Origin of the sequence: Kitasatospora sp. NPDC088351 (assembly GCF_040685575.1) — a bacterium.
GTDB lineage: Bacteria > Actinomycetota > Actinomycetes > Streptomycetales > Streptomycetaceae > Kitasatospora.
This window is the reverse complement of record NZ_JBFBIL010000020.1, coordinates 1-57,271: the sequence shown is the minus strand read 5'-3', so window position 1 is coordinate 57,271 and position 57,271 is coordinate 1. Positions and strand designations below refer to the sequence as shown.

At 72.7% G+C, this 57,271-nt stretch carries 46 protein-coding genes and 1 pseudogene; 22 read left to right on the top strand and 25 right to left on the bottom strand.

The window, feature by feature from the left end; genetic code table 11:
• Positions 1-57 precede the first annotated feature (57 nt).
• Both AB0P06_RS16940 and AB0P06_RS16935 read right to left on the bottom strand, forming a co-directional pair.
• The gene (locus tag AB0P06_RS16940; RefSeq protein WP_363608061.1) at positions 58-1,392 is read right to left on the bottom strand and encodes an NAD(P)/FAD-dependent oxidoreductase; all 1,335 of its coding nucleotides are present in this window, start codon (positions 1,390-1,392) and stop codon (positions 58-60) included.
• 144 nt (positions 1,393-1,536) lie between these two features.
• Positions 1,537-2,163, bottom strand: a complete 627-nt coding sequence (locus tag AB0P06_RS16935; protein WP_363608060.1) for a TetR/AcrR family transcriptional regulator — start codon at positions 2,161-2,163, stop codon at positions 1,537-1,539.
• A 112-nt stretch (positions 2,164-2,275) separates the two neighbouring features.
• On the opposite strand from AB0P06_RS16935, the gene AB0P06_RS16930 reads away from it, so the two are divergent.
• Positions 2,276-3,328 carry an alpha/beta hydrolase gene (locus AB0P06_RS16930; RefSeq protein ID WP_363608059.1) on the top strand — a complete coding sequence of 351 codons (1,053 nt, stop codon included), beginning with the start codon at positions 2,276-2,278 and terminating at the stop codon, positions 3,326-3,328.
• A gap of 270 nt (positions 3,329-3,598) precedes the next feature.
• Here the strand turns inward: AB0P06_RS16930 and AB0P06_RS16925 are convergent, their stop codons facing one another.
• Genes AB0P06_RS16925 through AB0P06_RS16915 form a run of 3 tightly spaced genes read right to left on the bottom strand, consistent with a single transcriptional unit; the run spans position 3,599 to position 9,817 of the window.
• Positions 3,599-5,530: a hypothetical protein gene (locus AB0P06_RS16925; RefSeq protein ID WP_363608058.1), complete on the bottom strand. Its 1,932-nt coding sequence runs from the start codon at positions 5,528-5,530 to the stop codon at positions 3,599-3,601.
• A 37-nt stretch (positions 5,531-5,567) separates the two neighbouring features.
• Positions 5,568-6,755, bottom strand: coding sequence for a tryptophan 7-halogenase (locus tag AB0P06_RS16920; protein ID WP_363608057.1), 1,188 nt, complete (start codon positions 6,753-6,755; stop codon positions 5,568-5,570).
• A gap of 20 nt (positions 6,756-6,775) precedes the next feature.
• Entirely contained in the window at positions 6,776-9,817 is a 3,042-nt protein-coding gene (locus AB0P06_RS16915; protein ID WP_363608056.1) for a LodA/GoxA family CTQ-dependent oxidase, read from the bottom strand.
• A gap of 227 nt (positions 9,818-10,044) precedes the next feature.
• Between AB0P06_RS16915 and AB0P06_RS16910 the strand changes: the two genes are divergently transcribed.
• Positions 10,045-10,224 carry a hypothetical protein gene (locus tag AB0P06_RS16910; protein WP_363608055.1) on the top strand — a complete coding sequence of 60 codons (180 nt, stop codon included), beginning with the start codon at positions 10,045-10,047 and terminating at the stop codon, positions 10,222-10,224.
• On the top strand, positions 10,224-10,481 hold the full coding sequence (locus AB0P06_RS16905; protein ID WP_363608054.1) for a hypothetical protein: 258 nt from the start codon (positions 10,224-10,226) through the stop codon (positions 10,479-10,481). Before AB0P06_RS16910 ends, AB0P06_RS16905 begins: the two co-directional genes overlap by 1 nt.
• A gap of 131 nt (positions 10,482-10,612) precedes the next feature.
• Here AB0P06_RS16905 and AB0P06_RS16900 read toward each other — a convergent pair whose 3' ends face one another.
• Positions 10,613-10,975, bottom strand: coding sequence for a hypothetical protein (locus AB0P06_RS16900; protein ID WP_363608053.1), 363 nt, complete (start codon positions 10,973-10,975; stop codon positions 10,613-10,615).
• A 495-nt stretch (positions 10,976-11,470) separates the two neighbouring features.
• Between AB0P06_RS16900 and AB0P06_RS16895 the strand changes: the two genes are divergently transcribed.
• Both AB0P06_RS16895 and AB0P06_RS16890 read left to right on the top strand, forming a co-directional pair.
• Positions 11,471-12,775 carry a histidine kinase gene (locus AB0P06_RS16895; protein WP_363608052.1) on the top strand — a complete coding sequence of 435 codons (1,305 nt, stop codon included), beginning with the start codon at positions 11,471-11,473 and terminating at the stop codon, positions 12,773-12,775.
• Positions 12,772-13,446: a response regulator transcription factor gene (locus AB0P06_RS16890; protein ID WP_363608051.1), complete on the top strand. Its 675-nt coding sequence runs from the start codon at positions 12,772-12,774 to the stop codon at positions 13,444-13,446. Before AB0P06_RS16895 ends, AB0P06_RS16890 begins: the two co-directional genes overlap by 4 nt.
• A gap of 250 nt (positions 13,447-13,696) precedes the next feature.
• Here the strand turns inward: AB0P06_RS16890 and AB0P06_RS16885 are convergent.
• The 5 genes and pseudogenes from AB0P06_RS16885 to AB0P06_RS16865 all read right to left on the bottom strand — a co-directional run bounded on the left by AB0P06_RS16885 (position 13,697) and on the right by AB0P06_RS16865 (position 22,716).
• Positions 13,697-14,896: pseudogene (locus AB0P06_RS16885) on the bottom strand (IS701 family transposase).
• Between the two features lie 64 nt (positions 14,897-14,960).
• On the bottom strand, positions 14,961-15,944 hold the full coding sequence (locus tag AB0P06_RS16880) for a spirocyclase AveC family protein (RefSeq protein WP_363608050.1): 984 nt from the start codon (positions 15,942-15,944) through the stop codon (positions 14,961-14,963).
• Between the two features lie 9 nt (positions 15,945-15,953).
• On the bottom strand, positions 15,954-16,439 hold the full coding sequence (locus AB0P06_RS16875) for a thioesterase family protein (RefSeq protein ID WP_363608049.1): 486 nt from the start codon (positions 16,437-16,439) through the stop codon (positions 15,954-15,956).
• Complete coding sequence (locus tag AB0P06_RS16870) at positions 16,436-21,325, bottom strand: SDR family oxidoreductase (protein ID WP_363608048.1); 4,890 nt, start codon at positions 21,323-21,325, stop codon at positions 16,436-16,438. The genes AB0P06_RS16875 and AB0P06_RS16870 overlap by 4 nt, the downstream gene beginning before the upstream one ends.
• Positions 21,322-22,716, bottom strand: coding sequence for an acyltransferase domain-containing protein (locus AB0P06_RS16865; protein ID WP_363608047.1), 1,395 nt, complete (start codon positions 22,714-22,716; stop codon positions 21,322-21,324). Before AB0P06_RS16865 ends, AB0P06_RS16870 begins: the two co-directional genes overlap by 4 nt.
• Before the next feature lie 500 nt (positions 22,717-23,216).
• Here AB0P06_RS16865 and AB0P06_RS16860 point away from each other — a divergent pair, with 500 nt between their 5' ends.
• The 5 genes from AB0P06_RS16860 (at position 23,217) to AB0P06_RS16840 (ending at position 29,754) form a co-directional block, all read left to right on the top strand.
• Positions 23,217-24,608 carry a hypothetical protein gene (locus AB0P06_RS16860; RefSeq protein ID WP_363608046.1) on the top strand — a complete coding sequence of 464 codons (1,392 nt, stop codon included), beginning with the start codon at positions 23,217-23,219 and terminating at the stop codon, positions 24,606-24,608.
• Positions 24,609-24,926: 318 nt separating this feature from the next.
• Positions 24,927-26,897 (top strand): LodA/GoxA family CTQ-dependent oxidase, encoded by a 1,971-nt coding sequence (locus AB0P06_RS16855; protein ID WP_363608045.1) that lies wholly within the window; start codon positions 24,927-24,929, stop codon positions 26,895-26,897.
• On the top strand, positions 26,894-28,138 hold the full coding sequence (locus AB0P06_RS16850) for an FAD-dependent monooxygenase (RefSeq protein ID WP_363608044.1): 1,245 nt from the start codon (positions 26,894-26,896) through the stop codon (positions 28,136-28,138). The genes AB0P06_RS16855 and AB0P06_RS16850 overlap by 4 nt, the downstream gene beginning before the upstream one ends.
• A gap of 44 nt (positions 28,139-28,182) precedes the next feature.
• Positions 28,183-28,962 carry a hypothetical protein gene (locus AB0P06_RS16845; protein WP_363608043.1) on the top strand — a complete coding sequence of 260 codons (780 nt, stop codon included), beginning with the start codon at positions 28,183-28,185 and terminating at the stop codon, positions 28,960-28,962.
• Positions 28,963-29,244: 282 nt separating this feature from the next.
• Positions 29,245-29,754 (top strand): hypothetical protein, encoded by a 510-nt coding sequence (locus tag AB0P06_RS16840; RefSeq protein ID WP_363608042.1) that lies wholly within the window; start codon positions 29,245-29,247, stop codon positions 29,752-29,754.
• A 47-nt stretch (positions 29,755-29,801) separates the two neighbouring features.
• Here the strand turns inward: AB0P06_RS16840 and AB0P06_RS16835 are convergent, their stop codons facing one another.
• Positions 29,802-30,797, bottom strand: coding sequence for a LuxR C-terminal-related transcriptional regulator (locus AB0P06_RS16835; RefSeq protein ID WP_363608041.1), 996 nt, complete (start codon positions 30,795-30,797; stop codon positions 29,802-29,804).
• 401 nt (positions 30,798-31,198) lie between these two features.
• Here AB0P06_RS16835 and AB0P06_RS16830 point away from each other — a divergent pair, with 401 nt between their 5' ends.
• Positions 31,199-31,384 (top strand): hypothetical protein, encoded by a 186-nt coding sequence (locus tag AB0P06_RS16830; protein ID WP_363608040.1) that lies wholly within the window; start codon positions 31,199-31,201, stop codon positions 31,382-31,384.
• Between the two features lie 260 nt (positions 31,385-31,644).
• Entirely contained in the window at positions 31,645-32,544 is a 900-nt protein-coding gene (locus AB0P06_RS16825) for a hypothetical protein (RefSeq protein WP_363608039.1), read from the top strand.
• A 94-nt stretch (positions 32,545-32,638) separates the two neighbouring features.
• Here AB0P06_RS16825 and AB0P06_RS16820 read toward each other — a convergent pair whose 3' ends face one another.
• The 9 genes from AB0P06_RS16820 to AB0P06_RS16780 all read right to left on the bottom strand — a co-directional run bounded on the left by AB0P06_RS16820 (position 32,639) and on the right by AB0P06_RS16780 (position 47,136).
• Positions 32,639-37,450, bottom strand: coding sequence for a DNA repair ATPase (locus tag AB0P06_RS16820; RefSeq protein ID WP_363608038.1), 4,812 nt, complete (start codon positions 37,448-37,450; stop codon positions 32,639-32,641).
• Between the two features lie 26 nt (positions 37,451-37,476).
• A complete protein-coding gene (locus AB0P06_RS16815; RefSeq protein ID WP_363608037.1) occupies positions 37,477-39,495 on the bottom strand; it encodes a flotillin family protein in 2,019 nt (672 codons plus the stop codon).
• Between the two features lie 111 nt (positions 39,496-39,606).
• Positions 39,607-40,287 (bottom strand): hypothetical protein, encoded by a 681-nt coding sequence (locus AB0P06_RS16810; RefSeq protein ID WP_363608036.1) that lies wholly within the window; start codon positions 40,285-40,287, stop codon positions 39,607-39,609.
• Positions 40,288-40,459: 172 nt separating this feature from the next.
• On the bottom strand, positions 40,460-41,575 hold the full coding sequence (locus AB0P06_RS16805; protein WP_363608035.1) for a helix-turn-helix domain-containing protein: 1,116 nt from the start codon (positions 41,573-41,575) through the stop codon (positions 40,460-40,462).
• Between the two features lie 229 nt (positions 41,576-41,804).
• Complete coding sequence (locus AB0P06_RS16800; protein ID WP_363608034.1) at positions 41,805-42,758, bottom strand: ABC transporter ATP-binding protein; 954 nt, start codon at positions 42,756-42,758, stop codon at positions 41,805-41,807.
• A complete protein-coding gene (locus tag AB0P06_RS16795; RefSeq protein ID WP_363608033.1) occupies positions 42,755-43,768 on the bottom strand; it encodes an ABC transporter ATP-binding protein in 1,014 nt (337 codons plus the stop codon). The genes AB0P06_RS16800 and AB0P06_RS16795 overlap by 4 nt, the downstream gene beginning before the upstream one ends.
• Positions 43,768-44,634: an ABC transporter permease gene (locus tag AB0P06_RS16790; protein ID WP_363608032.1), complete on the bottom strand. Its 867-nt coding sequence runs from the start codon at positions 44,632-44,634 to the stop codon at positions 43,768-43,770. The genes AB0P06_RS16795 and AB0P06_RS16790 overlap by 1 nt, the downstream gene beginning before the upstream one ends.
• Entirely contained in the window at positions 44,621-45,580 is a 960-nt protein-coding gene (locus AB0P06_RS16785; protein WP_363608031.1) for an ABC transporter permease, read from the bottom strand. Before AB0P06_RS16785 ends, AB0P06_RS16790 begins: the two co-directional genes overlap by 14 nt.
• Positions 45,577-47,136, bottom strand: a complete 1,560-nt coding sequence (locus tag AB0P06_RS16780) for an ABC transporter substrate-binding protein (RefSeq protein ID WP_363608030.1) — start codon at positions 47,134-47,136, stop codon at positions 45,577-45,579. The genes AB0P06_RS16785 and AB0P06_RS16780 overlap by 4 nt, the downstream gene beginning before the upstream one ends.
• A gap of 240 nt (positions 47,137-47,376) precedes the next feature.
• Between AB0P06_RS16780 and AB0P06_RS16775 the strand changes: the two genes are divergently transcribed.
• The gene (locus tag AB0P06_RS16775) at positions 47,377-48,021 is read left to right on the top strand and encodes a TetR family transcriptional regulator (RefSeq protein ID WP_363608029.1); all 645 of its coding nucleotides are present in this window, start codon (positions 47,377-47,379) and stop codon (positions 48,019-48,021) included.
• A 35-nt stretch (positions 48,022-48,056) separates the two neighbouring features.
• Here the strand turns inward: AB0P06_RS16775 and AB0P06_RS16770 are convergent, their stop codons facing one another.
• A complete protein-coding gene (locus AB0P06_RS16770; RefSeq protein ID WP_363608028.1) occupies positions 48,057-48,815 on the bottom strand; it encodes a GntR family transcriptional regulator in 759 nt (252 codons plus the stop codon).
• Positions 48,816-49,001: 186 nt separating this feature from the next.
• On the opposite strand from AB0P06_RS16770, the gene AB0P06_RS16765 reads away from it, so the two are divergent.
• The 8 genes from AB0P06_RS16765 to AB0P06_RS16730 all read left to right on the top strand — a co-directional run bounded on the left by AB0P06_RS16765 (position 49,002) and on the right by AB0P06_RS16730 (position 55,311).
• A complete protein-coding gene (locus AB0P06_RS16765) occupies positions 49,002-49,775 on the top strand; it encodes a tyrosine-protein phosphatase (protein ID WP_363608027.1) in 774 nt (257 codons plus the stop codon).
• Entirely contained in the window at positions 49,772-51,553 is a 1,782-nt protein-coding gene (locus tag AB0P06_RS16760) for a glycoside hydrolase family 3 N-terminal domain-containing protein (RefSeq protein ID WP_363608026.1), read from the top strand. Before AB0P06_RS16765 ends, AB0P06_RS16760 begins: the two co-directional genes overlap by 4 nt.
• Before the next feature lie 165 nt (positions 51,554-51,718).
• Entirely contained in the window at positions 51,719-52,177 is a 459-nt protein-coding gene (locus tag AB0P06_RS16755; protein WP_363608025.1) for an NADAR family protein, read from the top strand.
• Between the two features lie 6 nt (positions 52,178-52,183).
• On the top strand, positions 52,184-52,759 hold the full coding sequence (locus AB0P06_RS16750; RefSeq protein ID WP_363608024.1) for a DUF4291 domain-containing protein: 576 nt from the start codon (positions 52,184-52,186) through the stop codon (positions 52,757-52,759).
• Positions 52,760-52,873: 114 nt separating this feature from the next.
• The gene (locus AB0P06_RS16745) at positions 52,874-53,182 is read left to right on the top strand and encodes a hypothetical protein (RefSeq protein WP_363608023.1); all 309 of its coding nucleotides are present in this window, start codon (positions 52,874-52,876) and stop codon (positions 53,180-53,182) included.
• Positions 53,179-53,544, top strand: a complete 366-nt coding sequence (locus AB0P06_RS16740) for a hypothetical protein (protein WP_363608022.1) — start codon at positions 53,179-53,181, stop codon at positions 53,542-53,544. The genes AB0P06_RS16745 and AB0P06_RS16740 overlap by 4 nt, the downstream gene beginning before the upstream one ends.
• 445 nt (positions 53,545-53,989) lie before the next feature.
• The gene (locus AB0P06_RS16735; RefSeq protein ID WP_363608021.1) at positions 53,990-54,574 is read left to right on the top strand and encodes a hypothetical protein; all 585 of its coding nucleotides are present in this window, start codon (positions 53,990-53,992) and stop codon (positions 54,572-54,574) included.
• 404 nt (positions 54,575-54,978) lie between these two features.
• Complete coding sequence (locus tag AB0P06_RS16730) at positions 54,979-55,311, top strand: hypothetical protein (RefSeq protein ID WP_363608020.1); 333 nt, start codon at positions 54,979-54,981, stop codon at positions 55,309-55,311.
• A gap of 195 nt (positions 55,312-55,506) precedes the next feature.
• Here the strand turns inward: AB0P06_RS16730 and AB0P06_RS16725 are convergent, their stop codons facing one another.
• The 3 genes from AB0P06_RS16725 to AB0P06_RS16715 form a co-directional block, all read right to left on the bottom strand.
• On the bottom strand, positions 55,507-55,713 hold the full coding sequence (locus tag AB0P06_RS16725; protein WP_363608019.1) for a DUF397 domain-containing protein: 207 nt from the start codon (positions 55,711-55,713) through the stop codon (positions 55,507-55,509).
• Positions 55,714-55,899: 186 nt separating this feature from the next.
• Positions 55,900-56,106: a DUF397 domain-containing protein gene (locus AB0P06_RS16720; protein WP_363608018.1), complete on the bottom strand. Its 207-nt coding sequence runs from the start codon at positions 56,104-56,106 to the stop codon at positions 55,900-55,902.
• Positions 56,091-56,930 (bottom strand): helix-turn-helix transcriptional regulator, encoded by an 840-nt coding sequence (locus tag AB0P06_RS16715; RefSeq protein ID WP_363608017.1) that lies wholly within the window; start codon positions 56,928-56,930, stop codon positions 56,091-56,093. Before AB0P06_RS16715 ends, AB0P06_RS16720 begins: the two co-directional genes overlap by 16 nt.
• 116 nt (positions 56,931-57,046) lie before the next feature.
• Here AB0P06_RS16715 and AB0P06_RS16710 point away from each other — a divergent pair, with 116 nt between their 5' ends.
• On the top strand, positions 57,047-57,247 hold the full coding sequence (locus AB0P06_RS16710) for a hypothetical protein (protein WP_363608016.1): 201 nt from the start codon (positions 57,047-57,049) through the stop codon (positions 57,245-57,247).
• Positions 57,248-57,271 lie beyond the last annotated feature (24 nt).

Genomic DNA, 57,271 nt, shown 5'->3' with positions numbered 1-57,271 from the left:
TCAGGTGGGGTGTGGGGGATGGTGGCGGCCGGGCACGGCCCGGGTGTGCGCCGGGGGTCAGGCCAGGTAGTAGTAGGGGGCCGCCCGGCCTGCCTCGGCGTCGAGGACCTTGGGATTGGCCTTCAGGTAGTTGTGCATGGCCAGGGCTGCCTCCGTGCCCTCGCCCGCGGCGGTGGCGATGCGGCGTTCGGCGCGGTAGCGGACGTCTCCGGCCGCGAAGACGCCGGGTTTGTTGGTGGCCATGTCGGTCACGTTCTCGAGGTCCTTCTTGTGCTCCTCGTATTTGAACGTCCCCTTCTTGATGGCGTCGAGGAAGATGTCCAGGCCGGTGGCGACGAGTCCGTACTTGTCCGTCTCGTTCTTGCGGACGACGGTGATGCCCGCGTCCTCGATCCACTTGGTCTGGGGGTCGGCACTGATGAGGGCGTAGACGGCGGTGACGGCGTACGACTTGGCCTTGGCGACCACCGTCAGTTTCGCGTTCGGGTTGTCCGGCGGCGGGGTCTTGATGGCGTCGAACTCGGTGGCCTCGGTGTTCTCCACGACGGTGATGTTCTTGTCGGCCCTGATCTTGTCGGAGATCACCTTGAGCATCGTTTTGGTCAAGGTGTCGCGGATCAGCATGACAACCTTGGCGCCCTTGCCGGAGAACATGAGCGCGGCCCGTCCGGCCGAGTCGCCGCCGCCGATGATCATGATCGTGTCCTTCGCCGTCACGCCCTCCGCGTCCGCGGGCAGGGCGTAGTAGTAGATGCCCTCGTCCTCGAAGGCGGCGGCGGTGGGCTGGGTCAGCTTGCGCGGGATGACGCCGGTGGCGAGCAGGACCAGTGAGGCGCTCACCGTCACGGCGTCGTGGGGGGCGTCCGAGTTCGTCGCGGTGATCTCGTGCTTCTTCGTCTTCGGATCGTCGCTGGGCTTGAAGGCCGTCACGCCGTAGCCGGGAAGCCACTGCGCCTCGAACTTCTTCGCCTGGAGGACGGCCCTGTGGCACAGGTCGCCGGCGTCGATCCCCTCATCGAACCCGAGGTAGTTGTCGATCTGGTTGACCGCCGTGGCGGCCGTTCCGCCGGGGGCGTACTGCTCGATGATGAGCGTGGTGAGGTCGTAGAGGCTGCGGGCGTTGATGGCTGCGGCCAGGCCGGCCGGGCCTCCCCCGATCACGACGAGGTCGTACGTCGAACTCTTCTTGGGGAGCAGCAGATCCATCGTCGCCGCGAGCTGGGCCGGCGTGGGGTTTTTGAGAGTCGTCGTGCCGACCGTCACCACGGTGTCCGTCGCGTTCGGATCGATCGTCACCTTGACGTCGTAGTCGCCGAGTTCCAGAAACCGCTTGATCCGTTCGACCGTCTTGTCCTTGGCTTTCGCCGTGATCGTGGCCGTGGGCTTCGGCATCGTGCTCCTCCTTGCGGACGGCGGGGTCCCGTTCGGGGCGGTGCCTGCGCTCCACCCGGCCTTTCCTGGAGGGTCGGGACGTCCGATGGGGCGCCATCCGGGCGGATCATGGACCTGAGGGGAAGGCCGGAAACCGAAGGGCGGTCAGCTGCGCCCGAACGAGTGGAGGGCCTGGCTCTTCCCCCTCAGTCCGTCCAGGACCATGTCCGTCAGGCGCTCCGGCAGGTCGGGCTCGATCGGGCGGTGGCCGAGCAGGGCGCGGGTCTGGAGCGGGGCGCAGAGCAGTTCCAGGGCCAGGGCCGTGTCGGTGTCCGTGGGGAGTTCCCCGCGTGCGACGGCCCGGTCGACGATGGCGCCGGCCTGGTCGAGGCGGGACTGCCAGAAGGTCTGCCAGGCCTCGGCGAGGTCGGGGTCGTCGGAACTGAGTACGGCCGCCCGGGCGACGGAGCGGCCGGTCGGGGTGGCGAGGTACTGGGCCAGCGCGCGGGCGAAGGCGGCCAGGTCGGTGCGGACGGCTCCGGTGTCGGGGACGGGGATGCCCTCGTTGCTGCCGGTGAGCATGGCATCCAGCACGAGCTTCTCCCGGGTGCCCCAACGCCGGTACACCGTGGTCTCGTTGACCCCTGCGCGCGCCGCCACCCCGGCGATGCTGAGCCGGTCGACGCCCTCCTCGGCCAGCAGCTCCGCGGCGGCCGCCAGAACGGCCTGGCGCACGCGCGCGGCACGGCCGCCCGGGCGGCGGCGGATCGGTTCCGGCTCTTCTTCGGTCATGCGGATCACCTCGGCCACCACATTAACGCAAGGATGCTTGCGTTAGGCGTCGCCCGGGCGCATAGTCGTTAACGCAGGAATTCCGGCTTTAAGTGCGACAGGAGGCACCACCATGTCCTTCACCTGGCCCCTGGACCCGCAGGACCTGTTCGTCGAGCGTTACCCGCAGATGGCCCTCGGCCTGCCCGCCGACGAGGTGGACGCGGTCCGCGCCGCCGTCACCGAGATGTGGCCCGACCGGCCCGGCGGCTGGGTGTACGAGTGGTCCGCCCTCGCCGCCCGCCACGCCGAGGCCGGGCGCCACCGCCTGGCCGCGCAGGCGTACGGCTGGGCCAAGTTCCCCTCGCTCGCCGACGACCCGAAGCGCACCGCGCTCGCCCGCCAGGTCGAGCAGTACGTGCTCGCCGCCCCCGGCTTCCCGGTGGAGTTCGAGCGCCGCACGCTCACCGTCCCCTACCGCGGCGGCGACGCCACCTTGCCGGTCCACCTGATGGCCGCCCCCGGCCTGCCCGCCGACGCCCCGGTCGTCCTCGCCAGCGGCGGCGTGGACTCCTGGAAGACCGACCTGCACGGCATGTGGGAGCAGCTCGCGTTCACCCTGCCGGCGCGGCTGCTGCTGTTCGACCTCCCCGGCACCGGCGAGACCGCACACCTGCCGATGACCCCGGACGCCGGGGCCGAGGTGATCGCCGCACTGGTCGGCTTCGCCCGCGCGGCCGGCAACGGGAAGGTCGGCCACTTCGGCATCTCGATGGGCGGCTACTACTCCGCCCGGACCGGACTGACCGGGGCGGTGGACGCCTCCGTGGTGCTCGGCGGCCCGGTGGAGCGCTCCTTCGCTCCCGGTCGCGGTTTCGCCTTCGGCATGGACGGCATCGTCGGCAACGCCCTGGGCTTCGACGCCGTGCCGACCAGGGCTGAGCTCGACGAGGCCTTCGCGGCATTCGACCTGCGCCCGCTGCTGGACCAGGACGCCAACGGGCCGATGCTGGTGGTCAACGGCGCCGAGGACGTCCACGTCCCCCAGGACGACACCCTGGTGTTCGAGGGCCGCCGGGACACCCGGGTCGAACTGATCCCGGACACCGGCCACTGCGCCATCTCGCGCTTCGACGAGGCGATGGCCGTGATCGCCCCCTGGCTGAAGGACACCCTGACCGGCTGATTCGGCGCTCCTGCCACGGGAAGCTCACCGCGGCGGCCGGCTCAGGAGAGCGAAGGGGCTGCTCCGGGCGAGCAGCCAGCCGCGGGTGAGCGTCCGAACGGTGAGCGGCGTCCGGGAAATGATCTCCATCCGGCCGGGAACGCAGACGGGAGCGCCGGTGGATTGCTGCTGGTGGAGGATTGCGTCGGTTGGCCACGAACAGATGAGGCCGGTCAACCCCACGGTTGACCGGCCTCGTTGTTTTCCGTCGCTTCCTGCAACTCCTTCACTTCACACCTGGAAGCTCTGGATGTCCGATGTCGAGCTCGTGAAGCCGTTGGTCGAAATGACCCTCACCTGAACCTGTGTCCCCGGAGAGAACTGGCTTCGGTCGATCGTGATCGTCGGGTTCTTCAGGCCGACCCCGACGGTCTGCCAGGTCCGTCCCCCATCAGTGCTGACCTGGGTCGCAAAGGTCTGACCGTCCTGCGGTACCGGGCCGAAGTCCAGATCCAGCCCGACGTTCCCGTCCTGTGCCGTCGTCGGACGGGCGCCGCGCAGGACCGGGGGCGGGGCTCCGGGGCGGAAGGTGTCCACGACCTGTCCGCCGACGAGCAGTTCGACGGACGCCGGGTCGGTCCCCACCGGGAGGACCGCGTCGACCAGGCCGGTGCGATCCTGCCCCGGTTCCGGGTCCGACGACAGCTTGACCGTGACCGGGAAGTCCTGCGGCGGTGCGCCGCCGGCCTGCTGGATCCGCAGGACCACCGGGACCCCTCCGTCCGGGCCGGCGCCGTCCGGCTGTTCGGCCTGTCCGGCCGGGGCCGGCCGGGCCGGTTGCTGGGCCGCCGCCGACACCGGGTTGACGAAGCGGATGGCACCGGCACGCTGGGTGAGGTTGACCGTCCCGACCACGCTGACGAGTTGCCCGGCGTCGGGTGCCGCTCCCCGTGCCGCTTCGTCGGCCGCCGGTATCGGGGCCGGCACGGTGGTCACCGAGAGTTGCGGGAACCGGTCGTCGGGGCGGCCACCGCTCCGCGTGGTGACTCTCAGTTCGTGGGCGGCCTCGCGGAGCGGAGCCACCGGGGTGGGCGCCGGGGCGCCGGCTGCGAGGGAGTCCTCGGCCAGCAGGCGCCGGCGGATGCCCTCGTAGGTGTAGCTGCAGGGCCACTGGAGGTTGCAGTAGGTCATGACATCGTGCCAGGGCACCCCTGGCTTGGCGGCCATCGGCAGATTCAGCTGGGGGTCGCCCACGTCGAATCCGGCGAAGCTGTTCGCGTCGTCGGCCAGCTGTCCGTTCTGGAACGGGTAGTTCTGCAGGTCGTCCTTCGATTCACCGCAGAATCCCGGGTGCTTGCGGCCGTAGGTGTGGCCGAGTTCGTGCCCGCCGTACCAGTCGGCGTACGTGCCGTCGAAGTCCCAGCCCCAGGTGGCCGCACCGCACGGCGACGAGGCGACGGTGGTGGGATCGGGTGTGTCGGGCACCCCGGAGGCGCATCCGCGCATGAAGAACCCGCCGTCGGCCGCCTGGCCGATGTAGTGGGTGCGCCGGTCACCGCCGGCGCTGATGTCGAGCGCGCGGATGGCGGCGATCTGGGCGTTGGTGTCGGTGCACTGGAACGGCGGGGTGGCCGTGACGTCGATGACGGCGTGTGGTGCTTCGACGACGTCGGCCACCGGGTAGGCGCGCCTGAGCCAGCTGATCAGGAAGGTGTGGTCCATGTCCCGCGGGGTGTAGGTGACCGGGGGGTTCCCGGCGGCGGCCATGGTGTAGCGCAGCCCCAGGACCCGCACCCGGAGCGGCGGGGAGGTGTGGAACCACACGGTCGGGCCGCCGGACGACCCGTTGAACGGGACGTCGGCACCCGTCATGGTGTCGGTCAGGGAGATCGAACTCACGCTGAGTGCCCCTTCGGCCGTCAGCACGCTCGGCACGACGAAGTTGAGGCTCAGGCTTGCGTCGGCCCGACGGGTGGGCAGGTCCTTGGGTGTGGCCGGATCGAGGGAAACGGTATTGGCCGAGGAAACGGTGATCGGGGGATCGGTGGGCGACCGGAGCAGGGTCACGGTGCCGTTCACGCCGGTGGCGGGGCCGCTCGCGCCGCTCACGTAGGCGCGGATCACGGTGACCTTGCCGGCGATCAGGGTAACGCTGTGCTGGAGGTCCTGAATGGCCTGGGTGACCTCCGTGGCGTCCAGTACGGCGAGCGTCTGAGTAGTCATGACTGACCCCTTGGAGGAGCGTTCCGGCCCTTTCAGGCTATGCCGCCGCAGGGCTGTCCGCCGTTCGGCGGCGACCCCAGAAGGGACTCAGAGGCCAACGCCGCTCCTGGCCGTACGCGTACGCATGATTCCTTCGGTAGGCCGCCGCGATGCCGTCCAGGAACGCCGTGTAGTCGGCGAGCGATGCCCTCGTCCGTCCCCCGTCGGCGAGGCAGTCGGCCACGGCCCGTCCGGCGCGGGCACCGGTGTGCAGTGCGGTGAGGATGCCCTGCGAGGAGAGCGGGTCGAAGGCGAGGGCGGCGTCCCCGGCCGCCACCCAGCCGGGCCCGGCCGCCGGGGTGAGCCGCAGGCCGTGGGCCGGCGTCCAGCGCGGCACGGGCGTCGCGGCCGGACCGTGTCCGGTCAGGCGGCGCCGGACGTGGACGGTGCGACTGAGCGCGTGCCAGAAGCCCTGCGGGGTCCGCAGGGACGGCTCGGCGAGGTCGGCGTCGGTCAGATGGGCGACCAGGCGCCCGGCCGGGATCCGGGTGGTGTACCACCAGCCGTGCGGCGCCGCCTCCACCAGGGTGCGGGCCTCGGCGTCCCCCGGGCCCTCCGGGCCGGCCGGCTGCGCCGGGCCCGACGGGTGGCGGTCGGGGAACACGGCGTACGCGGCGACGAGCCGGTCCTGCCGTCGGCGGTGGCCGCCGCGTCGGCCGATGACGCAGCGTCGGCCGGTCGCGTCGACCGTCCAGCGGACGGACAGCTCCGCCACGGCGCCGGTGGTCCGCTCGCGGACGATCAGGCGGTCGTCGATCCGCTCCAGTGCGGTGGCCTGCCGCAGTTCGGCGCCGGCCGCGACGGCCGTGTCCCGCAGGAAGGCGTCGAAGCGGAGCCGGTCGAGGTGCCAGCCGTGCCCGTACGGGTCGAACAGGTGGCTGCGGCCGTGCAGCGCTTCCGACCCCCAGGCGGCGTACGTGCCGGTGGAGACGGGGTGACCGGACGCCAGGAAGGCGTCCAGCAGCCCGAGGCCGCCGAGCAGCGGCCGGGCGGCGGGCGGCAGGAACTCCCCGATCTTGAACGCGGGCCGGGCGGGGGGCGCGGCGCGTGGCGGGGAGTGGCCGCCGTCGTCCAGGAGCACGACGCGGTGGCCGGCCCGGGCCAGGACGAGCGCCGCCACGGCGCCCGCCGGACCGCCGCCCGCCACGGCGGCGTCGACGGCGTCGACGGGGCCGGACGGGCGCACGCGAACCGGCGGGCGAGGGCTCACCGGCTGGGCCGCAGGCGCTTGACCTTGTCGATGAACCCGGCCGAGACCTCCTCGTCGGGAGCGTCCGCCATGGTGGCCGCGGTGGCCAGCGCGGCCGCGCCCAGGACGGGGTCCGCGCCGCGTTCCACGTGCACGGTGACCAGGTTGCGCCCGGCCGGCGGGGCGGGCTCGGCGGGGAAGCTCACCTCGGACTCCACCAGGACCTCCGCCGGGAGACGGGGATCGTCGCTGGGGCCGGGCCGGCGCTCGACCACCCCGAGCCTGCCGAAGTCCTGCACCATCGCGTTGATGGCGGCCGTGTAGTCGCGGGGCAGCCAGCGGAGCCAGGTCCGCCGGTTCTGGAACGCGGCCAGGCGATCGGCGATCGGGCGGGAGGTGTCCATCACCACGTCGTAGTCCTCCTCGGCGAGCACGTGGTTGGGCACCCGGGCCGGCCAGAAGGTGGGCAGGTACGGGTCGTACGGGCCGAAGCCGAGCGAGACGCCGTACTCGTAGCCCGACCGGCAGCTCGCCGTGTCGGTCTGCCACGGCACCGCCATCCACCGGGTCAGGTCGCCCGGGCCCTGGGCGTGCAGCGGGCCGTCGAGGGAGAGCGCGAGCTCCGGCGTCAGGGTCTGGCCGTAGTCGGGCGGGGGAGGCGCCGCCGGGTCGCGGTGCCGCACCCGGAACGGGCCGCTGTACAGGGTGATGTGGCGCATCGGCCAGGTCAGCTCGCAGCCCGGGTGGAAGGCGTCGGCGAGGCAGAACGACAGGGCCGCCCGGTCGAGGGTCCCGGGCTGTTCGGCGAACGGGACGTCGTCGAGGGTGGCGGGCGGCGCGGCCGTCGGGTCGTAGTCGTCGACGAAGTCCCCGCGGGCCCAGCGCTGCAGGAGGCGGTACTGCAACGCGGAGAGCGCCATGTGCTGGCGCACGGACTGGGGCGGCAGGTTCATCGCGTCGCCGTAGACCGGCGGCCAGGGCACCGGTGACATGCCGTCGCGGTCGTAGTCGCGGACGGCGAGCCAGATCTGCCGGCGCAGTTCCCGCTGGACGGGCGAGGGGTCGGCCAGCGCGGCGACCCGGGCGGGGTCGAGGAGGAACTCGCGGCCGCCGAAGCCGAACTGGGTGGCCAGGCCCTTGTTGACCCACTGCAGGCCGGACAGCCGGCGCAGCACGGGCAGCACGTCACGGGTGAACGAGACCTGCTGCGGCTCGGGGAGCTGCCCGGCGCTGAAGAAGGAGTCGCGCACCAGGTCGTACATCGTGCGCACCGAGGCGAGTTCGGGCGCGTAGTTGGGGGGCGCGGTCACCACCCAGCCCGGCTCGACCGGGATCGGCCGTCCGTCGATGCTCACCTCGGCGGTGACCGGGCCGTCGGAGGTGTCGTCGTACCAGCCGTCGTTGTTGGCGAAGGTGTCGGCGGGGGTGCCGGTCGACGAGGCCGAGACGCCGTGGCCGCCGAGGAAGATCAGCCGGCCGCTGTCGTCGGTGCGCAGTTCCCCGAGGTAGACGGGTTTGCCCATGAAGGTGCCGGTGTCGAAGCGGTACTCGGGCTTGTCGGAGCGGTCGCGGCCGCGCACCGAACGGGGGCCGGGGTCGATGACCAGGAGGTCCTTGCGCTGGTCGGCCTGGATCTTGGGGTTGCGCAGGTTGCTGGCGTCGGACTGGTTCGCCTCCGGGATGTCGAGGGCGATCTGGAACTGGTACCAGGCCGCCTTCGAGTTGGCGACGTGCACGGTCCAGCGCAGGTCGGCGTTGTCGGCGGTCAGTTCGGCGACCGGCTGGCCGGCGGCGTTGTAACCGTAGACCCGGAACCGGACGGCCTGGCGCTTCAGGGCGCCGGTGACGTCCTTGTAGCTCCCGGCGGGCAGCGGGGCCGGATCGTCGACCTCGGGGGCGAGGACGAAGTCGTCCATCGTGCTGTCGCCGACCCGGGCCACGCCGATGGCCGGGTGCACGGCGGCCCGGACGATCCGGGTGTCGCGGGCCGCCGGCGGGGTGATCTGCGGACGGGCGGGGCCGGGCTCGGCCGTCGGGACGCCGTTCACGTCGCGGCGCTGTTCGGCCGAGGCCAGGTACACCGTCCTGCGCACCTCGGCGATGCTGCCCACCGGGGTGTGCTCGGCGAGACCGTGCCACGGGTTGAGGGAGAGGTTCTCACCGTACGCGGCCTGGCCGCGGGCCGTGACGTCCTGCTGCTGGAGGGTCAGCCGGGCCACCTTCACGGGGGCGCTCTCGGACTCCTCCCACCGCACGGTCGCCCGGTCCAGCGGCATCTTCTCGTCGTCGGTGCGGAACTGGAGCATCAGGTCGAAGGCCGCCGGACCGGCCTTGAGCCGGTGGACCAGGTCGGCACCGAGGTAGGTGGGGTTCTCGTCGGGCGGAGTCGCCGCCGGGTCGCCGGTCTCGCAACCGGCGGGCACCAGCTTGTACTTGACGAAACGATCCGGTCCGAAGGCGTAGGGGAGCACACCCCAGTAGGTGGCGGTCAGCACGCTCGGCTCGAACTTGGCCATCGCGTCGAGGATTTCGCGGGTGACCGGATGGGCTTCCAGGTACTTGTCGTAACTGCCGTCGATGACACCGGCCTTGGTGAACTCGCACATGTCCTGGGCGGTGTCGACGAAGAAGACGTCGAAGTTCTGCAGCAGCAGGTCCTGGGTGCCGGCCTCGGCGTAGCCCTCCAGCAGCTTCGGGCCGGGCACACCGAACAGCTTGATGCCGATGCCGAGGGTGGTCATCAGGTCGGGACTGCCGGGCACGGTGTCGCTGGAGAACCGCACCCAGGCGGACAGGCCGCCGGCCTGGGTGCGGGTGCTCTCCAGGAACCCGACGCGCAGGTCCGCCGGCAGGTCGTCGGCGACCGTGAGCGTGCCACGGGCCACGCCGTGCGGTTTGAGGAACACCGGCCGCTTGACGGGGTCCTGGCCGCGGGCCATCCGCACGCCCTGGGTCAGGTCCACGAACATCTGCTTCAGTGCGCCGGCCGCGTTCTCGGCGCAGCCCGGCAGGGGTGGCAGCCCGGCGGTGTCGTCGAAGGGCTCGGGGGTCCCGGTCATGCTGTGCTCCCGTCGGTGCGGTGGTGGGTCGGGGCCGGCGGGTCGCTTCGGGCGATGCCGCTCGCGGCTTCCGGATCCCAGACAAGCGTGCACAGACCTGCGAGGGGTGGCGCGCCGACGTACCCCCGAAACGACCAGGCAGCGGGCCCGGTGCGGACCATCTCACTCCAATCGGTCAGCAGCGGTCGCCCGGTCCGGGGCCCCGGTGGCAGCGTCGTCGATGGGATGTGCTGGAGAGGATCGGGGACGCGGTGCGCAGGGCCGTCCTCGACGAGGTCGCGGGGCTCGACCTCGCGCCGCCGCCGCGTGAGGCGCCGTTCGGCAACGCCGGCTCACCGCACGACGCGGTGGACGCGTCGGTGTGGCGGCCGGGTCCGATCGGGATCGTGATGGCGCCGGAGGAGTAGTGGGCACCGCCGAGACCGATGCGGCCCGGGCCGGGGCGACGTGCCCGAGCAGCCTGTGCGCCCCGGGCCACCTGCTGCTCGGCATCGTCCGGCAGGACGGGACCGTCGCCGCACTGCGCCCGCCGCCGGCAGTGGACGCCGAGTTCACGGCCCGGGCCTCCGCCCCCGGCCTGCGCCCGCCGGAGGCACGGTTCCGCTTCGCCGGGCCCTGCGTCGAAGCGGCCTGCGGCCAGTGGGAGGGGGATCGGCCCTCATAGGGTCAGGTCAGCCGACCCCATGTGGCCGGTCAGTCCGACGGGATGTCGGGTTGACCGGCCGTTCTGGTGTTCGTGGACGCGGAGGGCCCCTCACGAAATCGTGAGGGGCCTCGCGCGTACGCCGACAGCCGTTACCGCGACAAGTTCTCCAGAGCCGACAAGATGACACACAGGACGTTGTCGATGGCGGGGGCAAGGGAGGAAGTCGCCAATGCGAAACCGAAGAGTACGCCAACGATCCCAGTGAATACGACGGCCGGCCGGTGGTGGACGAGGACAAGTGCGAGGAACACAAGGCCGAGGAAAATGACAGCTGAGATCGAATGCAGCACGGACAGTCCTTTCTGTCGAGGTGATGCAGTGGAACAGGCCTCCGGGTAGCCATGCGCTTCATGGAGGGGGGCATGCCTGCGCAGCCCGCCCGGACCGGTGGCAAGCATCACCTGATCAGCGATGGCAGCGAGATCCGGCTCCTCGCCCTGGTCGAACGGCATCCCGCCGGTCGCTCGTCCCGCCCGCCTGCGGACTCATCTGCCGACGACGGCTCAACAGGCGGTTCCAGTGGTCGTGCGACGAGTTCGTCGGCGCATTCCGCCCCTTCCGCCCCCTCGTGTACGGGCGGGAGACGGTGAGGGAGCCGGGCCCCGGAATGGTTCTTGGGGATCGCCGCCCATGGGGCTATTTCTATGCGACAGGGATCGTCCTCGCCATCCAGCGACCTTTTCCGCGCGCTGCCAACCGTGTGAACAGGAGGGGTTCAAAGCCCGGGTGATCGCGTGAACCCGCAGGTCACAGCGGCGTGGAGAGCTCCGGCCGGCCTGTCGCACAGATACCGGGATTCCGACTGAATGGGGTGACCTCGCGGAGTCGCCCTGAACGGACGTCGAGGGGGAGTGTCCGGTCGACGGCGGATCTGATGATCAAGGAGGTGTCGGCGGTGGCCGGGCTCACGGTGGCCGTAACGCTCCCTCGATCGGGGGAGGCCGCCGGTGGGCTGCCCGGCCATACTGACGATCATGATCAGGGGAATCCGGCCGCTGCTGCGCGGCTCCACGTACGCGGGTGCGCTGTTCGCCTACTGCGGAGCGCTGGCGAGCCTGCCGCTGCTGCCTTTCGCCATGCTGCCGGCGCTGGTGTGGCGGTCCGCTCCCTATGGGGTTCGGTTCGTGCTGACCCTGTTGGTCTGGGCGGCACTGATCGTCGTGGTCGGGCTGGCCCGCACCACGCGGCGGGTGCTGATCGTCGGCGCGCGTCGGCTGCTGGGGGTTCCGTTGCCGGATCCGGTGGCCGCGCGTCGGTCCGCGCGCTCACCCGGCACCGCGTCGGCCCCTGCCGTGCCGTCCGGTGCCGATCGCTGGCGGACGCCGCTCTGGCTGCTGCTGCAGGTGGCGCTGGGGTGGACGGGAGGCCTGGCGGGCACGGTGCTGCTCGGCGCGGGCCTGGCCCTGCCGGGGGGCTGGACCTCCGGTGAGGCACGGGTGAGCTGGTCCGGCTGGTCGGTACAGGTGGCGGGTGTCTGGAGCTGGGTGGTGGCGCTCGTCTGTCTGGTGCTGGTGCCGGTTGTGTGTGTGGTGGTGACGGGTGCTTTGCGGTGGCTGGCGCCGGGGTTGTTGGGGCCGTCGTCGGCCGAGCGGCTTGCGCTGGCGGCGGAGCGGGAGCTGCTGCTGGCCGAACGCAACCGGCTGGCCCGTGAGTTGCATGATTCGATCGGGCACACGCTGACGGCGGCCACGATTCAGGCGGCGGTGGCGGGTGAGGTGCTTTCCGTCGATCCGGTGGCGGCGCGGGCGGCTCTGCGTGGTATCGAGGAGTCGGCCCGGGCCGCGTTGGAGGACCTGGACTATGTGCTGGGTGTGCTGCGTGAGGAGGAGCCGGGGACGGCGCCGGCGCGGACCCTGGCGGATCTGCCCGAGTTGCTGGACCGGTTGCGGTGCGCGGGTGCGGTGGTGGAGCCGGTGCTGTCGGGCGACCTGGCGCGGGTGCGGGGGACGCTCTCCCGGGCGGCGTACCGGATTCTGCAGGAGGGGCTGACGAACGCGTTGCGGCACGGGGCGGGTGGTCCGGTCGAGGTCCGGGTGACGGTCGCGCCGGACGGGCTGGAGCTCGGCGTGGTCAACCGGACCGGGACCGGAGCGGGGACGGGCACGGGGGCGGGTGTCTTTCCGACGTCCGGGCACGGTCTGCCGGGGCTGGCCGAGCGGGTGCGGCTGCTGCACGGCGAGATCGAGGCCGGTCCGGACGGGCCGCGGCACTGGCGGCTGGCGGTCCGGCTGCCGATACGGTTGTCGGCATGACCGACCCTGCCGGCGCCCCCGTGACGCTCCTGATCGCGGACGACGACGAGGTGACCCGCAGTGGTCTGCGCATGCTGCTCGCGGCACAGCCGGGGATCACGGTGGTCGGGGAGGCCGCCGACGGCGTCGAGGCCGTCGAGCGGGCGCGGCTGCTGCGGCCGGACGTGGTCCTGATGGACGTGCGGATGCCGCGCTGCAACGGGATCGAGGCCACCCGGCAGTTGCTGGCCGCCTCGGCCGAGCCGCCGAAGGTCGTGATGATCACCACCTTCGAGAACGACGGCTACGTCACCGCCGCACTCAGCGCGGGAGCCAGCGGATTCGTACTCAAACGGCTCCCGGTCCGCCAGATCGCACAGGCGGTACGGGTGGTCGCGGCGGGAGAGGCGATCCTCTTCCCGGCGGCGCTGCGCCGGATGGTCGCGGCCCGTCCGCTGGGTTCCGCCGAGGCGTTGCCGGGGGCGGCGCTGACGGGGCGGGAGGAGGAGGTGCTGCGGCTGATGGCGACCGGTCTGTCCAACCCGGAGATCGCGAACGCGCTCGGGGTGAGTCTGGAGACGGTGAAGACGCACGTCGGGAACGTGCTGCTCAAGCTCGGCGCGCAGAACCGGACGCACGCGGTGGTGATCGCGTACGAGTCCGGTCTGGTGGTCCCGGGGTCCACCGGCTGACCGGACGGCCAGGGCGGCCGCCAGGGTCCGCTTCGAGGCCCGGACCGCGCGTCCGGGCTGCCGTGCCCCTGACCTCGGCGGCCCCGCACTCACCCCAACATCGGTGCACAGAAGGGAGTTTGACGACAGCTGGTAGTGCTTTGTCAGGTGGTGTCGTAGGTCTGCCATGGGATGGGTTGTCGGCATGTGGGGCAGGTGCCGGTCCAGGTGGCGATGAGGTGTTGGAGGAGGTCCAGGGCCTGGTAGAAGGTCAGGCCCTGGCCAGGGCTTTTGGGAGGGCCCGCTGTTCGGTGAGGAACAGGTGGGCGGCGCTGACGAGGGTGACGTGGCGGTGCCGGCCGATGCAGGAGCGGCCTTCGAAGTGGTCCAGGCCCAGGCGGGTCTTCAGCTCGCGGTAGCCGTGTTCGATCCGCCAGCGTGACTTCGCCAGCCGGACCAGGTCCTTGGCGGGGATGTCGGCGGGCAGGTTCGAGATCCAGTACTTGACCGGTTCCGCCTCGTTCTCCGGCCACTGGGCGATCAGCCAGGTGAGGGGGATCGTGCCGTCGTGGGCCGGCCTGGGGCGCCGCCCGGCGAGCCGGATGCGCAGGAGGACGAAGTGCGAGCTCATCGCGGCTTTGGAGCCCTTGCGCCAGGTCACGCTCCGCCCGGCCCGGCGTCCGGCGGCCGGAACGTGCTCGCGCGGGGAGACCGGGCGGGAGCGGTGGCGTGGCAGTGGCCGCGGACCGAGGCCTCCGTAGGGCGGCCGGTACGGTTCGGCGTCCTCGCTGTGGGCGGTCATCTCGCCCTTGGCCTGCAGCACGTAGGCCAGGAAGCGGTCCTCCGGGCCGTGACGGAAGTCGGCGTTGGCGCCGTAGGCGGTGTCCGCGACCAGCACGGCGGGCCGCAGCCCCGTGCCCGCGAGCTCGTCGAGCATGTCCAGCGCCAGACGCCATTTCGGCCGGTGGTGCTCGTCCTCGGGGATCCGGCAGGCCGCACGCCGCCCGGCCGCCTGCGGCCCGTCCCATGACTCGGGCAGGAACAGGCGCCAGGACAGCGGGCAGGAAGCGGTGTCGGAGAGCGCGTGGACGCTGACGCCGATCTGGCAGCTGCCGACCTTGCCGAGGGTGCCCGAGTACTGCCGGGCGACCCCGGGCGACGCCTGGCCGTCCTTGGGGAACCCGGTGTCGTCCACGGCCCACACCTCGGGCCGCACCGCCCGCCGCGCCAGCCGGGCCCGCACGTCCCCGACCGACCAGGTCGAGGACGTCATGAACTACTGCAACCGCTGGTGGTCGACTTGCAGCCGCTCGGCCATCGGCTGCATCGACTTGCGCCGGCCTTCCAGCAGCAGCCCCCGCAGATACAGTCCGCCCTTGGCCCGCTGATCACACCGGGCCAAGGGCGCGAACACCTCAGCCGCGAACTCCTCCAACCGACCCCGCCACACCGCAAGCTCCCCAGCCCTCATACGACCGGAGAACTACCGACTACACGATGTGACAAGCCACCTAACAAAGCACTACCAGATGAGATCAAGGCGTCCACATGTAGCCGGGGGTGTCGGACGGCATCGGACCGCCGAGGAAGTGGCTGATCAGGAGGGTCACAGCGAAGTAGGTGAGGAGCAGGATGTTGGCCAGTCCGATGCCCGCCAGGAGGCGGACCGCGGCCGAGGCACGGCCGGTGAGGAGCTCCGTTCCGCGGAAGATGTAGGGGACGGTGCCGCGGGCCTGGGCCTGGTGACGGATCACGACGGCGCCGGTGGAGATGAACAGGGTGACCGCGGCGTAGTACAGCAGCGGCATCCCGTACCAGTGCCCCTCGAACAGGGTGAGGACGGTGGGCTGGGTGGCGTACGAGAAGAAGCCTGTGCTTCCCCAGACGGCCTCGATTGCCCAGTCGACGACGAATCCGGCGGCCAGCGCGGCGGGGAGGAGTCGCCCCCAGCCCCACTGCGGGAAGCGCCGGGAGATGCGGATGGTGAGCCATGCCTGGATCCACACCCAGGTCATCAGGGCGACGAAGCCGAGCCCGCTCAGGCCCAGAAGGGTCTCCGGCTGGCCTGGTGGGCTGTGCCAGCCCGGGATCTGCTCGCCCCAGGTTGCCACGTTGACGGTGTGGCGGTTCACCACGATCGACAGAGCCCGGTAGTTGAACAGAGGCGACTGCCAGAATGCGAGGACGTACCCCAGCAACAGGGCGGCGTCGAAGGTGATCTGCCCGGTGCGGCGGCATTGCCGTACGACGATCCAGGTGTAGACGGCCGCGAGCAGGACGACTACGGCTTGTACCGCCCAGACGGCCGCTTCGCGGGGAGCGGATATGTTGTCGTGGGCGGACGGCACCGCGTGGGCGTCACCCGCGGCGGCCCAGCGGATGAAGATCCATGCCTGCAGGGCGAGGAACAGTGCCCCCAGGGTGGCGAAGACGGTCGCCGGGGTGATCCGGCGGCTGCGTGCCTCTACCGGCGACATCTGCTGTCGGGCCGGTTCGGGGGTGGCGGGTCGTGGGTCCATGCCGGACTCCTAGGTGAGAGCGCGGGTCAGATCTGTCCCGAAGTGCGCGCAGGCGTCGAGGATTTCCGCGGGCCAGGGGGCAGGGGCGAAGGTGCTGCCGTCGCGGTGGACGTTGGCCCACATCTGCTCGCCGCGGGCGACCAGGTTCTCCCGGCCCTCACTGGTCCGGTAGAAGGCGAAGTCGCCCTTCATGAAGTGCAGTCGCACCCAAGGGATGGTGAGCCGCACCAGGATCCGGTCGGCGGCCCAGATCTCCCCGAGGTACTCGCAGGAGGCGGAGGAGGTGAGCATGGTGAGTTCACCGGTGAGACCGCCCATGTAGCGGGGGCAGTAGGCGCAGCCGAAGCGCTCACGGCATTCGCCCTGCCACCTGAAGAGATGGGCGAAATAGACGAAGCCGGCGCCGCTGGTCTCGCCGAAGGTGACGATGTGCTCCATCTCGTACCAGCGGAGTTGTGCTGGGGCGGGGCGGGGCGGGGCCGCTTCCGGAGTCATGGTGCGACCTCCGTGTCCGGGTGTCCGCGGTCCGGCAGGAGCACCGCGTCCAGTGTGGCGAAGACCTGGCAGTGCAGGCCGGTGATTTGGGCGAGGACGGTGCCGTCGGGGGCGAACGCGGTGTACCGGTCCTGCGTGAGCTCTCCGTGCAGACCGATGCCCGCCGGGTGGTGGGTGGCGAGTTCGCTGTCCGGGCCGGGAGTGCGGATGTCCAGGCGGTCGATGCCGGTCGGGGCCTGCACGGCGACCTTGCCGGGACCGGTGAGCCGGAAACAGCAGGTACGGCCGAGGGCGTCGAGGAGCAGGACGGGCAGGACGGCGTGGCTGAAGGCGTCCTCGTGGGCGAGCAGCGGCTGGAAGCGCCCCTCGGCCCGTTCCTCGTCGGCGAGGATGTCGACCGTGTTCCGGAAGACTCCGGTCAGGCGGATCGGTGAGTCGGAGCGGCAGAGGGGGTCGGTCTGCCTGGTCCCGGCAGCCAGGGGCGGGGTGTCCCAGTGCGGTGGTGGCTCCTGCGGGGGGCCCAGCAGCACCTCGAGAGTGGCATGGCAGCGGTCCGAACGCAGCACCCGGCCGCCCGGGGTACGCACATCGGAGAGCACGCGGACCCGGACGGTCCGGTGGGTGGCGGAGTCCTGCGCGGTGGTGTCCTCGGCGACGATGCGGTACTTGGTGGGGCCCGGGGTGCGTGGATCGGCCCGGACGAACTCCTGGAAGCGGATGTCGCGCAGCTGGCGGACCGGCATGCCGGGGTGGAGCCGGCCTGCGGCCTCGGCGGCCATGGCCACCATGGCCATACCCGGGAGTGTCGGCCGCCCGTCGACGAGGTGCTCCAGGAGGTAGCGGTCGTGCCCGGGGCTCAGGGCCCAGTCCCAGCGTGCCCGGCCGGGTGATGTCTCGACGGGTTCGCCGAGCAGGCCGGCCGGGACGCCGCGGGTATCGGCGGTGTCGGTGGCGTCGGCGGTGTCGAAGGTCGCGAGTACCCGGGGGAAGCGGCGCTCGGCGATCTGCCGGTCGTATCCGGTCGTGTAGACGGGGGCGGGCTCGGCCGGGCGGGCCGAGACGAGTTCGGAGAGCCAGTAGGCGCAGCCTTCGGAGTTGCTCACCCCGGTGCGTACTCCCGTGCGCTCCAGGCGTTGGCGGGTCGCCTCGGCGGCGGCCGATCCGGCCTCCTCCCACAGGCCCCAGTTGACGGTCACGGCCGTACCGCCGAGGAGCCGGGACTCGTAGCGTGCCGCGGCGGCGAGGTACTCGCTGCCCGCCGTGTAGTCGGTCTCGCCGGGCAGGCCGAACAGCACGATCGAGGACCCGAAGTTGCACCAGCGCCGGGGCGGCGCGGCGGCGAACGCCGCCTTGAGGTGGCGGTATCCGGCGATCTTGGTGTCCTTGGCGCGCCGGAAGCCGGCCAGTGTCTTCGTCGTGTACTGGGCCGACTCCTGGCTGAACGCCGAGTTCAGCAGGAGGTCGATCCGCGGGTGGCGGGACGTGATGGTGGCGACCACCCGCTCCACGGCGGCCCGGTCGGTGATGTCGCACTGCTGGTAGTGGACCCGCTCCGCACCGCACAGCCTGCGCAGTCGGCGCAGGTTCGTGGCGGCCTCCCGGGCGCGCCAGTTCCGGTCGAAGGTGCGGCTCAGTTCCGCGATCGGGGGCCCGGGGCGCTCGGTGGTGCCGCGTCGGATGAAGTCGGCGCGCAGCTGTGCCTCGTCGCCGTCCGCCGCGTCGAGGAGTTCCGGCGGTACGGAGCCGGGGTCGCTGCGGCCGAGGAGCCAGATCACCGGCCGGTGTCTGCGGGCCAGTTCGGCCAGGGCCACGGCGGCGATGCCGCGGGCTCCGCCCACCGCGACGACCACCGGCTCCGGTCCCAGCGCGTCCACCGGATCGCCGGGGCCCGGTACGGGCAGCGGGGCCGGGCAGAGCAGCTCGGTGTGCCGCAGCCCGCCCTGGTAGTACGCCACCGGGGCGTCGCGGTCTGCGGCACTCTCGGCGGCGAGCTCGTGCAGCGCGCCGTCCAGTGGTGCGTCGGTGACCAGCGCGAAGGCCCGGTCCCGGGGGATCTCCCAGCCCAGGGCGCGGACGAATCCGGTGAACTGCGCGCTGTCGGGGTGGACTTGGAGATCGGGGAGCGGATCGAGCACGGTGACGGCGAAGCTTCCCCGGGTCAGCCGCTCACCGCAGCGTTTGGCGGCGAGCAGAGCGAATTCCAGCAGTCGGTCCAGGGCCGGGTCCTGGAGGTACCAGTCCTCGACGGGGCGGTGGACGGCGGCGAAGACGCGGATGTCGGGGTGCTGGGCGGCGATCCGGTCGAGGACGGCGTCCGCACTCGACTCGTCGGTGATCTCCGGGACCACCGCGGCGACGGAGGGCGGGGTGGCCGGATCGGTGCTCACCAGCAGGGCGCCCGCGGCTGCGGCCGTGCCGGCCAGTTGCGCGGCCAGTCGCGCGGAACCCACCAGTATCACGGACGACGGGGGGACGGCCGCTCCCGCCTCGGCCGCCGGCCGGGCATCGCTGCGCCGCAGGGCGATCGCGCCCCGGCTGCTGCGTGCCGGATCGCCGTCGTGCTGCCGGGAGCCGGGCGGGGTGAGCGTGACGAGCAGGCCGGGCGAGGCGCCGACCGACTCGGCCCGTTCGCCGCGGACGAGGCGGCGCAGCAGCTCGACGGCGCCCTGCGCGCCCAGGTAGTCATGGCTGTCCGCCGTGGGCCGGGCGGTGTCGTTCGCCTCACGCAGTGTGGTCGTCGTGAGGTGGGCCAGCACGGGCCAGCCCCGCTCGCGGGCGACCGAGGCCCGGGTGAGGGCGAGCAGGAAGGCGCCTTCGGCGAGCCGGGCCCGGTCGGACTCGGTGAAGTCCGCGGTCTCCGGGGTGGTGGAGCTGTTCAGCGCCAGTACCAGGGCCAGTTTCATCCGTCGTTGCCGCAGGTGGCGCGCGGCGACGTGGAGGGCGGTGAGAGCCGAGGTGGCGCCGCTGTCGATGGACATGGTGGGGCCGTGCAGGTCCCAGCGGTTGGCGATGCGGTAGGCGGCCAGGTCGGGAACGCTGCCGGTGAGCGACTCGTCGGTGATCCGCTGCCTGGCGCGTACCTGTGCCAGTACCGCGTCGAAGGCGGCCTGCTCGTCGTCGTTCCACGGCACGGCCTCCAGGTCTCCCGAGGCCGCGCGGACGGTGGCGTCGGCCCAGCTCTCGGAGGGGCCGTAGTGGGCGGACAGGATGCCGGTGTCCTCCCGCAGGCCGTCCCACAGTTCGCCGTGCTCAAGGACGAACCGGTGCGCGACGTCCAGGGCCATGCGATGGCTGCGGTCGATGACCTCGGTGACGACCGGGGGCAGCCGGGTCGCGGCGAAGTCCGACGCCGGGTAGGCGTCCCCGAAGCCGTGCGGGGGCGGGCCCTCGCCGGTGGCGAGCCAGTGGTGCACGTCCTCCGGCTCGGGCCGGCCGGGCAGCCAGGCGCTCCACGCGGTGAGCACCAGCGGGTCGTCCTGTTCCCGCTGCGGCCGGGACCCGTCGTGTGCGGGGGCCTGCGGACGGTCACGGACCAGCAGGTGGGCGTTGGCCCCGCCGACTCCGGATCCGCTGATCCCGACCACCCGCGGCCGGTCCCCGGCGGGCCAGCTGACATCCCCGGTCGGTACGTGTACCAACGTACCGGCGAGTGCCGGGTGCGGGGTCGTGAACCGGCGCTGGCCGGGGATCGTACCGTGTTCGAGGGCCTTCACCGCATGGATGACGGAGAGGCCGCCGGCCGCCCAGGCGGCGTGTCCGAGCAGCGACTTGTTCGAGGTGCACAGCAGGCACCGGCCGGGCCCTGCCGCGTCCACCAGGCCGTCGATCTCCACCTGGTCGCCCTTGAGTGTGCCGGTGCCGTGTGCGATCACCCACGAGACGTCGTCCGCCGTCACCGTGCCGTCGGCCCAGGCAAGCGTAATGGCGCGGCGGAGCCCGTCGGGGTGGGGCGTGGATATGGTCGTGCCGCGTCCGTCGGTGGCCAGACCCGTGCCGCTGATCACCGCGAGCACCCGGTCGCCGTCCGCGACGGCCCGGTCGTACCGCTTGATGGCGATCATGGTGGCGGCCTCGGAGAACAGCGTGCCGTCCGCGTTCGCGTCGAAGGCCCGCACATCCCCGCTCCCGGACATGCCCTGGAACTTGGCCGCGGTGACCGCCATGAGCCGGCCGATGCCGTTGAGCGATCCGCAGTAGGCGATGTCGCAGTCACCGGCCAGCAGACTCGCGATGCCGAGGTCGACGGCGTACAGGGAGGAGGCGCAGGCGGCGGTGACCGCCAGCCAGTCGCTGTCCTCGGGGAGCAGCCCGGTCGCCGCCCGGCGCACCACCAGATCCGGCAGTACCAGACGCGGGCGGGGGCTCGCGTCGGTGTAGCGGCCACGCAGCCGGGTGAGCAGCCGTTGCTCGTACGCGGTGCGGGCGGCGCTCCCCGAGGCCAGTCCACGTGCCATGTGGCGTGCCAGGTACGAGGCCAGCAGGGTGTCCTCGGCGGCCAGCGTGGCCCCCGTCCAGGTCGCGACGTAGCAGCCCGCGCGCCGGCCGGGGCGCGGGCCGGCGCCGTCCAGCGCCTGAAGCAGGCAGTGCCGCAGCCACAGCACCTCGCTGTCGCTCGGCCCCCAGTCGCCGCGCTCGATCTCGGCGGCGAGGACGGGATGGGGGCGGAACCCGGAGATGTACCCGCCGTCGCGGCCGAAGGTGCGGTCCTCGGCCTCTGGGTCCGGTGAGTGGATGAGGTCCCCGTCGAAGCGGACCGGCGGGCGGAACCGGCGCTCGTCCGAGGTGAGGACCCGCCACACCTCCTCGGGGCTGTTCGCGCCCGGTGCGACGGCCCCCATCCCGACAACCGCGACCGAGCGGTCCGCAGGTCCGGTACGCGATGTCATGATCCGTCACCTTCGGCCGCCGGTCGCCCTGCCGCGAGCTGCCGGAGCAGCTCCGCGACCTGGCCGACGGTGCGGTAGGAGGCGACCCGTACCTGTTCGGGCGGCGTCGGCAGGCGGAAGAGGTCCAGGAGACGGACGAACGCCTGGGTGTGCTTGAGGGACGAGACCCCCAGTTCGGCCTCCAGCTCGGAGTCCTCCTCGATGACCTCGACGGGGTACTGGAGGGCGTCGGCGTAGACCTGCCGGATGCGCGTGACGAGCTCGTCGTGCGGAGGCAGCCCGGCGGCTGCGGACTCTGCGTCCGTGGCCTCGGCGGTTGTGGCCGCGGGCACGGCACCCGGGTGAGGCGTGAGATCAGGCACCGGTCCGGGTGCGGTGCCGGCTGTTGCGGGTGCGGTGCCCGGCGGCTCGGACGCGGGCAGGACCGGGCCGGCCGGTGTCGGCGGGGCTTCGTCGGCCGGTGCCCCGAGGGCGACGGGCTTCGCGTCGACGGCCCCGTCCCCCGAGAGCAGCGACCCGACGCGCTCGCGCAGCACCGACGCCGCCGCCCGTCCGGGCAGGAGGGGGACCGCGCTCGCACCGGCCGGAAGATTCGCGGACACCAGGTCGCTCAGCACACTGCGGGCACCGCACTCGACGAACGTCGCGACGCCGTCGCTGTACAGCCGCGTCAACGTCTCCCGGAAGCCGACGGGCAGGATGAGCAACCCGTCCAGCAGTTCCCGGACCTCCGCCCGGCTGGACAGGTACCGGCCCAGCTGCGGCGAGTACACCGGCGTCGTGGGTGGCCGGATCGGCACATCCGCGGTGGCCAGCGCGAACCGGTGGGCCGCCGCGGCCAGCATCGGGTTGTGGTAGGCGCCGGGAATGCCGAGCACAGTGGCCTTCACCCCGGCCGTCCCGGCCAGTTGCCGTACCACGTCGACGGCGTCGGCGCGCCCGGAGACCACCACCTGGCGGGGGCCGTTGTCGACGGCGACGGTCAGCGAGCCGTCGCCCGCGGCGCCGCACAGGTGCCGCGCCCGGTGGACATCGGTGTCGAGGGCGAGCATCGCGCCCGGTGGCAGGTCTGCCTCGGTCACGGCCTTCAACCGTTCGCAGAGCAGCCGCGCACCGTCCGCGACGCCGAGCGCACCCGCGACGACCAGCGCCGTCACCTCGCCGCTGCTGTGTCCCAGGAGGACATCGGCGCGGACACCGGCCTGTTCGAGGATGTCGGCCAGCACGAGGGAGGTGGAGTAGAAGCCGAGCCACAGGTGCTCGGGGCCTTCGGGAGTCTCGGGGCCCTCGGGGGTCCTGGGGATCCGGGCGTCGGTGCTCTGCAGCAGCAGTGGCGAGACCGGCCCCCAGCCGTACTCGGCGGCGGCCTTGTCCACCTCCTTCAGGAGCATGCGATGCTCCTGGATCCCGTTGGCATGTGGCCGGAAGGCGCCTGCCAGGTGCGCCCCCGGACTGGTGAACATCCATGCGGATCTCGCCATTTCGGACTCCGCTTTTCCTGAATACCGGGCACTGGGGCAGAGGGGAGAGCAGTGGATCGCCCCGGGCGACCGGTAGCCCACGCAGCTGCTGTACGGGAGGACGCTCGAACGGTGCGTTCTCCGTCCGCCGGGGCCGCTCCTCCTCCGAGGGTCGATACCTGCCAGTAGACGGCGGCGGCCACCCGGGCACAAGGAGTTCGGCGGACGGATACGTTGAGGGCGTTGCATGTTGTGAACTTGTGAAATCGGCCGGGTGCGGGACGGCGTTCCAGGCCGGGTCCGGCGGATTGCCGCCCGGGGCCCGGCACCCCTTTCATATCGGCGGTTCGAGCGGCGAGGCGCTCTTGAGGTCGTTGCCTCCTCCGGTCGCCGCGAAGGGTGGCGGGCCGTGCCCGAGCAGGGAGAACGCCATGACCGCACGCCCTCCCAACGTCCGGCTGCGCGCGTTGCTGGACGAGGCCTCCTGGACGGGCCGGGGTCTGGCCGAGGCCGTCAACGGCGCGGGCCGGGAGAGCGGCCTGGTGCTCACCTACGGCCGGGCCGCGGTGTGCCGCTGGCTGGCCGGTACCCGGCCGCCCGCGCGGATCGCGGTACTGGTCGCCGAGGTGCTCACCCGCCGGATCGGGCGACCGGTCGCGATCGCGGAGACCGGCCTGACCGGTCTCACGGGCCTCACCGCCCCGGAGGGTGCGGTTCCGGTCCTCGGCGACCGGTGCGGCGTGCGCCAGCTGGTCGAACTGTGTGCTGCCGACGCCGATCCCGCCCGTCGCCCCGCGTTACGTCACACCGTCTACCACGAGATCCAACTCGCCGCGCCCAGCCGGGCCGAGGAGACGCCCGCGAGGCCGGCGGCAAGGAACCGGCCGGGGCCGAGTACCCGGTTCGGGCTGTCGCGGGCCGAGATGGTGGAGACGATGACCGCGATGTTCTCCCGGGCGGACGCCGCTTTCGGGGGCGGCCACACCCGTACCGCCCTGGTCGCCTATCTGGCGGGCGACGTCACGCTGTGGCTGCGGACCCACCGTGCCGCGACCGTTCCCGACCGCCTGCTGTCGTCCGCCGCGCTGCTGGTCTGCCTCGCCGGGTCCATGTGCTCCGACGAGCACCTGCACGGGCTTGCCCGCCGTTACCAGCTCGCCTCCCTCGGCCTGGCCCGCGAGAGCGGGGACGGTGTCACCGGCGCGATCGTGCTTCGCGGTATGAGTGAACACGCCTACGGTCTGGGCCACTTGCGCGAGGCCCACCTCCTCGCCGAGCGCGCCGCCGAACAGCACAGCTGGACGGCCCACATGACGGCCGCCTTCCTGATCGGCCAACTCGCCGTGACCACGGCGGCGAACGGGGACCGCGACCGCGCGCTGGCCCAGCTGCGCGAGGCTGAACGCCACCTGGCGAAAGCCGATCCCGGCGACAGTGGCCCCGGTGCCTACCATCCGGCCCAACTGGCCCGTCATCAGGCCGAGGTGCTGACCTCGACCGGCGACGTCACCGGTGCGATCGGCGCCCTCAAGCGGTCCCTCCGCCACCACCCGCCGTCCGAGCGGCGCTCCCGCGCCCTCACCGCGGCCCGGCTGGCCGAACTCCAGATCCGGGTCGGCCTGATCGAGGCGGCCTGCGTCACCGCGCAGGGTTTCTGCCGGGACTATCCCTGTCTGCGCTCGGCCCGCGTGACAGCCGCCCTGGAGCTGCTCCGCGCCTGCCTGGCGCCCTACCGCCGCACCGCGGCCGCCCGCGCCATGCTCGACCGGCTGGCCGCTTCCGCCGAGGCCTCGCCGCGTCCGGCCGGGGCGTGGGCGGCGTAGCCCCCGGCGTGCGGGGGCGGGGGCCGGCGTCGACCGGGCATTCGAACGCCGGCTCCCTTGATTGGCCGTACCCGGCGTGACGGGCGATGGCCCCGGTCACATGCTGGAGACGCGGACATCCCCGCGCGGCATCCCTTCGTGCACCCGTCAGCCGGTGTGCGGCCCACGCGCTCCCACGGTGGGGAGGGCGCGAAGCCGGCGGTACGGACCCCGGCGGTTCCGCCCGAAGCGGCCGCCGGCCACCGCCCGACCCCGGGGCGTCCGCGTCCGAGGCCCCGTCGTCCCGCCGGAGCCCGCGAGCTTCCAGGAGCCAGCCAGATGACCGCCATTGCCTATGTGAAGATCCACCCCGCGATCGGTGTCGCGCGGGTGGGCAACGGTGACACGTTCTTCTACGGACCGGAGACACCGGACGAGCCGCCCAGGAGCCCGGGCTCCTACAAGGAGGGCACCGGCAGGATCAAACGGCAGGCGGCGCGCTTCCGCGTCTACGGCTACGACAAGGACGGCAAGGTCGTCCGGGAGATCCTGGACGGACAGGGCGGTGCCGGTGTCGAGTGGACGGTCCACCTGGCCAACCGGAAGGCGGCCTGGTACAAGTTCTCGCTCGCGCTGGACATCCCCGAGGCCCAGAGCCTGTCGCAGGACCAGTACGAACGGCGCAACAACGCGCTCGCCAGGGACGTGCTGACCATCGACCCGGGCCCCCGGACGATCACGGGGGCGGGCCGGAGCGGCCAGAGCTTCGACACCGGGAAGATCAACAACATCCCCGTCCACCTGGGAGAGCTGCGGACCGACGACAAGGGCCGGCTCGTCGTCCTGGGCGGCAGGGGCAGCTCCGCCTCGTTCACCAGCCCGCCGTCCCCGCTCACCACCTTCGGCAACAACGAGGGCTGGTACGACGACATCTCCGACGGTCCGGTGACCGCCGAGGTCACCATCGACGGCACGTCGGTGGAGGTGAAACCGGCCTGGGTGGTGGTCGCACCCCCGAACTACGCGCCCGACGTCAAGGGCATCGTGACGCTCCACGACCTGCTGTACGACCTCTTCGTCCAGACCGGTGACCTGCCCGCCCCCACCACGGTCGTCTTCGACGAACACATCAAGCCGCTGCTCCAGCGGTTCAACGGACACCAGTGGGTCAACCAGGGCTTCGCCGCCGAGTACGGCTGGAACGGCCCCAACGACTTCACCTCGCCCGGACTGCTCGCCGTCCTCGGCAGCAAGAAGGACCAGTACCACGACCTCCGCCAGCGCGTGTACTACCAGATGCGCAGCTACGACCGGGACGGCCTGTCCCCGCTGCCCTGGCCCTGGCTCTACGGGGACGCCATGGCCGTCCCCGCGAAGTCCCCCCGCCAGTACGGAGTCCTGACGACGACCCAGGACCAGATGCTCGCCCAGTGGGTGGACGGGAACTTCGACGACAAGACGAAGCACACCGCCTACCAGTCGCTGGACGGCGCTCCCGTCGAGCTGCAGCCCGGGCTGCTCGACCGGGCCGCCCTGGACTACTGTCTCGCCGACGCCTTCCACCCCGGCTGCGAGGTCACCTGGCCGATCCGCCACGACACCCTCTACGCCGAGCCGTTCCGGATCAGCCACCGCCCGGACGACGATCCCGAACCCGACTACGGTCAGTACCTCCTGCCGGAACGCGCGTTGTCGGCCAACGGCCCCCTGCACGCCCAGATGCCGGGCGGCCTCACCCGCTGGATGGGCGTCCCCTGGCAGACCGACACCGCGAGCTGCCGCTCCGGCTACGAACTCCGGGCCAACATCGGCCCCCGCTACAGCCCCTACCTGCCGTCCTTCTGGCCGGCCCGGGTGCCCAACCACGTGCTGAAGAAGACCGACTTCGACATCGTCAACCAGGCCCCGAACGGCACCATCACCGAGGACCGGCGTGAAGAGGCCTTCGTGAAGCGGGCGGTGTGGCTGCGGTTCCTGAGCCCGGACAAGCAGACCGGCCTGCGGAACATGGTCGACAACTGGTCCAAGTTCGGCGTCGTCGAGACCAACCCCTACACGGTGGACGACAAGTTCCCGAAGGCGATCCTGGTGGAGTCCACGCCCGACCCCTCGCTCGGCCCGGTCGACGACCGCCAGAACCTCGTCAACATCCATGTGCGCGAGGCCGGTCACCCCCGGCTGGCCGAGGAGCAGCGCGCCACCGTCGAGCAGCACGCGGCCGACGAGGTCGCCCGCACCAGCGTGTTCCGGCCCGAGGAGATCTCGGCCGGCTACCTCGCCAAGGTCGACCCGTTCCGGGACACCCGGTGACCACGGCGGCGGCGCCCACCGAGAGCCGCACGGCCCGCCGGTACGACACCGACCCGTACGCCGACCCGGACACCGACCCGTACGCCGACCTGTACGACGGTCCGTACGCCGAACGGTACGGGACCGACCGGTACGACGCCGTCGTCGCGGGCGGTGGCCCGGCGGGCGCCGCCGCCGCCCTCACCCTGGCCCGGGCCGGACGCACCGTCCTGCTCGCCGACGCGGGCGGCGGCCCGTCCAAGACCGGCGAGTCCCTCGTGCCCGCCGCCCGGCTGCTCCTCCACGACCTCGGCGTCGACATCCGGTCGCTCGACGCCGATCACCGCCCCTGCCGCGCCACCCTCTCCGCCTGGGGCTCACCGCACCTGCACCGGACGGACTTCATCACCGACCCGTACGGGCACGGCTGGCACCTCGACCGGCCCGCCTTCGACCGCCTGCTGCGCGCCGCCGTCCGCACGCACCGGGCGGACGTCGCCGAACGCGCCACGGTCACCCACCCCGCCCCCCACCCCGGCGGCGGATGGCAGGTGACCGTACGCGCCGACGGTGCGGCCCGCCCGGTGCGCTGCCGGTGGCTGGTCGACGCCACCGGCCGCCGCGCCTCGCTCGCGACCAGGTGCGGAGCCCGCCGCCACCGCTACGACCGGCTGATCGCCGTCCACCTGCGCCTGACCGCCGGCCCCGCCGACAGCGAGGGGGCCTCGCTCGTCGAGTCCGCCCCCGACGGCTGGTGGTACACCGCGCCCCACACCCCCGCCCACCGGCTCGTCACCTACTTCACCGACACCGACCTCGCCCCGCCCGGCCTCGGCCACCCAGGGGCCTTCCTCGACCGGCTCGCCGCCACCCGCCACACGGCCCGGCTCGCCGTCGGCCGCTCGCCCCTCGCGGGGGCTTCACCGCGCCGCTGCGCCGCGCACACCGCGCGGCTGGAGCCGCTCGCCGGCGAGGGCTGGATCGCGGCCGGGGACGCGGCGATCGCCTTCGACCCGCTCTCCTCGCAGGGCATCCTCACCGCCCTCTACTCGGGTCTCTGCGCCGGCCAGGCGATCGACGCCCGGCTCCGCGGCGAGGCCGGCGCGCTGGACGGCTACGCGGCGCGGCTGGGCGAGACCTTCGACGCCTACCGGTACGGCCACCGCCAGATCCACATCGGCGAGGAGCGGTGGCACAGCCGCCCGTTCTGGCAGCGCCGGCGGTCCCCGGGTGGGCCGGGTTCCCTCGCCCAGTTCATCTGACGCACCGTCAATCTCCTTTTACCTGAAGACGTGAGGAAACATTCATGGACATGCCTCCGGGCAGCGACCCGCTGAAGATGCAGCACCGGTTCATCCTGCTCGGGCGGAGCACGCAGTTCGCCTACCACCTCTCCCTGTTCCACGTACCGGCCCACGCGTTCCAGTTGATGTTCCGGCCGGAGCTCGACACCGCGGCGCGAACGGCCTACATCGATGACCTCAACTCCCCGGTCCCCCCGGGCAAGCGGCGCTACCACTCCCTGTTCACCAGCGCCGACGACCCCTTCCGCCTCGGCGACCTCGCGTCGGGGGCCAGGGCGTCCTTCACCGCACAGGTCGAACGGGTGCTGGCCGACACCACGACCGGCGGCCGCGAGTTCCAGACCCTGCTGGACGGCACCGGCAGGCCCGTCACCACCACGGTGAAGGTCCAGCCGCCCGGCGTCCGGTACTTCGAGCCGATCGGCACCACCGACTACCCGCCCCACTTCACCGGACTGCTCTTCGGCACGACCACCGAGACCTACCTCGCGCACCGGCTCGCCAGGCCCGACCACTGGGACGAGGTGCGCGAGGTCACCGCTCTCACCCCCGCGCCGACCCAGGCCGCGCTGGACGAGGTGCCCCTGGTGACCGTCGCCACCGTCCGCGACACCCTTCAGGAAGGTGTCGGACTGGACCAGCAGCAGAGCCCGTTCGCCGAGAAGACCACCTACCGGGCGACGCTGACGCCACGCTCCGGCGGGACGCCCACCGACCTGTCCTTCGCGACCGGCGAGCAGCGCTGGTGGAACAGCACCAGCCTCAACACCGCGAAGCCGTAGCGGCGGCGGAGGGCCGGACCCGTCTGCGCCGACGGGGCGGGGTGGGGCGGCCCGGGTTGCGGGCGCCGAGGGCCCGTCCGGACCCCTGTTGCTTCCGGGGGAGGTGCCGGACTCCCGGACGGAATGACGGAGATGTCATTCCGGTGATTTCATGCGGTGGCGATTCCGGGCCGATCGTCGGGCCGGGCCTCACGGCCGGTACCTGCCGCCCGCGCGGCACCGCCCGGCCGCCGTGTGGTGCGGATCACGGCAACGGTGGTGGGCGGGCGGACAGGACGCGGTGTGGAGAAATCGATTCGAGCCCGGATACGGGCCGGGGACGCGGTGGCGTTCGGGCAGACGTACACCCTGCAGAGCGGCGGCGACGACCTCGTCAGGCTGACCGTCCTGGAGTCGTACAAGCCGGTCGACGCGGCCCAGTTGCAGCGTGACCTGGACCGGCTCGGCGCCCGCACCCACGTCTACGCCGGCGAGCCCGACTGCCACGCCCCCGAGCCGGAGAGCCCCGCCGACCCGCCGGGCGACGGCGACGGCAACCCGGACTGGCTCGCCACCCACGGCTGGAACATCGAGAGCGAGGGACTCAAGCACGTCCTGACCATCCGCCCCAGCGCCATCCCGGCCGGCGTCCAGCTCTACATCTACCTCCCCATGGCCAAGGTCGACCCGGCCAACGGCTTCCGTGAGATGGAGGCCAACCTCATGAAGACCCCCGGCCCCACCTGCATGCCCAGCAAGACCTACAGCAACCCGCTGGCCAGCCTGTTCCCGACGCCGCCGCCGACGCCCTGAGCCGCGCTCCCCGGCGCCGCCGGCGATGGTGCCGGGGAGTTGGCGGATCAGGCCGTGCCGGGCAGCCAGCCGTTCTGCACGGCGCGCGCGCCCGCCTGGAAGCGGCTGCGGGCGTCGAGGCGTTCCATCAGGTCGGTGGCGATGCGGCGGGCCGTGCGGGAGGAGACGCCGAGGCGCTTGGCGATGGCGTCGTCGGTGTGGCCGTCGGCGAGAAGGGTGAGCGCGGTGTTCTCCTGGGCGCTGAGTCCGTGCTTGTCCAGCGGGGTGGCACTGCCGAGGGGCTGGGCACCGGCCCAGACCGTCTCGAACAGGGCGCAGAGGGCGGTCAGCATGCCCTGCCCGTTGAGGACGACGGCGCCGGCGGCGGTGTCGTCGCTCTGGACGGGGATGACGGCGGTCGTCCGGTCGACGACGATCATCCGGGTGGGCAGCACCGGCACGGTGCGGACCTGACCGCCGTGCGAGGCAAGCCAGTTGACGTAGTCCACGGTGTGCGGACTGTTACGGACGCTGTCGAGGTAGACGGTGCGCATCCGGATGCCCCGCTCCAGGAGCGTCTGGTTGAGGGGTTTGGCGGCCTCGATGTTCTCGGGCTTCTGCCCGCCGTCGGGGGAGAAGGTCATGACCTCCTCGCGCATGCCGCGGGTGAGTGAGGCCAGGCGGTCGCGGATCTGGTCGAGGCCGACCAGGTGCTCGACGTCGGGGTGGCCGGTGCTGGGGCGCAGGTCGGCGTACTCGGCGATGAGCTGGGCGGCGGCCGCCCGGGAGGCCTCGATGCGCAGCTGCTGGGCCGCGAGTTCGGCCTGCTGGCGGGCCATCAGGATCTCCATCCCGATGTCGGGGGAGACCGCGCGCAGCTCGCCCTGCCGTTCGGCGGAGGGGCGGAGCAGGGACAGCTCGCTGAGCGTGTCCAGCGCCGCTCTGACCTGCTGCTCCGGGAGCGAGAGGCGTAGGGCGAGGGCGTCCACCCCGTCGTGCGGGCGGGCGAGCATCGCGCGGTAAACGGTTTCTGACGTGCTGTCCAGGCCAAGTGTTGTGAGCACCTGCCGCCCCCCCGGTAATAAATCTTGTTCGAGTCGCACGCGATCATTTCATATGAGGCATCCCCGGGCCAGCGTGCTGGACGGTTCAGGCCAAGGGGAAAGCCGCCCGAGGGGCGCCCCGGAAGCGAATTGTCCCGTTCGGCGGCCTCGCTCCAGATGTCATGGCTACATCACCTTGTGGCCCCGCCGCGCACCGGCCGTTGTCCGCTTCCGGCAGCGCGGGACGGAACGGTCCAGGGACGTTTCCGTCCACCGGAGAACTCTTCCGGAGGGCTGGAACTGGAACCAAACTGGTGATCGCCGGCAGGGAGCACCGCCCGAACGGCACACCGGTCGAAGCGTCACCGCGGGACGCGAGCACCGGAATCCATTGCCACGTCGCATCCGAAGGGGATACCACCATGTTCCGTACCGTCACCGCCAGGGCCGCCGCGGTCGCCGCCCTCGCCCTCGCCCTCTCCGGTCTGGTCCCCGCCCTCGCCGCCGCCGAGCAGGCCACCCCGGCGCTGCCCGCCGCCGCGACCGGCACCCCCGTGCCGACCGGCATCCCCACGACCGTTCTGGCCAGCGACATGATCTGGGGCTGACCGCCCGCCCCGTCCGTCCGCAGGTCCCCGCCGACCGGCTGCTCCTGCAGGGCAGCCGTCCGCCACCGCGCAGTGTCCACTGCCCCGGGCCGGACCTTCAGCGTGGAAAGCCCAGCGCCGAAAGCCCTGTTCCGCACGCGCTGTTCCGCACGCGCTGTTCCGGAATACCCCGCCCTGAATTCGCAGCTCCGAAATGCCCCGTTCCGGCCCGTCCTGATCTGAAGAGGCCGGCTCTTTTCCGCCCGTAGAGGAGAACAGTCATGTCTCCGAAGCCTTCCAGGACCCTGCGTATCGTCCTGGCCGCCGCCTCGTCGCACGCCTCCTACGCCGGGTACGAGTTCAGCGGTTCCGGGGTCTGGCACCGGACGATCCCCTACCCCTACTTCGCCGGCCACGGAACCTACTTCCCGGTTCACGACAACGGCGTCGTCGACAGCCCCACCGCACCCGGGCTGAACGACAACCCGGCGGCGCTGCCGCCCGGAACGCTGGTCAAGGCGCCGGGCGGTTCGACGGTCAAGGTCATCGTCGACGGTGCCGGCCTGGCGATCACCGGCTCGGACGTGACCGCCGACGGCTACGACCTCTCGAAGATCGTCAACGTCACCGATGCGTCCTTCAACGCGCTCGCCGGCGCACCCTCGGCCGGGACGGTGGTCTACAACCAGGCGGGCAACGACCCGAGCCGCTACGTGACGGTCGGCGGCACCGCGCTGCCGATCAGCGCCGCGGAGTGGACCGCCAACGGGTATGACATCCGGCCGTTGATGGGTGTTCCGGGGCAGTGGCTCGCGGGTCGGGCGGGTGCGGTGATTCCGAACCGGACGATCGTGCGGGATGCGGCCGGTGGGAACTCGACGATCTATGTGACGGCCGGTGGGGTGGCGGTGCCGCTGAGCGGCGCGGACTACACGGCCTTCGGGTACGACCAGCTGCCGCTGCGTGGTGTTCCGGGTGCGTGGCTGTCGCAGGCGGCGGCGAAGGCCGCTCCGGTGAACGGGACGCTGCTGGTCTCGCCGGACAGCACGACGGTCTGGCTGGTGACCGGTGGGGCGAAGAAGGGCCTGACGGCCGCGGACTTCGGCCCGGGCAAGTACAGCCTCGACGACGTGGTGCGGGTGCCCACCGCGCTGACCGCGAAGCTCCCCACCGTCCAGTAACCGCACCCCCGCAGCGCCGCCCGGCCCTTCCGGCCGGGCGGGCCGAACCTATCGCGTGAGGGCGCGGTCGTGCCGCCGGGCCGGGAAAGTCGGACTATTGCGCGCCGGTCCAGGTGGCTTTCAACTCCTGCCAGCGGACCGACTGTTCGGGGGTCAGGGTGCCCCGGAGTTCGGCCAGTTTGAGGAGCTGGGCCTCGGTTTCGGCGCCCAGGGACTGGGCCTCGGCGCGGTAGTGGTCGGTGAGGAGGGCGTCGAGTTCGGCGTCGGTCATGGCGGGGGCGAGGCGCTGGGCGAGTTTGGCCATGTTGCGGTAGGAGCCCTGGAGACGGAACGGGGGTTCGGTGCGGGTGCGGTCGTCCTGGGCGGCGGATGCGATGTAGGCGCGGTTGACCGTCAGGACCGTCTCGCGCAGCCGCAGCAGGCCGGCCAGGACGGCGGTCATCCGGTCGGTCTCGGCGGGCGGCCAGGGCCGGCTGAGCTCGCCGGGGGCCGGTTCGCCGGCGGCGCGGCGCAGCAGGGTGTCCAGGTCGGCGCGGTCGGCGGTGGCCAGCGGGGCGAGGTGGGGGCTGGCGGTGAGCGCGTTCTCGACGAAGCTCAGCGCGAAGAGGTCGGTGCGGCCCGCGATGACGTCGCCGAGGTTCCAGACGTCGGCGCGGTTGGCCAGCATGTCGGGCAGCCGGAAGAGCCGGCCGGTCTCGGTGTACGGGTTGGCGGCCATGACGACCGCGAAGCGCTTGCCGCGCAGGTCCCACTCGCGGGCCCGGCCGTCCCGGACGCCGTCGACGCGGCGCTGGGCGTCGCAGAGCGGGATGAACCGTTGCAGGAACTCGGCCGAGGTGTGCTGGATGTCGTCGAGGTAGAGCAGCACGTTGTTGCCCGCGTGGAGGGCGAAGTTGAGCTTCTCGACCTCGCGGCGGGCGGTGGCGTTGGGGGCCTCGGCCGGGTCGAGGGAGGTGACCCGGTGGCCGAGGGCGGGGCCGTCGACCTTGACCAGGAGCAGACCGAGCCGTTCGGCCAGGTACTCGACGAGGGTGGTCTTGCCGTAGCCGGGCGGGGAGACGAGCAGCAGCAGGCCGCTGCGGTCCGCCGGGGCGTGGCTGCCGGGGGCCTGGGCCGTGCCCAGCTGCTTGGCGAGGTTGTCGCCGACCAGCGGCAGGTAGACCTCGTCGATCAGCCGGTTGCGGACGAAGCCGTTGAGCGGTGCCGGGCGGTACTGCTCCAGCCGGAGCCGGTCGTGCTCGGCGGCCAGCAGGTCGGTGCGCAGGCGCTGGTAGGCGCGGTACGCCGGGACGTCGTGGGTGGTGAAGTCGGCCGCCCGGGCGAGGAGTTCGTCCAGTCTGAGGTCGAGGCCGCCGCCGGGGAGCCGGGGGTGGTCGCCGAGCAGGCCGGTGAGCCGGGTGGTGACGGTGCCGCCCGCGGGGTAGCGGGGGAGGCCGGGGCAGAGCAGCGTGGCCGCCGCCTCGGCGAGGTCGTCGGCGGCGGCCCGGACGCCGGTGGCCGCGGTGCCGGCCTCCAGCCAGGCGTGCGCGAGCTGGCGCCGGGCGGGGAGGAGGGCCGGGTCGTCGGGCAGGGCGGCGAGGGCCTCGGTGAGGCCGGTCGCCTCGGGCGCGGCGTGGAACTTGTCGAGTAGCGCGGTGACGGCGGGCGGGGTGGCGAAGGCGAGGTCGGCGCGGGCCAGTTCCTCGACGAGGTAGCGTCCGGCGGGCTCGGCGGCCTGGGTGAACTCTCCCACGGCCGCGTCCAGTTCACGGGCCAGTGCGTCCAGCGCGGGGACCGGCCCGAAGGCGCTGCGGGCCAGCCCCAGCGAGCGGGCCCGGGTGCGCCAGACCAGCCGCTGCCGTTCGTCGGCGCCGTACGCCCAGTACAGCTGTGCGGCGGCGCGCGCCCCGGCGGGGTGGCGCAGCAGGCCGGCCTCGGCGTGCAGTCGCAGCAGCGCGCGGAGGATGGTGGTGGCGTCGTGGTCGTGGACGCCGCGCTGGTAGCCCTCGTCGTGCCGCTGCTCGGCGGCCCGGCGGACGAGTTCGTCCAGCGTGCCGTCGGCGGCGGCCTCGTGCAGCGGGTCGAGGCCGTCGGACTCGGCGGCGAGCAGCAGGCCGGCGGCGAGGTACTCGCCCCGGTAGATCCGGGCGCTCTCGGAGACCAGCGGCTGCTCCCAGTACCGCTCGGTGGCCGCGAAGGCGGGGTCGGTGACGGGGGAGCGGTAGTCGGTGCCGGTGAGGGCGAAGGCGGGGCGGCCCTGCCAGGGGACGAAGGTGAGTTCGGGCCGCTGGGTGGTGACGGCGAACAGGTGGCGGCCGAGCCGCAGGGTGCCGGGGCCGTCGCCGGCGAGGTCGGCGCGGTCGCGCAGGGCCCGGTGGGCCTGGCCGCGGGCGGCGCGGAGCCGGCCGGCCAGCTCCTCGGACCGCACCTGGTCGCCCGACGCGGCCAGCTGGGAGCAGAGTTCGCGCAGCTTGACGGCGGTCGGGTCGGCGGCGAGCGCGGCGTCGATCTCGGCCGCGGTGGTGAGGGCGGCGAGGCGGCGGCGCAGGGTGTCGAGGATGCGGTCGCCGGAGGCGGCCAGCCGGTCGGCCCGGCGGGCCCGGTCGTCGAGCAGGTGCTGGCGGCGGGTGGTGAGCGCGTCGTGGATCTCGGTGCGGCGGTCGGTGAGGTGTTCGGTGAGCGCCGGGTCGGCGTCGGCGAAGCGGGTCTCCAACTGCTCGATCCGCAGCAGGAGTCGGCCGAGCTGGTCGTCGCAGGCCTGCGGGGTGTCGGCGGCGGCGAGGGCGGCGGTGGTGGCCTGGGCGAGCAGGGCCGTCTCGGCGGCGAACTCGGCGGCGGCCTCGCGGGTGCGCAGTTCGCGGCGCCGGGTGGTGAGGGTGGCGCGGGCCCGGTTGAGCAGGCCGAGGACGTCGGCGAGCCGGTCCAGGATGCCGGTGCGGGTGGTGGCGTCGGCGAGGTCGAGGGTGGTGACCAGTTCGGAGACGGTCTGCAGGGCCTCGCTCTGCGCGGTCAGTTCCTCGCCGAGCGGTCCGGTCCCGGCGGCCGTGGTGAGGGCGGCGCAGGTGTCGGCGAGTGCGGTGGCCCGCTGCCGGTGGCCGGTGAAGGCGTCCGGCTCGGCGAGGTGGGTGACGGCGCGTTCGGCGGCCTCGGTCAGGCCCCCGGCGAGGTGGGCGGCGAGCCGGTCGATCCGCTCGGGGTCGGCGCGCGGCAGGTCGCGCAGGGCCTCCACCCGGCCCTGGGCCCGGCGCAGGGCGGTGAGCCGGTCGACCCAGGCGGTGGCGTCGGCGAGGGTCTCGCCGCGGACGACCCGGAGCAGGCCTTCGACGTGTTCGGTGGCCTGTTCGGTCTGCCGGGCGGCGTGGGCGGTGAGTTCGGCGACGGTCTCGTACTCGGCGATGACCTGCCGGGCGGTGTCGCGGATCTCGGCGAGCGGCCGGTGCAGGTCGCCGAGGCCCGGTTCGCCGAGCCAGTGGTGGCGGTCGGCGGTGCGGGTGCAGGCGGCCAGGACGGCCTGGTGGCCGGCCGGGGTGTCGGCGCCGGCGGCGGCCAGCCGGGCCAGCGAGAGGCAGTCGGCGAGGCCGCGGACCAGGTCGGCGTTGCCGATCCGGGCGAGCGGCCCCGCGCCGGCGGGCTGCGCGGCGGCGTACCGCTCGCTGGTGAACGGCGTCTGCCAGAGCTGCACCGGGTGGAGCCGGGTGGGCCCGTCGGTGTTGGGGCGCAGGGCGGTGAGCGTGCCGTCGTCGAGCAGCGCGAAGCCCTGGCAGAGCAGCGGGGCGGCGGCCTCCTGGCGGACGCTGTTGTAGGGGAGCAGCAGGGTGCGGCCGTCGGCGGGGGCGCGGAAGACGTACAGCACGTCCTCGCCGTTGGGCGCGGCGATCGTCCGCTCGTAGGCGAGCCCGTCGACCGGCTGGTCGAAGGTGCGGACGGTGCCGTCGGCGAGGTGGCAGCCGCCGGGGAAGGCGACGCCCTGGTCACCGGGGAGCCGCAGGCAGGCCTGGCCGAGCGCGTCGATCCGGGTGACCCGGCCGGTGGGCAGGTGGCAGACCAGGTGGCGGACGGTCTCCTCCTGGTAGGGGCGGACCCGTACCAGCAGCAGGGTGCCGATCCGGGCGTGGGCGATCTGCGCGTCGGCGAGGGTCTGCAGTGCCTCGTCCAGCGGCTCCCGGTGGAGGAGGTCGCCGGCGGGGGTGGTGAGGGTGAGGGTGCCGCCCTCGGTGGCGAGCAGCAGGTCGCCGCCGAGGGAGACCCGGGGCGGCCGGCCGGGGAGCTGGTCGTCCCGGGTGAGCGCGGTCCACCCGACCTGCCGGCCGTCGGCGGGGGTGTGGTCGCGTTCGCCGTGCCCGTCCAGGTAGGCGGGGGTGTCGCCGTCGCCGGTCCGCCAGCGCAGCACGCGGACGTCCCCGGCGGCGGGGCCGGTGCGGAAGACGGCGAGCAGACGGCCGCCGACCGGGCGCAGCTGCTCCAGCCGGGCGTCGCGGTAGTAGCGGTGGAGTTCGGCGACGTCCTGCCGCAGCCGGGGGTCCGCCAGGAAGGAAGCGGCGGACGGCGATCCGGACGGTGCTCCGGGCTGCGTCTCGGACGGCGGGCCCGCCTCGGTGAGGTCGGGGTGGTGCAGGGTGAGGACGTCCTCGACGCCGGGCGGGCCGCCCGCGGCCGCGCCGTCGGCCGGCCGGTGGCCGAGCAGCAGCAGGCCGCCGGCCGCCGTGAGGTCCCGGGCGACGCAGGCCCGGGCGGTGGTGAGCCGGCCGGTGCCGGTGAGCCGCAGCTCGCGCCCGCCGAACTCCTCCGCCCGGCGGGCGTTGAGCTCCCCGGCGCGCTCGGCCAGTTCGGCGGCGGCCCGGGCGAGCCGGTCCCGCAGCACCTCGTAGGTGCCGGCGTCGAGCCGGGTACCCGCGTCGGGCCGTGCGCCCGTGTCGAGGACGTCCACGCTGGTCTCTCCCCTTGCCGCGAGCGCTACTTGGAACCGTTGGCCGCGGCGAGCGCCGCGATCGGCGTCTCGGCGATGCCCAGCTTCTGCGCGGAGGAGAGCAGTTGCCGCAGCTGACCGGCCTGCTCGCCGGCCCCCGAGCCGATCAGCTTCATCAGCAGCGCGGACACGGTGAGGTTCTGCACATCGGCGGTGGAGACGGAGGACAGCACCCGGGTGAGGTCGTCGGTGAAGCTGGCGCTGCCGTCCAGCCACGGCCCGGCCAGGGCGCGCGCGGTGTCGGAGTGGGCGACGAACGCGTCCACGCTCTTGCCCGCCGTCACCGACTGCACCAGGCGGTCGAAGAAGATCCCGTCCCCGCCGACGATGTCGATGTTGGCCTTCTCCAGCCCGGCCGCGACCAGCGTGGCCTGCGCCTCGGCGATCTGCCGCTGGGTGTCGAGACCGGCCAGCCGGACGTCCTTCTCGGCGGCCAGCCGCAGCCGGTACTCCTCGTGCCCGCGGGAGGCCTCGTCCAGCCTGGCCATCGCGGCGGCCTTCTCGGTGAGGCCCTCGGCCTCGGCTTTCAGCTTGGCGCCGATCTCCAGCGCGGCGGCCTGCGCCTTCTCGGCCAGCACGACGGCCTCGGCGCGGCCGACCTTCTCGATCGCGGCGGCCTCCTGCTCGCGGACCTGCACCTGGGCCAGGCCCTCGGCGGCGGCCTCGGCCCGGATGCCCTCGGCGAGCCGGATCTTGGCGGCCGCGTCCAGCTCGGCGGCCTGCTGCCGGGCCTCGGCCAGCAGCAGCGACTCGCGGGCCTTGTGGCCGGCGGCCTGCTCGGCGGCCTCGGCGGCCTTGATGTCCTTGACCAGCTTCTCCTGCGCCTCGGCCTCGGCCTGGATGACCACGGACTTGCGCATCCGCTCGGCCTCCTCGACCGCGCGCAGCGACTTGATCGACTCCTCCTGCTCGGCCACGGTCCGGTCCACCGCGACCCGCTCGCGGACCACGTCGGCGATCTCGCGCTTCTGCGACTCGACCTCCTTGTCCTTGGCGATCCGGGCGAGTTCGGTCTCCCGGTCGCGGCCGATCACCTCCAGCAGGCGGTCCTTCTCGATCCGCTCGGTCTCCACGGCGATCACCCGCTCGCGGTTCTTCTGCGCCACCGCGACCTCACGGGCCTGGTTCTCCCGCTGGACGCCGAGCTGCTCCTCCGTCCGCAGGAAGGCGCTCTGCGCGTTGAGCCGCTCCTCCTCCTGGACGCGGGCGACCGCGGCCTCCTCCTTGGCCCGCAGGGTCTCGATCTCCCGGCGCTGGCGGATCTCGGCGTCCGCCTGACGGCGCTCCAGTTCGAGGACGGCCTCGCGGGCGTCCACGTTCTGCCGGGTGATCTCCTTCTCCTCGGTGCGCTGGTACTCGTTGGTGCGCACGTGCTCGATCGCGGTCAGCTCGGTGATCTTGCGGATGCCCTGGGCGTCCAGGATGTTGTTGGAGTCCAGCTGGTTCATCGGGGTCTGTTCGAGGTGGTCGATGGCCGCGTCCTCAAGGGTGTACCCGTTGAGGTCGGTGCCGATCACCGCGATGATCTGGTCCCGGAACTCGTGCCGGTGGGTGTAGAGATCGGTGAAGTCGAGCTGCTTGCCGACGGTCTTCAGCGCCTCCGAGAACTTCGCCGCGAAGAACTCCTGCACCGCGTTCGGGTCGCTGGCCCGCACGGTGCCGATCGCCTGGGCGACCTTGATGACGTCCTCGACGGTCTTGTTCACCCGGACGAAGAAGGAGATCCGGATGTCGGCGCGGATGTTGTCCCGGCAGATCAGGCCGTCCCGGCCGGTGCGGTGGATCTCCACCGTCTTCACCGAGATGTCCATCAGCTCGGCCTTGTGCAGCACCGGGAGGACGATCGTGCCGGTGAAGGTGACGTCGACCTTCTTCGTCCGGGAGATGATCAGCGCCTTGCCCTGCTCGACCTTCCGGAAGAGCCGGCCGACGAACAGCAGCATGGCGAGCACGATGAGCAGCACGACGGCGACAAGTACGCCGAATCCCACAGCGATGGTGTCCATCACGGTGTCCTTTGCAGAAGAGGTCTTGCGAAGAGGCCTTGCGGAGAAGCTCTGCGGAGAAGGCGGGGTGGAGCGGGTCGGGTGGAGCGGGCCCGGTGGAGCCGGGCGGGGTCAGCGGCCGGGGTGCGCCGGATCGAACGGCGCCACCAGGAAGTGCTCGCCGTCGGCGTCGTAGTCGAAGATCAGGGCCGTCCGGCCGGCCGCGAGGCCGGGCTCGTCGGTCAGTGACCTGACCTGGACGGTGGCGGTGGAGCCGTCGTCGGCGGTGACCTCCGCCTGCCCGAAGTCGGCCGTCACCCGGCCGGTGCGGATCACGCAGACCCGGCCGACGAAGTCGCCGCGGGTGGCGGGCCGGTCCTCGGGGAAGAGCCGCGAGATCGGTTTCAGCAGCAGCCGGGTACCGGTCCAGGACGCCGCCAGGGCGACCACCAGCACACCGGCGCGCTCGACGGCCCCCGAGGTGAGGGCGGAGCCGGCCAGGCTGACGAACCAGGCGAGCGCGACCAGCAGCGAGACCGCCACCGTCACGGGTACCCCGCCCAGTCCCAGCCCGGCCACCGTGCCCCCGTGGTGGCCGGCGTCGTCGCCCCCGTGCGGGACGCCGTCGTGGTGGCCGACACCGTGCCCCACATGCGGGGCGCCGACGTGGGGATCGACGCCATGTCCCCCGTGCAGGGCGTCGACCCCGATGCCACCGAGTACGACCAGCAACCAGTACCCGATGACCACCACCAGCGCGAAGCTGAACAGCGCCGCCGGAAAGCCCAGCGCGGCCTCGACGAATCCCCCCATCGCGCCCCGCCCCCCGTGCTCTCTCCGGCGGCGCCACCTCGGCGCCACGGAGATCGTGACAGTCGAAGGGCTGTTCGCACATTGCCAGGATCCGGCAATCTTGACGCCCTCTTGACACCCTGGAACGCGCGGGCCGGGCCGTACCGCCCGCCCGGGGCGTGTCGGACAAGCCCTACAGCGGCTGCTCCGGCCAGCTGAGCAGCCGGGCGCCCATCGCGGCCGTCTCCAGGGTGAAGCGGTGCAGCGCGTCCGCCGGGTCGTAACCGGTCAACGCCTTGATGCGTTCCAGCCGGTAGCCCAGCGTGCGGACGCTCAGCCCCAGCCGGCGGGCCGCCTCGGCGTTGACGTACCCCGCCTCGGCCTGCACCGCGATGGTGTCCAGCAGCGGCCGCGCGCCGCCCCGGGCCTCCACCAGCGGGCCCAGCACGCTGCGCACCAGGTCGGCCATGGCCGCCCGGTCCCGCATCAGCACCGGGAACACCAGCAGCTCCTCGGCCCTCAGCTGCTGGGCGGACAGACCGAGCCGGGCGGCGTAGTCCAGCGCGCCGAGCGCCTCCTCGTAGCTGCGCAGCACGCCGCTGGCGCCCGAGTGCCGGCGGCCGGTCGCCACCCGCAGCACCGGGCGGTAGCCGGGGCCCGGGCGGAGCGCCAGCTCGGCGAAGGCCTCCAGCACCGCGCGCTCGCTGTCGGGCGCGATGCAGACCAGCCGGCCGTCCTTGCCGGCCAGCAGCATGTCCCGCTCGCCGAACCGGCCGACCAGCTCCCGCTCCACCCGGTGCGCCAGCGGATGGACGTCCGGGTACGGCTCGTCGCCGACCGCGACCGCGACGGCGTACGCGCCCGCCAGTCGCAGCCCGAACCGCTCGGCGCGCTCGGCCAGCAGACCGAGGTCGCTGCGGCCGTGCAGCAGGTCGTCGATGAACTCCCGCCGGGCGGACTCCTCCTGACGGACCGCCAGCCGCTGCGCCCGTTCGTGGCCCTCGCCGAGCGCGGCGAGCGCGGCTTCGGTGGCGGCCAGTACGGCGTCGCCCGTCCGGCGCAGCTCGCTGACGGTGGCGGCGGTGGAGATGCCGGGGAGCGTCTGCCAGGCCTGCCGGGTGGCGGCGAGGCACTGGGCGACCACCTCGCGCAGCCCGTGCCCGGCCTCGGCGCTGCGCTCGCCGAGCGCGCGCAGGCTCTCCAGCTCGGCGCGGCGCAGCAGCCGTCCGGTGCGGGAGACGTCGGCGAGCAGGCCGAGGTAGCAGCGGCTCAGTTCGGCGGGTGTGTCCTGATTGTCTCCCGCCGCCATGCCGCTCTGCTCCGCCCCGGGAAACGCCTGATGATCCGGCCGGAATTTTACCGGATTCCCACGGCCGGACCGCCGCCGGGGCGGGGCCTGGAGCGGGGTGCGGGGCCCGGTGGTGGCGGGGGTCCGGAGGCGGATGACCGGCCGGTTTTCGCATCCTGTCCGCAGCGGTGGACGGTCGGGCCTGCCGGGGGGGGAATCGCAGGCAACCCGGAGCGTCGGCACCTCCGCCTCAGTCGACCGGCAGCAGTGGCCGGTGGCAGGCGACCGTCCGCCCGGGGGACACCGCGCGCAGGGCCGGTGCCTCGGTGGCGCAGCGCTCGTCCGCCAGTGGGCAGCGGGTGCGGAAGCGGCAGCCCGACGGCGGGTCCAGCGGGGACGGCGGGTCGGCGGGGAGCAGACCGGTGTCGCCGAGCGGGCGGCCGGGCTCGGGGACGGCGGCGAGCAGGGCGGCGGTGTACGGGTGGGCGGGGGCGGCCAGCACCTCCTCGGTCGGGCCCTGCTCGCAGATCCGGCCGAGCTGGAGGACGGCGATGTCGTCGCTGACCGCCCGGACCACACCGAGGTCGTGCGAGATGAACAGGCTGGCCAGGCCGCGCTCGTCGGTGAGCCGGCGCAGCAGGTTGAGCACGGTGGCCTGGGCGGAGACATCGAGCGCGGAGACGGCCTCGTCGGCGATCAGCACCCGCGGTTCGGCCGCCAGCGCCCGGGCGATGGCGACGCGCTGCGCCTGGCCGCCGGAGAGCTGGCCCGGCCGGCGGTCGCCGAACAGGGCGGGGGAGAGGCCGACGGCGTCCAGCTGTTCGTCGATGACGGCCTCGCGGTCGCGGGCCGGGTCGGGGTGGGCGTCGAGCGGTTCGGCGACCAGGTCGCGCACCCGGCGGCGGGGGTTGAGGGAGGAGATCGGGTCCTGGAACACCATCTGCATCCGGGGCCGCAGCGCCCGCAGCGCGCGGGCGGAGAGCGAGCCGAGGTCGGTGCCGTCCAGGGTGACGGTGCCGGAGGTGGGCGGGGGCAGCCGGAGCAGGGCCTTGGCGATGCTGCTCTTGCCGGAGCCGGACTCGCCGACCAGGGCGAGGGTGCGGCGCTGCCGCAGTTCGAGGCCGACCCCGCTGACGGCGTGCAGCGGGCCGGACCGGGTGCGGTGCACCACCGTCAGGCCGGTGGCGTGCAGGACGGTGGTCATGCGGCGGCCTCCGAGGTGCCGAGAGGAGCGAGGGGGGAGAGGGGGAAGTGGCAGGCGGCCGTGTGCGCGGGCCCGGCCCGGTGGACGGGCGGCGCGGCCGTGGTGCAGACGGCGGCGGCGCGTTCGCAACGCGGGGCGAACGGGCAGCCGGTGGCCGGCTTGGCGAGGTCGGGCGGGGAGCCGGCGATGGCGGGCAGGGTGCGCCGCAGCGGCCCGGTGACGCGCGGCACCGAGCGCAGCAGTGCGGCGGTGTACGGGTGGGCGGGCCGTTCGGTGATGGACTCGGTGGGGCCGCTCTCCACCACCCGGCCGCCGTACATCACGGCGATCCGGCGGGCGCGCCCGTACAGCAGGCCGATGTCGTGGGTGATCAGCAGGGTGGCGAGGCCGCGGGTCTCGCGGTGCCGGTCGAGCAGGTCGAGCACGGTGCGCTGGACGGTGACGTCCAGGGCGGTGGTGGGTTCGTCGGCGAGCAGCAGGGCGGGGCTGCCGGCCAGCGCGGCGGCGATGCCGACGCGCTGGCGCAGGCCGCCGGAGAGCTCGTGCGGGTAGGCGCGGGCCCGCCGGGCCGGGTCGGGGACGTCGACGGCGGCGAGCAGTTCGGTGGCGGTCTGCCGCCGGGCGCGGCGGCCGAGCCGCTTCCGGTTGGTGAGCGACTCGGTGACCTGGTCGGCGATCCGCACCACCGGGTTGAGCGAGGTCATCGGGTCCTGGTGGACCATGGCGACGCCGGTGCCGAGCAGTTCGGCGCGCCGGGCGGGGGCGGCGGTGAGCAGGTCCTCGCCGCTGAGCAGCACCTGCCCGGTGGACTCGACCCGGGTGGTGCGGCCGTGCACCCCCAGGACGGTGCGGGCGAGCACGGACTTGCCGGAGCCGGACTCGCCGACCACGCCCAGGCATTCGCCGGCGTCGATGGTGAGACTGACGTCGTGCAGGATGTGCAGCGCGCGGCCGTCGGGGGCGTGGATCACGGTGTTGAGCGAGCGGACGTCCAGGACCGGGGTGGCCATCAGCGGGACTGTCCCTTCTGGGCGGGCGAACGCAGGCGCTCGCCGAGGTAGTTGAGGGCGAGGACGGTCAGGCAGAGCACCGCCGCCGGGGCGAGCGAGATCCACGGCGCGCTGCCCAGCGTGGTCCGGCCCTCGGCGATGATGCCGCCCCAGGACGGCTCCGGCGGGCGCAGGCCGAAACCGAGGAAGCTGAGCGAGCCCTCGGCGACGATGGCGACCGTGGTGGCGGTGAAGGCGAAGGTCAGCGCGGCCGACGCGACGTGCGGGACGACCTCGCGGCGCAGGATGCGGGCCGGGGAGGTGCCGATCATCCGGGCGGCCTGGACGAACCCGCGCTCGCTGAGCGACAGCACCACGGCGCGCACCACCCGGGTGAAGGCCGGCACGGTGAACAGGCCGATCAGCGTGCCGATCACGGGCAGGCTGGGGCCGCGCAGCGAGACCGCGATCATCACCAGGATCAGGGTGGGGACGGACATCAGCAGGTCGGTGGCGAAGCCGATGGCCTTGTCGACCGGGCCGCGGAACCAGCCGGCGGCCACCCCGAGCGCGCCCCCGCCGAGCAGGCCGACGGCGACGGTCAGCCCGGCCACCGCGAAGGAGGCGCGGGCCCCGGCGATCGTCCGCTGGAGGACGTCCCGCCCGGAGGCGTCGGTGCCCAGCCAGTGCCCGGGGCCGGGCGCGGCCGAGGGGGCGGCGAAGTCGCCGTGCAGCGGGTCGAAGCCGGGCAGCAGCGGCAGCAGCAGCGCGGCGAGCGCGACCACGGCCAGCCAGGCGGCCGCGGCGAGGACACCCGCCGGGGGCCGCCGGCGGCGCTTGCGGGCGGGCGCGGTCGGCGGCGCCAGGGTGCTCTCAACGGTGGTCATGGGCGATCCTCGGGTCGAGCTTGCGGTACAGCAGGTCCACCGCGAGGGTGGCCGCGACCACGCCGAGCGCGCTGACCACCACCACGGCCTGGATGACGGGGAAGTCGCGGGCGCCGATGGCGTTGGAGGCGAGGCTGCCGACGCCGGGCACCGCGAACAGCGTCTCGACCAGCACCGAGCCGCCGAGCGAGGTGCCCACGCCGATGCCGAGCAGGGTGACCAGCGGCAGCGAGGACGGCCGCAGCGCGCGCCGCAGCAGCAGCCTTACGGTGCCCATGCCCCGGCTGCGGGCGGCGGCGACGTACGTCTGGTCGAGGGTGTCCAGCAGCTGCCCGCGCAGGGTGCGGGTGAAGACGGCGGCCTCGGTGAGGCCCAGGGTGAGTGCGGGCAGCACCAGGTGCCGGAGGTTCTCCACCGGGTCCTCGGCGAACGGCACCCAGCCGGTGGCGGGCAGGATCCGCAGCTGTACGGCGGTGATCCAGATCAGCAGCAGGGCGAGCACGAAGCCCGGTACGGCGAGCCAGACGAAGGCGCCCGCGGTGGCGATCCGGTCCACCGCGCCGCCCGGCCGCCAGGCCGAGAGCAGCGCGACGGGCACGGCCAGGCAGAGCGCCACCAGCTGGGCGGAGACGAAGAGTTCGAGGGTGACCGGGATCCGGTCGGCCAGCTCGGAGGTGACGGCGGCGCCGCTGGTGAGCGAGTGCCCGAGGTCGCCGTGCAGGGCGTCGCCGAGCCATCGCCAGGCGGCGGTGAGCACGTTCTCGTCCAGGCCGAGCTTGGCCTCGTAGGCGGCGATCTGCTCGGGGGTGGCGGTGGGGCCGAGGGCGGCGACGGCGGGGGAGCCGGGCATCAGGTGCGGCAGGCTGAGCGCCGCGACGGTGACCAGCAGCAGGACGGCGGCGGCGCGGCCGGCCCGTCCGGCGAGGCCGAGGATCCGGGGCGTCACTTCTTCACCCAGAGGGTGGCCGGGGAGACGTTGACGACGGCCCGCTTGGAGAGGTCGGGCAGGCCGCCGACCTTGCTGGTGGCCACGAAGCCGGCCGCGTTCTCGGTGAGGAACAGCATCGGGGCCTCGGCCACGACGGCCTTGGCGGCCTCGTTGTAGGCGGCGGTGCGCTGGGCCGGGTCCAGGGCGGCGCGCCCGGCCGCGATCGACTGCGTGGCCTGCGGGTTGCTCCAGCCGGTGAAGTTGTACGGGGAGCCGGGGGCGTACAGGTTGGCCAGCGCGGTGTCGGTGTCGCCGAACAGGCTGGTCATGAAGTCCTGCACCTGGAACGTGCGCTGCATCAGCGAGGTGCCCAGGGTGGCCGGGTCCATCGGCTTGACGGTCACCTTCACACCGGCCTCGCCCAGCATCTGCTGGATCACGGTGGCGCGCTGCTGGCCCTCGGGGCGGTTGTCGACCTGGTACTCGAAGGAGAGGTCCGGGTGGCCGGACTCGGCGAGCAGGGCGCGGGCCTTGGTCACGTCGCGGGCCGGGTACGTGGCGGCGGCCGAGTGGTAGGGGGAGACGGAGCCGATCGGACCGTCCGAGACCTTGCCCTGGCCGAGGTAGACGACCTTCTCCAGGGCCTCGCGGTCGATGGCGTACTGGATGGCCTGGCGCACGCGCGGGTCGTCGAAGGGCGCGGCCTTGGTGTTGAACAGGATGGTGGAGGTGGAGCTGGGGCCGGTGGCGACGCGCAGCCCGTCCCCGGCGGCCTGCTTCAGCTGGGCGGGCGTCTCGGCCCAGATCAGGTCGGCGTCGCCGGAGCGCAGCGACTGGTAGCGGCTGTCGGAGTCGGCCAGCACCCGGTAGACGATCTTCTCGGCGTGACCCTTGTCGCCCCAGTAGGAGGCGTTGCGGGCGACGGTCACCGAGACGCCCGGCTGCACGCTCTCCACGGTGTACGGGCCGGAGCCGACCGCCGGGGCGTCCCCGTTCGGGGCCTCGGAGACGTAGCCGAGGGAGCGGGTGAACAGGTTGGGGAAGGCCGCGTTCGGGGTCTTGAGGGTGAAGACGACGCTGGTCGGGCTGTTCACCGTCACGCCGCCGATGGTGGCGGCGTCGGTGGCGCAGGAGCACTTGCTCTCCGGCTTGGCCAGCCGGTTGACGTGGTCGACCACGGCCTGGGCGTCCAGCGGCTTGCCGTCGCTGAACTTCACGCCCTCGCGCAGCTCCAGGGTCCAGGCGGTGGCGTCCGCGTTGGGGGTGAACCCCTTGGCCAGGTAGGGCTGCACGGTGCCGTTGTCGCCGTTGACCATCAGCGGGTCGTACAGCGCGTTGGCCAGGACCAGCACGGGCAGCGAGGTCAGCGTGCTGTCGGCCGGGTCGAGCTTGGCGAAGGGGCGGTCCAGGCCGATCTTCAGCGTGCCGCCGTCGGTCGCCTGGCCGTCGGCGGCCGGGGCGGCCTGGGCGGAGCCGCCGGACACCGCGGTGTCGGAGGCCGAGCAGGCGCCGGCGGTGAGGGCGATGGTGACCGTGCAGATGGCCGCTGCCAGAACGTGCTTGTTCCGCTTCATGGTTCCTCGGTGTTCCTCGGATCGAAGGTGGGGGCCGACAGCGTGGGGCTGCCGCCGCAGACCACCATTCGGAAGTGGCACAACTGCCAAAAGGCAGTTGTGCAAACTTCACGTGACGAGGTGTCGACGACTTGGCGCTCGCCTTGAGCGGGCCGCGCCAGGCGTGATTGCGTACGAGTGACGGAGAACCGTCGGAGAAGGGCAGGGCCAGGGAACATGCAGGGGCAGGGGGCCGAAACCGTGGCGGAGACCGTGGACGGGGTGGTGGTCGGGGCGGAGGCCGTCGTCGAGACCGGGCTGCGCGACCGCAAGAAGGCGCGGACGCGCGAGGCGATCCGCACGGCGGCGCTGGACCTCTTCGAGGAGCAGGGCTTCGAGCGCACCACCGTGGACCAGATCTGCCGGCGCGCGGACGTCGCCCACCGCACCTTCTTCCGGTACTACCCCAGCAAGGAGTCCCTGCTCTTCGGCTGGGACTTCGGTCGGCAGATCATCGACGAGTTCGCCGCCGCCCCCGCCGCCCTCGGCCTCTGGGAGGCGTTCTGGCACGCCCTGACCGCGACCGGCGGCCGGCTGGAGGAGCCCGCCGAGCACACCGCCCGGCGCCGGCTGCTGCGCCGGCGCTTCCTCGACGTCCGGTCCGTGCACGACCACGCGATCCTCCAGGTCGACACGTTCGTCCAGCGGACGATCGAGGCCGCGGCCGGGCGCCTGGGCACCGATCCCGACGAGGACCTGCGGGCGCACGCGCTCGGGGCCGCGCTCGGGGCGATGACGCGGCGCCACATCATGGTCGGGAGTTCGGAGCCATGGCTGCCGGAGGCCTGGGAGGAGGCGTTCCGCACGCTGGTGCCGCCGGGTCCCGGCCCCCGGGCGGACGGGTGAGGCCGGCCGGTCCCGCGGTACCCGGGCCGGGGGCGCTAGCGGTCGGGGTGCTCGCGGTAGTGCAGCACGAACCGGGCGCTGCTGCCGACGATCCGGCGCCGGACGTACAGCGCCGGGGCGCCGTCCGGTGTGCAGCTGACGCCCTCGCGGACCAGCAGCGGCGTGCCGACCGGCAGGCCCAGCAGTTCGGCGTCGGCGAGGTCCGCGCCGATCGCGCCGAAGGCCCGCCAGTCGTACTCCAGCTCGATCCCGGCCGCCCGGGCCAGCTCCGGCACCAGATTGCCCCGGAGGCCGGGCCGGTCGAAGCCGGGCGGCAGCAGGGCGGACGGCAGCCAGTAGCTGCTGACCGTCCGGACCTCCGCGCCCAGCCGGATCACGCTCTCCAGCCGGGACAGTTCGCCCGGCGCCCGGCCCAGCCGCCCGGCCGCCTCCAGGTCCTCGGCGGAGCCGGTCACCGGCGGCGCCGCGACCACCTCCTCGCCGTCCCGGGAGTGCAGCGCCGCGTGGACGCTGCCGAGGTCCACCCGCTGGCTGCGCGGGTCCACGTCGATCGAGACCCGGACGGCGGGCGGGCGCACGAAGGTGCCCACCCCGCGCCGGATCTCGATGGTCCCGGCCCGCTCCAGCTCGGCCACGGCCTGTCGGACGGTCAGCCGGTTGACGTCGAACTCCGCGCTCAGCTCCGGCTCGCTGGGCAGCCGGGCGCCGGCCGTGTATGTCCCGGCGTCGATCCGCTCCTGGAGCTGCCGGGCCAGCCGGCGGTACAGCGGGGTGCTGGTTCGGTGCGTTGCCACGCGCCAGATCCTACGGAGCCGGGCGCCCGGGATGCCGTCCGCCCGTAGAAGCACCGGCCCTTGACCCGATGTTCATCTCGCCGCCGCTTGCCGGGCACCCCCGGTAGCCGTTACACATCTAGACATCTAGATGTCTTCGTTTTTCGCAGCTCCACCCGAAAGCCAGTGCCACCCGAAAGGCCCCCCATGTCCCTGGTCAACTTCCGCGACCCCGCCGTCCTCGCCGACCCCGACAGCCGCTGGATCCGCCCCGGCGCCGTCCACCGCTCCGCCCAGCCGCACGCGGCCGCCGCCCCGGCGATTCTCGCCCAGCTGCGTGAGGCCGGCATCCGCACGATCGTCGACCTGCGCGGCGACGCCGAGGCCAGGCCGGCCGACTGGGCCGAGGCCGAGGCCGCCGGGATCCAGGTCGTCGCGGCGCGCATCCAGCCCACCAGCGACGCCCTGGACGCGTCCATGCGGGAGATGACCACCGCCGCCGACCTCGGCGCCTTCTACCTGCTGATGGCCGAGTCCGCGCCCGAGGCCGTCGTCGCCGCCGTCGAGGCCGCCACCCGCCCCGGCGGCGTGCTGCTGCACTGCGCCGCCGGCAAGGACCGCACCGGCCTGCTGATCGCCCTGCTGCTCGACCTGGTCGGCGTCCCCGCCGAGGAGATCGTTGCCGACTACGCCCGCACCAACGAGGCGCTGACGCAGATCTGGGCCAACCTCGCCGATCGCAACCGCAGCGCCATGAACGACTACCAGGCCGGCACGCTCACCGTCCCGGCCCCGCTGCTGGAGGCCCCCGCCGGCGCGATGGTTGCCTTCCTGGAGCTGGTCGACACCCGGTACGGCGGTACGGAGGCCTTCCTGGCGCACTGCGGCGTGGTCCCCGCCACGATCGAGGCCTTCCGCGCCAAGGCCGGCGTCGCCGCCGACGCGGCCGTTGCCGCCGCTGGGACGGAGGCCGTCGCATGACGGCCCGGCTCCGTCATCACGACGGCACCCCGTTCCGCGACCTCAACCACAACGGCACCATGGAGCCCTACGAGGACCCGAGGCTGCCCGTCGAGGAGCGCGTCGAGGACCTGCTCGGCCGGATGACGCTCGCCGAGAAGGCCGCCCTGATGTTCCACGGCCGGATGATGCCCGGTACCAGCCCGGAACTCCCGTTCCCCACCGGAGCCGAGCTGATCAACGGACGCGGCCTCACCGCCTTCGCCATGATGGCCGTCCCCGACGCCCGCGCGATGGCCGAGTGGAACAACCACGTCCAGGACCTCGCCGCCGCCGAACGCCTCGGCATCCCCGTCACCCTCGCCTCCGACCCCCGGCACGGCTTCACCGCCAACCCCGCCACCGCCTTCGTCGGCGGCGGCTTCAGCGCCGGCCCCGAACCGATCGGCCTCGCCGCCACCGACGACCCGGCGCTGGTCGAGGAGTACGCCCGGCTGATCGGCCGTGAGCTGCGCGCCGTCGGCATCCGCCTGGCCATCCACCCGATGGCCGACCTCGCCACCGAGCCGCGCTGGGCACGGATCAGCGGCACCTTCGGCGAGGACCCGGAGCGCGCCGTCCGGATGATCACCGCCTACATCCGCGGCCTCCAGGGCGAGAGCATCGGCCCGGACAGCGTCGCCTGCATGACCAAGCACTTCCCCGGCGGCGGCCCCCAGGCCGCCGGCGAGGACTCGCACTTCGCGGCCGGCCGCCGGCTGGTCTACCCGGGCGGCGCGCTGGACCAGCACCTGCGCCCGTTCGAGGCCGCCTTCGCGGTGGGCACGGCGCAGATCATGCCCGCCTACGCGATCCCCTCCGGCACCGGGCTGGCCGAGGTCGGCGCCAACTTCAACCGGGACGTCATCACCGGCCTGCTGCGCGGCAAGTACGGCTTCGACGGCGTGGTCTGCACCGACTTCAACGCCATCACCGGCATGGCGATCCCCGGCATGGCCGCCCTCCCGCCGCGCCACTGGGGCGTCGAGGAGCTGTCGGTGGCCGAGCAGGTGGTGCTCACCCTGGACGCGGGCGCCGACCAGCTCGGCGGCGAGACCGACCCCGGGCTCGTCCTCGACGCCGTCCGTTCGGGCGCGGTGAGCGAGGCCCGGATCGACGAGTCCGCCCGGCGGATCCTGCGTGACAAGTTCCGGCTCGGCCTCTTCGACGACCCGTACGTCGACCCGGACGCCGCTGCCGCCCTCGTCGGCGCCCCGGCCGGGCGTGAGCTGGGCCGCCGGGTGCAGGAGCGTTCGCTGGTCCACATCGCCGGGCGGCCACTGGCAGGTCGGCGGCTGTACCTGGAGGAGATCGACCCGGCCGTCGCCGCCCGCCACGGCGCGGTGGTCGCCCGCCCGGAGGACGCCGACGCGGCCGTCGTCCGGCTCAAGGCGCCCTACGAGCAGCGCGAGGGCCTCCTCGAACGCTTCTTCCACAGCGGGTCGTTGGAGTTCCCGGCGGAGGAGGCGGAGCGTCTGCGCGCGATCGCCGCCACCGTGCCCACCTGCTTCGTCGTCCATCTCGACCGGCCCGCCGTGCTCACCCCGCTCGCGGGCGAAGCCGCCATGCTGATCGGCGAGTTCGGCGCCGACGACGACCTGGTGCTGGAGGCCGCCCTCGGACTCGCCCCGGCGCGCGGGGTCCTGCCCTTCGACCTGCCCTCCTCGATGGCCGCCGTCGAGGCCTCCCGCGAGGACGTGCCGTTCGACACCCGCGACCCGCTGTTCCGCTGCGGCTGGTCGGCTGCTGACGGCGCCTGATCCGGGCCGTTCCGTTCCCGCTCCCGCTGCTTCCGTACTCTGCGGAAGCGCCGGGAGCGGGGGCGGGTGGAAAAGCAGACGCGCCCGGGCGTGGGCGCGGCATACGATCTCACCGCCGCTCACCGCCGCATCCTGATGGGTGCCGCGCGCCCGGACGGAGACCCGATGCCGATCTACTTCTACGGAGCCGACGAGGTGCCGTACGGCCGCTTCTCGAACTTCTCGGCACACGGGGTCGAGCTCGACGGGCGGTTCTGGCCCACCTCCGAGCACTGCTTCCAGGCGCAGAAGTTCACCGGCACCCGCCACGCCGACCTCATCCGCAAGGCCCCGACGCCGCTGCGCGCCGCCCAGCTGGGGCGGGACACGTCCAAGCCGCTGCGGCGCGACTGGGAGCGGGTGAAGGACGACGTGATGCGGCGGGTCGTGGACGCCGAGTTCCGCACCCACGAGGACATCCGGGCCGTCCTGCTGTCCACCGGCACCGACCGGATCGTCGAGGACACCGGCGCCGACCACTACTGGGGGCGCGGCCGCACGGGGACGGGCAAGAACATGCTGGGCCGCATCCTGATGAGCACCCGTGACCGGCTGGCCGCCGAGGCCGGCCCGGTGGGGCGGTAGGCGCGCATGCAGCCCCAGCACCGGATCCGCGCCGACCACGACGCCCGGACGATCGTCGTCTACCAGGCGTACGCGCCCGTCGTCGCCGAGCCGGCCCTGAAGGCGGGCCGGTTCGTGCCGCCGTTCTCGTTCCAGCGGATGACGTGGATCAAGCCGTCCTTCACCTGGCTGATGCACCGCAGCAACTGGGGCCGGAAGCCGGGCCAGGAACGCATCCTCGCCGTTCGGATCACCCGGGAGGGATGGGAGGAAGCGCTCTCCCGGGCCGTCCTGACCACCGCCGATCCGGCCGCCGTGGCCCAGGCCGAGGTCCACGTCCAGTGGGACCCGGAGCGGTCGCCGAGGGGTGCGGCGCTGAACCACTACAGCATCCAGGTCGGCATCGGCAGATCGCTGATCCGCAGCTACGTCGACGACTGGATCGTCGACCTCACCGACCTCACCCCGCAGGTCCGCAAGATCGCCGCCCTGGTCCAGAACGGCCACCCGGCGAAGGCCCAGCGCCTCCTCCCACCCGAGCGCCCCTACCTGCTGCCGCTGCCGACGGCACGCCGCCTCGGCATCACCGAAGGCCGCCCCTGACGCCGCCCCCGTCAGCGAAGGGTGGAGCAGGGAGTCGACGATCCCGACTTCTCGTGCTGACGGTTCGTGTGGGCCCTGCCGTCCCGCGCCGGGTCGGACAGCCTTGCTGCGACGGTGAAGGTCAGCGACGCTGGGCCGATGCCAGGGCAGCGGAAGAGAAGACGTCAGCAGCAGGACGAGATGCAGAGGGCCGCCGCTCGCTTTGCGCCTGACACGGGCTCCTGGGAAGTGCTCTTCGAGACCCAGGACGAGCCGGAGTGGCGCGCTCACCTCCGCCGTCTCCAAGCGTCGGACACGCAGATCGACTGGACGGCGGTGCGGATCGACACGTTCTGCGGGCGCCTGACGCAGCCGACCACCTACCGGCTGAGCCTCTTCGTGTCGAACGCCGCGCCCGGGGTGGTGGGCCAGGGCGGCCAGTGAGAGCCGAACCCGCCCGTGCGGACGGCAGCGACGAAGGACCGCCCGGCGTCAATGGGCCCGGATCCGCGCTGACCAGGGCGTTCGTCGGGGTGGCGGAGGGCACCCGCCGGTCGGCGTGGATGGTGCGCGGGACCTTCTCCCGGCAGGTGTACGGCTCGCTGTGGATCGCGCTGCCCGTGGCCCTCGCCGTGGTCATCGGATTCGTGGCATTCATGCTCGGGGTGGAGTCGAACAGCGCGGGGCCCGCCATCGCGGGCGGACTGCTCGCCGCCCTGCTCCTGATGGGCGCGCTCCTGGTGGGGGCCACGGTCTCCGGGATCTTCCGCACCGTGCTCTACCGGGACGCTTCGGCTGTGGCCTGACACCCCGGATGTGATCTCCGTACGTCGTCGGCCGGGGCCTGGCCCGCCCGGCTGATGGCGGTGACCTGCGGGAACAGCCGGCGAGCGCGACGTGGGTCCGGCCTCCGAGCCCTGCCCGCCGCCGGCGTCGGCGGGCAGAGCTCTCCCCCTTGGGGCGTCTCGTTCCCTGAAGGCGGCTCACCTCGTCGCGTCGGCGGTTTCGGGCGTTCTGCCGCCGGAGGAGTGAGTGGGCATCAGGGATCACTCGGAAGGATCAACCGCCAGTCAATCGTCATATTTTCTAACTTATATGACGATCCATCAGTTCTCTGAATCCTTGCCCCGCCACCCGTTCGGCCCCCCCTGTGCCGGTCCTTCGATATGCCCGATATGACCGCCCTCGGTACGTTCAAATCACGAGGTCGGCGGCCCAGTCGACCAGTACAAGGATCAGGAGAAAAGTTCCATGCAGATCACCCGCGCAACCGTCATCACCGCGGCCGTAGGAACCGCCGCGGCCCTGGCCGCGACCGGCCTCACCTACGCCTCGGCCGCTTCCCAGCCGATGACCCAGGCGGCCCCGGTCGTCCAGCAGGCGGTCGCTCCCGCACAGGCGTCCTTCGTCAACGACGGCATGGGAAATGAGGGCAAGGGCAACGAGGGCAAGGGCCACGAGGGCAAGGGCTACGAGGGCAAGGGCCACGAGGGCAAGGGGCACCGGAAGCACCACGAGGAGGGCCGCATCCACATCAACGAGCGGACCTACTCCGCTCACTCGGGCGGCTGCATCACCGTGGTCAGCGGCCTGGGCGCCAAGAGCCTGAACATCCGCAACGACAGCCACAAGACCGTCGAGGTCTTCCGCGGGGCGGTCTGTGACGATGGTGCCCCCATCGCCACCGTTGGGCCCCGCAGCTCCAGCGACGGTGTGGACCCGCGTTGCACCGAGGGTGTCTTCGTCGAGCACGGAGTGGTGGCCAGCTTCCGGGTAGTCCGAGGCCACGAGGGTGGTCGCGAGGGCGGCCACGAGGGCGGCTACGAGGACTACTGATCCAGGCCTTCTCCAGAAGGCCAGGGCCGCAGTCCTCGGACACCCTGATGGATCGGGAACGCGCTCGGTCCAGACCTTTCTCCGCGAGCGGCAATAGCGTGGTCCGGCGTCACGACACGGTGGTCTGACCGACACCGAGACATCGCCGGGGAGCTGGACCACGCCGCGATCGGCGCTCTGTTGCCTCACGGACGCCCCCGCCTGGCTCTTGCCGGGCGGGGCGTCCGGGGGGCCGAGGCCCCCGGGACTGTCTCCTGGTGGCCCGATGGCGGCTTTGAAGTTCGGCCGTGATGCCGCTGGGACGTTCGTGTGGGCGTCTCGTGGACAGACGGTCGCTGGGGGGCAGCCAGAGGTCCCTGAACACGCGGCGCAGGTTGTGGCGCGTTCCCCAGGGGACTCTGGCGATGTGGTTGCGGGAGAAGCCCGCGGAGGTGTTCTCGGGCGGAGCCGTTCGCACTCGCGTTCGGGGTGTGTGGAATGCCGGGTCTGTCGCCGCGGTCACGGTGTCGCGGTTCGCCGAGACCCTGGCCGACCGCCAGACTGCGGAGCCGGCGGTCCGCGCGATCGACCGGAAATATGCTCTTGGCCTGGAATCTGTGGATCGAGAGTTCGATTTCACGATGCCGGCCAAGTTCCGGGCCCGGTCGGTCGAGCACGGCCGCGAGGACGGGTTGATCACCGTCGGGGGAAAGCAGTACACGGACTTACTCAGGTCATCGGCGCGGTACGGGATTTGAACCGGTTGGGGTTGGCCGGGGAGAGCGTGCGTACGGCGTTGGATGCGCTGACCGTCGCCGGCCCCTGTCCGGCTCGGTCGGGCGATGCCGGTGGCGGATCTTCGTACAGATCTACTACGTGCACACCGACGGGTTCGACTATCCACTCCGGGAGGCCGGGGTGCCCCACCGCCTGGCGCGGCGGGGCCGGGGCGGTCAGTGGGTGTCGAACTCGCCAGTGCGGACGGCAGCGACGAAGGACTGCCAGGAGGATGCCGGGAAGAGGAGGGCGGGGCCGCTCGGGTCCTTGGAGTCACGGACAGGTACGACGTTGATGTACCCCTCGGCAGTCTCGATGCATGCACCACCGCCACCGCTGTACGAACTCTTCCTCCAGAGGGCATTGCCCAGGTCAATGTCCATCCTCAAAGTCCTTCCGTACCGCGCGGATTATTGCCACGGATGCGGCTTGGCGCAGCACTTTGATCTGCATTCGATCGTAGTCCTTGGCCGGCGTCGGCACAGGATCTGTATCGCGGCCGAGACAGTTGCGTTGCTCGGTCTCCGCGCGAGCCCGGGATGCCCTGCCGCCGCCCCGGCCCGGGGCGGTCAGTGGGTGTCGAACTCGCCAGTGCGGACGGCAGTGACGAAGGACTGCCAGGAGGACGCCGGGAAGAGGAGGGCGGGGCCGCTCGGGTCCTTGGAGTCACGGACGGGCATGATGCCGGGGTAGTTGTCGGCTGTCTCGATGCACTGGCCTCCGCTGCCGCTGTATGAACTCTTCTTCCAGCGAGCGCCAGTCAGATCGACGTCCATTCGAAGTCCCTCCGTACCGCACGGATCATTGCTACCGACTCGGCCTGGTTCATGGCCTCGATCAGGAGCCGATTGTAGTCCTTGGCCAGCGCCGCTACGGACTCCGTATCGCGGTCGAGATAGCCACGTTGCTCGGTCTCCGTGTAGGCGAGCATCTTGCGGCCAGGCATCGTCAGCATGGTCACCACACGAGTGAACGGCCGGTCTTCGCCCAGGGAGTACGGGGCTACCTGAAGGAGGATGTTCGGTTGCTCGGCCATGTGTTCAAGGTGTAGCAATTGTTCGACCATCACATCCCGGCCCCCGATCGGCCGCCGGAGACAGCTCTCGTCGAGCACCGCGTGGACGAGGGGCGGCGGCGTCCGCTGGAGGCACTGCTGTCGAGTCAACAGGAAGTTGACTCGCTCCTCGACGTGTTCTTGAGTAGCTGTTCCTCGCCTGACATTCCCGTGCTCCCAGGCGGTTGCGTACGCCTTGGTCTGAAGCAGCCCAGGGATGACATTGATCTCGAAGAGCCGGATCTCCTCGGCCCGCGACTCGTAGTTGGCGTACTCCGGGAAGCCCGGGACCAGGGCCGTGTGCCGGTGCTGCCAGTACATCAGCGACAGTGTCCCGCCGGTTTCGAGGATCGCGTCCGCCCGGGCGGCGAACTGCTCACTCGGCGGGCGCTGCGCAAGTTCGACGAACGAGACGTACGACGGGTCGTACTTGCACTTGCGGGCCAGTTGGGCCTGCGTGAGTCCGCGGCCCTCGCGTGACCTGCGGAGCTGCACGCCGAAGGGGGCCCAGGGGGATGAGGTCGGGTCAAGGGTCTTCTTGTTCAAGGCGGTTTCCCCAACATTCGCCGAGGCCGAGGTCAAGTAGATCGCGGCTTCCGATGGTAGCTGCCTTCAGGCCAACATGGACACAGACCGTGAAATTCCGAGTACGGAGGGTTCGTATGGATCGTGTCCGAGTTCAGGCCACCAGGCTCCACGGCTACGGGATCCGTTGGGATCCCGCCGCCCGGCTCTACCGGGTGCGCAACGAGATCACGGGGGAGTGGCTGAGAGACGGCGACGGATCGCTGTGCGGCTTCTCCTCCTTCTCCGTCGCGGAGAAGGCCTGGCGGGGGTTCGAGTCGCACCGGGAGATGGTCTGATGGGGCCGATCCTCAACCGGGCGA

Coding starts and splice junctions, on each gene's coding strand:
- AB0P06_RS16940 (WP_363608061.1), bottom strand. CDS start 1,392: ATGCCGAAGCCCACGGCCACGATCACGGCGAAAGCCAAGGACAAGACG.
- AB0P06_RS16935 (WP_363608060.1), bottom strand. CDS start 2,163: ATGACCGAAGAAGAGCCGGAACCGATCCGCCGCCGCCCGGGCGGCCGT.
- AB0P06_RS16930 (WP_363608059.1), top strand. CDS start 2,276: ATGTCCTTCACCTGGCCCCTGGACCCGCAGGACCTGTTCGTCGAGCGT.
- AB0P06_RS16925 (WP_363608058.1), bottom strand. CDS start 5,530: ATGACTACTCAGACGCTCGCCGTACTGGACGCCACGGAGGTCACCCAG.
- AB0P06_RS16915 (WP_363608056.1), bottom strand. CDS start 9,817: ATGACCGGGACCCCCGAGCCCTTCGACGACACCGCCGGGCTGCCACCC.
- AB0P06_RS16900 (WP_363608053.1), bottom strand. CDS start 10,975: ATGCCGTTCGACCAGGGCGAGGAGCCGGATCTCGCTGCCATCGCTGAT.
- AB0P06_RS16890 (WP_363608051.1), top strand. CDS start 12,772: ATGACCGACCCTGCCGGCGCCCCCGTGACGCTCCTGATCGCGGACGAC.
- AB0P06_RS16880 (WP_363608050.1), bottom strand. CDS start 15,944: ATGGACCCACGACCCGCCACCCCCGAACCGGCCCGACAGCAGATGTCG.
- AB0P06_RS16875 (WP_363608049.1), bottom strand. CDS start 16,439: ATGACTCCGGAAGCGGCCCCGCCCCGCCCCGCCCCAGCACAACTCCGC.
- AB0P06_RS16870 (WP_363608048.1), bottom strand. CDS start 21,325: ATGACATCGCGTACCGGACCTGCGGACCGCTCGGTCGCGGTTGTCGGG.
- AB0P06_RS16865 (WP_363608047.1), bottom strand. CDS start 22,716: ATGCTCCTGAAGGAGGTGGACAAGGCCGCCGCCGAGTACGGCTGGGGG.
- AB0P06_RS16860 (WP_363608046.1), top strand. CDS start 23,217: ATGACCGCACGCCCTCCCAACGTCCGGCTGCGCGCGTTGCTGGACGAG.
- AB0P06_RS16855 (WP_363608045.1), top strand. CDS start 24,927: ATGACCGCCATTGCCTATGTGAAGATCCACCCCGCGATCGGTGTCGCG.
- AB0P06_RS16845 (WP_363608043.1), top strand. CDS start 28,183: ATGGACATGCCTCCGGGCAGCGACCCGCTGAAGATGCAGCACCGGTTC.
- AB0P06_RS16830 (WP_363608040.1), top strand. CDS start 31,199: ATGTTCCGTACCGTCACCGCCAGGGCCGCCGCGGTCGCCGCCCTCGCC.
- AB0P06_RS16825 (WP_363608039.1), top strand. CDS start 31,645: ATGTCTCCGAAGCCTTCCAGGACCCTGCGTATCGTCCTGGCCGCCGCC.
- AB0P06_RS16815 (WP_363608037.1), bottom strand. CDS start 39,495: ATGGACACCATCGCTGTGGGATTCGGCGTACTTGTCGCCGTCGTGCTG.
- AB0P06_RS16810 (WP_363608036.1), bottom strand. CDS start 40,287: ATGGGGGGATTCGTCGAGGCCGCGCTGGGCTTTCCGGCGGCGCTGTTC.
- AB0P06_RS16805 (WP_363608035.1), bottom strand. CDS start 41,575: ATGGCGGCGGGAGACAATCAGGACACACCCGCCGAACTGAGCCGCTGC.
- AB0P06_RS16800 (WP_363608034.1), bottom strand. CDS start 42,758: ATGACCACCGTCCTGCACGCCACCGGCCTGACGGTGGTGCACCGCACC.
- AB0P06_RS16795 (WP_363608033.1), bottom strand. CDS start 43,768: ATGGCCACCCCGGTCCTGGACGTCCGCTCGCTCAACACCGTGATCCAC.
- AB0P06_RS16790 (WP_363608032.1), bottom strand. CDS start 44,634: ATGACCACCGTTGAGAGCACCCTGGCGCCGCCGACCGCGCCCGCCCGC.
- AB0P06_RS16780 (WP_363608030.1), bottom strand. CDS start 47,136: ATGAAGCGGAACAAGCACGTTCTGGCAGCGGCCATCTGCACGGTCACC.
- AB0P06_RS16765 (WP_363608027.1), top strand. CDS start 49,002: ATGTCCCTGGTCAACTTCCGCGACCCCGCCGTCCTCGCCGACCCCGAC.
- AB0P06_RS16760 (WP_363608026.1), top strand. CDS start 49,772: ATGACGGCCCGGCTCCGTCATCACGACGGCACCCCGTTCCGCGACCTC.
- AB0P06_RS16755 (WP_363608025.1), top strand. CDS start 51,719: ATGCCGATCTACTTCTACGGAGCCGACGAGGTGCCGTACGGCCGCTTC.
- AB0P06_RS16750 (WP_363608024.1), top strand. CDS start 52,184: ATGCAGCCCCAGCACCGGATCCGCGCCGACCACGACGCCCGGACGATC.
- AB0P06_RS16735 (WP_363608021.1), top strand. CDS start 53,990: ATGCAGATCACCCGCGCAACCGTCATCACCGCGGCCGTAGGAACCGCC.
- AB0P06_RS16730 (WP_363608020.1), top strand. CDS start 54,979: ATGTGGTTGCGGGAGAAGCCCGCGGAGGTGTTCTCGGGCGGAGCCGTT.
- AB0P06_RS16725 (WP_363608019.1), bottom strand. CDS start 55,713: ATGGACATTGACCTGGGCAATGCCCTCTGGAGGAAGAGTTCGTACAGC.
- AB0P06_RS16720 (WP_363608018.1), bottom strand. CDS start 56,106: ATGGACGTCGATCTGACTGGCGCTCGCTGGAAGAAGAGTTCATACAGC.
- AB0P06_RS16710 (WP_363608016.1), top strand. CDS start 57,047: ATGGATCGTGTCCGAGTTCAGGCCACCAGGCTCCACGGCTACGGGATC.